This window comes from Streptomyces sp. NPDC002054 (assembly GCF_040296685.1).
GTDB lineage: Bacteria > Actinomycetota > Actinomycetes > Streptomycetales > Streptomycetaceae > Streptomyces.
Genome location: NZ_JBEOXT010000016.1, coordinates 114418 through 172088, shown reverse-complemented (window position 1 = coordinate 172088; position 57671 = coordinate 114418). Strand labels below are relative to the sequence as shown.

Below are 57671 nucleotides of genomic sequence, written 5' to 3'. Positions count from 1 at the left end.
CGCATGCGGACTGTAGCAGTCCATCAAGGCCGCATCCATGGGGGAATCCGCGAAGAAAACTTGCATCTGCTGCTACTCAAAAGTAACGGTCAACGGTGGAAGATCTCCGCCAGGTGGCCGGCCAGGGCGGGCCCGGACAGGGGACGGATGCGGGCTCCGAGGTAGCCGTCCGGCCGTACGACGAACGCCGTGGTGCCCCGTACTCCGTACAGCCGGGCGAACTCGCCCCGGCTGTCGCGGTAGGCCGGCAGCGACAGCCCGGCCGGGGGCGCCGGGCCGTCGGCGAGCACCACGCAGGACTCCATCCGGCCGTCGGACAACTCCCGTGCCAGGGCTGCGAGTTCCTCCAGATCCTGGGCGCTGTCACCGTGGTGGTGGCGGCCGTCCCGGTACAGCAGCAGCATGTGGTCGCGGCCCCGGAGCAGGTCGAACAGCCGCAGCGGATAGGCCGCGATGTCTCCGGTGAGGCCGCCGCAGTCCGGGGCCCGCTCGCCGGGCCGCGGGCCGGTGCCGTCGTCCGCCGGATCCGCGGGGGTCACGATCGGGCTGCCGGGGTAGCCGACCAGCAGCTGCGCCTCGCGCAGCATCAGGGTCTGCGGGTCCTCCGGATCGGCCTGGACGCCCTCGGCGGCATGCCGGACCGTCCGGCCGACGACCTCCTCGCCGACCGGCCGCCGCTCGGCGTCGTAGCTGGCCAGCAGGCCCGGCCCGGCCGCGCCCTCGACGGCGAGGGCCAGCTTCCAGGCCAGGTTGACCGCGTCCTGGATCCCGGTGTTCATCCCCTGCGCCCCGGTGGGCGGATGGATGTGCGCGGCATCGCCGGCGACGAAGACCCGGCCGTCCCCGTACCGGTCCACCAGCCGGTGGCTGATCCGGAAGACCGAGGACCAGCGGAGGTCCGAGGCGGTGGCCCGCCGCGGCGCGAGCCGGTCCAGGACGGCCTGGACGTGGTGCAGCTCGGGGCCCCGGCCGCCCTCCAGGCCGTGCGCGACCTCGTCCCCGCCACCACCATCTGCGCTACCGGCGGTCGACAGCTCGGGCGGCACCAGCATCGACACCCGGTACCGTCCGCGGCCGGGCAGCGGAATGCACACCAGCAGGTCGTCCACCACGCCGTCGGCGTCCCGGCGCATGGCACGCACCCCGTACCCCGACGGCAGGTCCCAGTCCACCTCGACGTCGGCCAGCATGTACTCCTCGGGGAAGGCGCCGCCCTCGAAGCTGAGCCCCAGGGTCTTGCGGACGATGCTGTGCGCGCCGTCGCAGCCCACCAGATACCGGGTACGCAGCTCCTCCTGCCCGCCGCCCGCCGTGCCGAGGCGGGCCGTCACCCCGTCGGCGTCCTGGGTGAAGGACAGCAGCTCGGTACCGCGCTCGATACGGGTGCCGAAGCCGGCCAGGTACTCCTCCAGCAGGCGTTCGGTCTCGTACTGGGGCAGCGCCGCGAAGTGGTACGGCACCTCGGGCGGCAGGGCCAGGTCGACGCGGGCCACCTCGGTCCCGTTGATGTAGACCAGCTGGCCGCGCATCACGATGGCCGCCTCCAGGGCCGCCCGGACCAGGCCCATCCGGTCCCAGATCTCCAGGGTGCGCGGCTGAATGCCGACCGCCTTCGCGTACATCAGCCGGGCCGGGAGCCGGTCGACGATGCGGCAGCTCACGCCCCGCCGCCGCAGTTCCGCGGCTGCGGTCAGGCCGACCGGGCCGGCACCGGCCACCAGTACGTCCGCTGCATCGGTGTGCGCCACTGGCGTCTCCTGCGCGTCTCCTGCGCGTCTCCTGCGGAATCCCCCGAAGGAACGGATACCCCCATGGTGTCCCGGCCCCCTGCCCCCGGCCACCCAGGAGCCGCCCGCGTTGCGGTGCCGGAGACCAGGCGGCACGGTCGAGACATGCCGATCGCCACAGTGAATCCCACCACCGGCCGGACCCTGCTCACCTTCGAAGCCCTCGGCCCCGACGGCATCGAGCAGTGCCTGGCCGACGCCGCGGCGGCCTTCGCCGCCTACCGGACCACCTCCTTCGCCGACCGGTCCGCCCTCCTGATGCGCGCCGCCGCCCTCCTGGAGGAGGAGTCGGAGGACGTCGCCCGGACCATGACCACGGAGATGGGGAAGCCGCTGGGCGCCGCCCGCGCCGAGGCCGCCAAATGCGTGAAGGCCATGCGCTGGTACGCAGCCCACGCCGAGGAACTGCTCGGCGACGAGCAGCCCGCCGAGGCCGACGTCCGCGACTCCGGGGCCTCGGCCGTCCGGGCCCACTACCGGCCGCTCGGCGTGGTCCTGGCCGTCATGCCGTGGAACTTCCCGCTCTGGCAGGTCGTACGCTTCGCCGCGCCCGCGCTGATGGCCGGCAACGTGGGCCTGCTCAAGCACGCGTCGAACGTGCCGCAGACCGCGGTGTACCTCGGCGAGCTCTTCCAGCGGGCCGGCTTCCCGCACGGCTGTTTCCAGACCCTGCTGATCGAGTCGGGTGCGGTCGAGCGGGTCCTGCGCGACCCCCGGGTGGCCGCGGCCACCCTGACGGGCAGCGAGCCGGCCGGGCGGGCGGTGGCCTCCGTGGCCGGCGACGAGGTCAAGAAGACGGTGCTGGAGCTGGGCGGCAGCGACCCCTTCGTGGTGATGCCCTCGGCGGACCTGGCGCGGGCCGCGCAGACGGCGGTGACCGCGCGGGTCCAGAACAACGGGCAGTCCTGCATCGCCGCGAAACGGTTCATCGTGCACACCGACGTCTACGAGGAGTTCGCCGAGCGGTTCACGGCCGGCATGGCCGCGCTCCGGGTGGGCGACCCGATGGAGGACGGCACCGACGTGGGCCCGCTGGCCACCGAGAAGGGCCGGGCCGACCTGGAGGAGCTCGTCGACGACGCCGTGGGGCACGGCGCCGGGGTGCTGTGCGGGGGCCGCCGCCCGGCCGGATTCGACCAGGGGTGGTTCTACGAGCCGACCATCCTCTCCGATGTCACCCCGGCTATGCGGGTGGACCAGGAGGAGACCTTCGGGCCGGTGGCCACGCTGTACCGGGTGGCGGACCTGGACGAGGCGGTGCACCGCGCCAACCACACCCCGTTCGGCCTCAGTTCGAACGTGTGGACCCGGGACGACGCCGATGTCGAACGCTTCGTACGGGACCTGGAGGCGGGCGGGATCTTCATCAACGGCATGACGGCCTCCCACCCGGCCCTGCCGTTCGGCGGGGTCAAACGCTCCGGGTACGGGCGCGAGCTGTCCGGGCACGGCATCCGGGAGTTCTGCAACATCACCACGGTCTGGCGGTCCGCCGAGCACCACTGACATCGCTCCCGACACGCCCTGTATCCCACCCGTCACGAATCGCGCGAATCCGGCCACGCCGCACGGTGATTGCTGCCATCGTGTGTAACCGCCCGGCCGGGTGCGGCTCGCACCCCTGCCGGGGACCGAGGGATCAGGGGAAGAGGGGGGAGCCATGTCCCGTGCGGCCAGGATCGGGGAGATCCGGCGACGTCGTGAGCAGCAGGCCCGGCAACTGGACGTTGCCCGGACCTGGGTGACGGAGGTACTGGCGGGCCTGCGCCTGCTGGACTCGCTGCGCCTGGAGCTGCTGGGTGCCGTACCCGCCGAGGCGGAGGGCCGGCTGGCCGCGCTCGGCGTGGAGCTCGGCGAACTGCTGGAGCAACTCCCGCTGGAGGCAGCGGAGATCGAAACGGTGGCGGCCCGGTTCCGCCGCCCGACACTGAACGTGGGGGTGATCGGCCGGGCCCGGCAGGGCAAGAGCCGGATGATCCGGAGCCTGACCGGCCTGACCGAACAGGAGATCCCGACCAGTGACGGCAGCTTCTGCACCGGAGTGACCAGTGTGATCCGGCACGAGGACGGGGTGGACACGCAGGCGCAGGTGTTCCTGCACAGCGAGCGCTCGTTCCTGCACGAGGTGATCGCCCCCTACTACGCCGAACTCGGCCTGGGCAGCCCGCCCGCCACCCTCGACCGGTTCGCCGGACCGCTGCCCGCCGAACCCGCCGAGCGCAGCGCCGCGGACGGCAGCCGGTACGCCCATCTCGCCGGGTTCCACGAGGCGCTCCCCGCGTACCGGGCGCTGCTGCGCACCCCGTCCCCGCATCCCGTGCCGGCGGGCGGGATCCGCTCCTTCGTGGCGCAGGCCGACGAGGACGAGACCCCGCAGCACGCCTTCCGCGCGGTGCGCCACGTACGGATCACCACGCATTTCGCGGAGCAGGACTGGACCGGGCTCGCGCTGATCGACCTGCCCGGGATCGGTGACACCAACCTGCAGGACGCGCAGCGGATCGTGGCCGCGCTGAAGGACGAGATCGACGTGGTGGTGTTCGTCCGCCGGCCGGACGCGCTGGGCGACGGCATCGGCACCTACGACCACGACCTGTACGACCATGTCCGGGACGGTCTGTCGGACGTGGGGCTGGAGCAGTGCTCCTTCCTGATCGTCAACCGGTGCAGCGGGCCGAAGAACGACAACTCTGCGAACGCGGACCGGATGCTCACCCAGTGGCTGCCGGCCTCGCGGTTCGAGGTCGCGGAGGCGCACATCGCCGACTGTTCGCAGCCGGCCGAGGTGGCCGCCGTGATGGACCGGGTGCTGGACCACCTCCTCACCCACCTCGACGGGCTGGACGCCCAGCGCCTGGCGGCCCGCACCGAGAAGGCCGCGGAGCTGCGCGAGCGGACCGCCCGGCTGCTCGCGCAGGCCGGCCGGCTCGCCGATCTGGCACAGCCCAGCGAGGTCTGGTTCCTGCCGTTCACCACCCTGTTCAAGGAGGCCTCCGGCCGGCTGGCCACCGCCCTCGCCGCGTACGTACGGGAGTTGCGCGAGGAACGGGAGTACGCCGACACCTCGCTCGCCGAGGCCGTGGACGCCATCCTGGAGGCGGCCCAGCAGGACCCCGGGCATCCGTCGGTGGCACAGATCGTGGTGCGCGCCGACGCCGAGGACGGCCTGAGCGTCGCCTACGGCAAGTACCTCAACGAGTCCCGGGCCCGGATCTCCCGCCGATTCCTGGAGTGCGACCTCGCACTGCACACCCGTACCGAGCGGATGCAGCACCGGATCGCGGAGATCCTGAAGGGGCCGGGCGCGCTGGGGGCCCTCGGCACGGCCGAGGGCGCCGACTTCCTGGCGGCGCTCGCCGACCGCATCCCCAAGGTCCGGGAGCAGGGCGAGAGCGAGATCCGCTACGCGCTGGGGCTGCTGGCCGACTTCCAGCTGTCCTACCGGGGCATGCTGCAGCACCGGGTGCGGGCCTGTCTGGACGGGCTGCACGCCGACACGCCCGCGATGCGCTTCCCGGAGGGCCAGGTGCCGACGGCCGCGCAGGTGCGGGAGATGCTGGAGGTCTGCTACGACGAATCCCTGTACGCCTGCCGGGCCGAGCTGCACAAGGCGCTGGCCGAGCCGAGCGCTGCGGTGTTCGCGATCGTCGAGGAGTTCTACGACCGGGTGGTCTCGGCGGCCGGCGCCGCCGATGAGTGGCTGGTCTTCTACCAGGACGCGCGGGCGGAGATCTGGCCGGGCCGGTTCGCCGCCCTGGCGGAGGACGCCGCCCATCTGCGGCGCTGGTCCGAGACGGTGGGGACGGTCGGGGCGCTGCTGGAGGCGCCCCCCGCCACCACGCCCGCCGCACCCGCCGATGTACCGGGCCCCCGGGCCCCGCACGCGCCCGAGGAGGTCGCACGATGACCACCCCCGAGCGGTACACCATCGAAGTGAGCATGCTGGGGCCCTCGGGTGCCGGCAAGACCTCGCTGCTCGCCTCCATGTACGCGCAGTACGCCGATCTCATCGGGGCGACGGACCTGGAGCTCTCGCCGGTCGGGGACACGGCGGTGAAGCTCTCCGATGCGGTGGCCCGGCTGAAGGCGCTGTCCCGGTCGGTGCAGGTGCGGGACAGCGTGGACGGCACCGCCGCCGCGGGTCTGCACCGGTATCTGATCGCGGTGGGCCAGAAGGGCAAGAAGCCGAGGTTCACCCTGCGGTTCACCGACTACGCGGGCGGACTGCTGCGGGAGCGGGGCGGCGGCGGAGTCGGCGAGCAGGTCCAGCAGGCCCTGGCCAACAGTCCGGTGATCCTGCTGGCGGTGGACACCGCGGCCCTGCTCGAACAGGACGGCCTGTACCACGACCGGATCAATGCGCCGCATCTGATGTACGAGCAGATCAAAACCCTGCTCCAGGGGAACGAGCAGCACCGCCTGCTGGTCATCGTGCCGCTGAAGTGCGAGAAGTACGTGGACACCGAGGCCGGGGCGCACCATCTCCTGGACCGGATCCGGGAGGGCTACAAACCGCTGCTGGACCATCTGGCGCATCAGGAGGTGCGGCCCCGGGTCGGCTGTGTGGTGGTGCCCGTGCAGACCACCGGGTCGATCGTGTTCTCCTCGATCACCGAGTCGGCGGAGGGCCGGCTCCAGTTCCACTACCGCAGTCGCCGGCCCGGCGCCCCGTACTCCCCGGTCGACACCGATCAGCCGCTGCGCTACGTCCTGCGGTTCGTGCTCAACGTCTACCGGCAGGACCGGCGGGGGTTCTGGCGCGAGACCGTCGACGAGATGTTCAGCACCGACGACGCACTGCGGGCCGCGGTGAACACCTTCGCCTCCGGTACGGTCAGCCGGCCCGGCATCCGGGTCCTCCAGGACCATCCGCGGCTGGGGCGGTGACGGCGATGCCGGAGAGCAGTTGGTTCGTGGAAACACGCGGTTACCTGCCGGACCAGGACTACAGCTGGCAGGCGGCGGGGGCGGGCGGGCAGGATGCCCGGGCGGCGGCGGAGCTGCTGGCGCGGGGCTGCCGGGGCAGGTCGGTGTACGAGCTGATCGACGACTCGGCCTCCTCGCTGCTGCTGTACTGCGCGGACGGCAGAAGCGGCGGATACGGCGGGGCGGGGCCGGTCTGGGTACTCCTGATCACCGGCTTCCGCCGGGCCGCGGAGGACCCCACCGACCACATGGGCCGGACCATCCGCGCCTCGGTCCTCGGCACCGGCACCGGGCACGTGCCGCCGGAGGATCTGCTGGCCGTCGCCCATCGTTTCCTGGAAGGCCGGCTGACCGGCCCGCTGCCGGTCACTTACGGGCTGCCGGACGGCACCCCCGGTTTCGAGGTGGATCCCGAGGGCTGGGCGGGTCTGCTCGATGAGGCCCGGACCGAGCTGCAGGACGAGCCGCCCCCGGCCGCCCTGATCAACCCGGACCTGGTCCGCGTCGACCGGGACACCGCCGACACCCGCAGCCGGGCCGCCGCGATCCTGCGGGAGGTGGACGAGCAGGCCCGGGCCGGGGTCTTCGACCCCGCCAGGGCCCAGCTGACCGGCGGCACACCACGGCCGCTGCTGGTGGTCACCACGCTGATGCGCGAGGACTCGCTGCTGGCTCTCCGCCCACTGCACGCCCTGAGCCCGTACGTGGACCGGAGGAAGGAGAGCAACGTCCAGCGGGAGGCCGGCAACTCGATCGTCCAGGGCTTCTTCACGAAGGTCGCCGGCACCTGGGGCGCCGTCTTCGCCCTGGCCGGCCTGGCCGGCTTGGCATTGCTGGCAGTCGCCGCCGTCGCGGTCTGGCGGTGAGCCGTTTGCCCTAGTCTCAACCGGCCGCCGGGCGGGTAGGGGCTTTGAATGATGACGGTCGGGGTCGAGGAAGAGTTCCTGCTGCTCGATACGGCGACAGGTCTGCCTGTCCCGCTGGCGGGGAAAGTACGGACGGCAGCCGGTCTGCGGTGCCGGCCCGAACGAGGTGAGGGCGAGGTGCAGACCGAGCTGCTCCAGGCGCAGCTGGAGGTCGCCACCCCGGTGTGCACCGCCCTCGACGAGGTAGCCGGACACCTGAACCGGATGCGGCAGCTGGTCGCGGAGGCGGCCGGTGCCTTCGGGTGCCGGCCGGCCGGCTGCGGCACCCCGCCGATCCACGGACAGGATCCGATTCCGGTGACCCGGACGGAGCGCTACCGGGCCATGACCGAACAGGCCCAGCTGCTGGTGGCGGAGCAGCTGATCTGCGGAATGCACATCCATGTGGGGGTGCCCGACCGGGAACGGGCAGTGGAGGTCCTCAACCGGGTGCGCGTCTGGCTGCCGACCCTGGTGGCGATGGCGGCCAATTCCCCCTTCTGGGCGGGCTCGGACAGCGGGTACGCCAGCTGGCGCACGGTGGTGTTCGGGCGGTGGGCGGTCAGCGGCCCGCCGCCCCGGTTCGCCTCGCTCGCCGACCACGACCGCCGGATCCAGGACCTCGTGTCGGGCGACCTGATCATGGACACCGGGCAGATCTACTGGCAGGCCCGGCTGTCCGAGCGCTACCCGACGATCGAGGTGCGCTGCATGGACGTCCAGCTGCGGGCCGAGGACGCGGCCCGGTTCGCGGGGCTGGTGCGGGCCCTGGTCGATACGGCACTGCGGGAGACGGAGGCCGGACTGCCGGTCCCGGAATGCCCTCACGAGCTGCTCCAGGCGGCGAACTGGCACGCGGCCCGGTACGGCCTGAGCGGCGGGCTGCTCAGCCCCTACCACGGCACGCTGGTCCGGGCGGAGGCCGCGGTCGGCGGGCTGCTCTCCCATGTCGCGCAGGCCCTGGCGGAGGCCGGAGACCGGGAGCAGGTCAGCCGGCTGGCCGAGGAACTGCTGCAGGAGGGCACTGCCGCCGACCGGCAGCGGCGGGCGTTCGAGCGGGACGGGCTGCCGGGGGTGGTGGGCCTGGTCACGGCCGGAATGACGGAAGGGACAACGGAAGTGACCTGACTGCTGACCGGAGGCCGTCACGGGGCTGGGAACCGCAGGGGGTGCGCGCTACCCTCCGCCGCATGATTTCCACGGTTGTCTGGGGTACCGGCAACGTCGGACGTGCGGCCATTCGTGCCGTCGAGGCCCACCCGAGGCTGAAACTCAACGCTGTGCTCGTCCACAACCCCGCCAAGGTCGGCCGCGACGCCGGCGAGCTCGGCGGGCTCGACCACGAACTGGGGGTGGCGGCGACCGACGACATCGCCGCGGTGCTGGAGGCCGGTCCGCAGGCGGTGGTGTACGCCGCCTCCGGGGACATCCGGCCGGACGAGGCCCTCGCCGACATCGCCCGGGCCGTCCGGGCGGGGGCAGTGGTCGTGACCCCCGCCCTGTACCCCCTCTACGACCAGCGCAACGCCCCGCCCGAGTTCCGGGATCCGGTACTGGCCGCGGTGGCGGACGGCGGCGGCTCGCTGTTCGTCTCCGGGGTGGATCCCGGCTGGGGCAACGACGTGCTGCCGCTGCTGATCAGCGGGCTCGGCAGCGAGGTGGACGCCATCCGCTGCCAGGAGATCTTCGACTACTCGACGTACGAGCAGCCCGACTCGGTCCGCTACCTGGTGGGCATGGGCCAGCCGATGGACTACCAGCCGCCGATGCTCATCGAATCGGTCCCGACCATGGTGTGGGGCGGTCAGATCCGGCTGATGGCGCGGGCCTTGGGGGTGGAGCTCGACGGCGTGTGCGAGACCCTCGAGCGGCGCCCGCTGGAGACGACGGTGACCACCCGGACGATGGGCGAGTTCGAGGCGGGCACCCAGGGTGCGGTGCGGTTCGAGGTACAGGGCATCGTCGGGGGCGAACCCCGCATCGTCATCGAGCACGTGACCCGCATCCACCCGTCCTGCGCCCCGGACTGGCCGGTGCCGCCCGACGGCGCCGGAGCACACCGGGTGATCATCGAGGGTCGTCCGCGGATCGAGGTCACGGTGGAGGCCACCGACGAGGGGGAGAACCGGTCGGCGGGCGGGAACGCCACGGCGGTGGGCCGGCTGGTGGGTGCCATCGACTGGCTGGTGGACGCGGAACCCGGACTCTACGACGCGCTGGACGTCCCGCTGCGTCCCGCAATCGGAAAACTGGGGAGGACAACATGATGCGGATCGACGTTCCCGAGGGGCAGCACCCGATCGAGTACGTCTGGGGCGATCTGGTCCCCGGAATCGGGATGGCCGCCGCCAACTTCTCGCTGTCCGTGTACGCCCATACGACCCTGGGGCTGCGCGAGTTCGAGGCGGCCCGGCTGCGCATCGCGCAGGTCAACGGGTGCGTGTTCTGTCTGGACTGGCGGACCGAGCGGGACGGGGTGAAGGTCGAGGAGGAGTTCGCCGAGGCGGTCACCCAGTGGCGGACCACGGACGCCTTCGACGACCGGACCCGGCTGGCCGCCGAGTACGCGGAGCGGTACGCCCTCGACCACCACGGTCTGGACGAGGAGTTCTGGGCCCGGATGACCGCGCACTACAGCCAGGTCGAGATCGTGGAGCTGAGCATGAGCATCGGCTCGTGGCTGGCGTTCGGTCGGCTCAACCATGTGCTGGGCCTCGACAGCGTGTGCGTACTGCCGACGGGCTGAGCAGGCGCAGGGCGTGGGGCCGGCCGGTCGTACCGGCCGGCCCCGTGCCCCCGTACCCCCGTCAGAGGTCGGTGGCGATGATCTTCTCGATATTGCGTTCGGCGAGGGCCGTGATGGTGACGAACGGGTTGACGCTGGCGTTCCCCGGGATCAGCGCGCCGTCGATCACATACAGGCCGGAGTAGCCGTGCAGGCGTCCGTAGTTGTCGGTGGCCTTGTCGAGCACTGCGCCGCCGAGCGGGTGGTAGGTGAGGTGGTCGCCCCAGATCTTGTAGGCGCCGAACAGGTCGGTCCGGTAGATCGTGCCCTCCTTGGCGTTGATCTTGTCGAAGATGGTCTTCGCCATGTCGATGGACGGCTGCTTCCAGGCGGTCTGCCAGTTCAGATCGACCCGGCCGGCCGCCGCGTTCCAGGTGAACTCGGCGCGGTGGGGGTTCTTGGTGATGGACAGGTAGAAGGAGGCGTACGTCTCGATGCCGGTGGGCAGCGGGGCGACCTCGGCGAAGGCGCCGCCGGCGGCCCAGTTGTCGATGCCGGCGGTGGGCATGGCGGACTGGAGTTTTCCGGTCGGGTCCCACATGTGGTTGGCCCGGCCGCACATGACGTTGCCGTTCTCGCCCCAGCCCTTGCCGATCTCGTTGTTGAGGCCGGGCAGAGCGCCGGTGGCCTTGAGCCGGACGAGCAGTTTGCTGGTGCCGACGCTGCCGGCCGCGAAGAACACCTTGTCCGCGGTGACGGTCTTGACGGCGGTGGTGGTGCCGGTGGTGTCGATCTGTTCGATGGTCACGGTGTAGCCGCCGGCCGCCGCGGGGGCCACGGAGGTGACCTTGTGCAGCGGGGAGATGGCGACCCGGCCGGTGGCCCTGGCCTGGGCGAGATAGGTCTTCTGCATGGACTTCTTGCCGTGGTTGTTGCCGTAGATGACCTCGCCCGCCAGCGCGGACTTCGGGACGGTGCCGGCCTCCTCCTGCTTCATGTAGTCCCAGTCGTAGACGTTGGGCACGAAGACGAAGGGGAACCCGGAGCGCTGGGCGTGTTTGCGGCCGACCCGTGCGTACTGGTAGCAGGGGGCGGACTCCCACCAGGCCTGGTCGACGGGGGTGACGCCGAGTCCGGCGTTGGCGCGCGGGTAGTAGGTGTCGTACATCTCGTCGACGTTCACCGAGGGGAGTACGGCGCCGAAGTTCTCCCGTTTGGGGGTGACGGCCATGCCTCCGTTGACCAGGGAGCCGCCGCCGACCCCGCGGCCCTGGTACACGGTGATGCCGCCGAACTCCTCGGCGTCCAGGATGCCGGTGTAGCGGGGGACGTCCTTGTCCAGCGGGAAGCCGAGGAAATTGCTCAGCGGCTGCTTGGTCCGGGTGCGCAGCCAGAACGAGCGGTAGTCGGGCTTGGTGGTGTTGGCGAAGATCTTGCCGTCGGAGCCCGGGGTGTCCCAGGCCATGCCCATCTCGATCATGTGGACGTCGACGCCGGCCTGGGCGAGCCGCAGGGCGGCCACGGAGCCGCCGTACCCGGTGCCGATGATCAGGGCCGGGACGTGGGCTCCGCTGTCGATGGCCGGACCGGCGGCGGGGATGACCGCCGGTCCTGCATACGCGGCGGAGCCGTGGCCGGCGAGGGCCACGGCTCCGAGAATGGAACTTGTTCCAGCGATGAATCCACGGCGGGACATGCCATTGGATCCCATATTGCGGGGGGTGTTGGTACCCATGTGTCCTTCCTCACTCTTGGCGGAAGAGAAACGAGTTCTAGCTCCGCCCGTGAGGTAAGTCGATAGATACCTGTTGGTAATTTTTGTCTGTACCAGCCGCCGGTGACCGTCCGTCAGTCGCGGAACAGCAGGACCAGCGCCGCCAGGACGACGGCCAGCACCAGGGCCAGGGCTCCGTACACCAGGCGGTGGTTGCGGAGCACCGGCAGGTAGTGGTCCACGGCGAGCCGGCCCGGACCGGTGAGGGCGAGGGTGGCCGCACCGGCGACGATCAGGAGCTCGAACTCGACGCCGTCCTGCCCGATCAGGTGGCCCGTCCAGTTGACCGCGATGGCATTGATCATGACGCCGACGATCCCGGCCGCGGCCAGCGGGGTGACCAGGCCGAGGATCAGACCCAGGCCGCCCAGGGTTTCGGTCAGACCGGCGATGGCCGCCATGGCCTCGCCCGCCGGGTAGCCCGCCTTGGTGAAGAACGCGCCGGTGCCCTTGATGCCGCCGCCGTCGAACCACTTGAACAGCTTCTGGGTGCCGTGCACCACCATGATCGCGCCGAGCACGATGCGCAGGACCGGCAGGCCGACGTCATAGGGGGTGAGGGAGGGCGACGGGCGGTCGGTGCCCGGGAGGGTGGTCGAGGTCATGGTCATCAAGGTGCTTTCTGTGGGAGGGACGGGAGGGGCAGGAACGGAGGACGGTCAGCCGAACTGGAGCGAGCGCTTGGCCAGCCCCATCCAGAAACCGTCCACCGGGGTGCGCTGGGCACCGAGGTCTCCGGTGGCGTCAGCCGCGCCCAGAGTGACGAAAAGCGGGGCGAAATGCTCGGTACCCGGATGTGCGAGTCGGCCGGCCGGGGAGGCGTGTTCGAAGTCGAGGAGGGCATCGACGTCACCGGCGGCCAGCGCCTCTCGGCCCCAGGCGTCGAACTCGGCCGACCAGGTGGGCACCCCGGGGCCGGAATGCCGCAGGGCGGCCAGATTGTGGGTGAAGAAGCCGCTGCCGACGATCAGGACCCCTTCGTCGCGCAGCGGGGCGAGCCTGCGGCCGAGGTCCATCAGCCGGCGCGGATCCAGGGTGGGCATGGAGACCTGGAGCACCGGAACGTCCGCCGCGGGGAACATCTCGACCAGCGGGACGTAGGCACCATGGTCGAGCCCGCGGTCCGGGATGTCCTGGACCGGGGTACCGGGCGCGCGCAGCAGGGCACGGACGGACCGGGCGAGCTCCGGGGCGCCCGGGGCGTCGTACCGGACCCGGTAGTAGTGCTCGGGGAAGCCCCAGAAGTCGTAGACCAGCGGGACCTGCTCGGTGGCGCCGAGGGCGAGCGGGGCCTCCTCCCAGTGGGCGGAGACCATCAGGATCGCCCGGGGGCGGGGCAGCCCGGCGGACCAGGCGGCCAGCTGGCCCGGCCAGACGGGGTCGTCGGCCAGCGGGGGCGCGCCGTGACTCAGGTACAGCACCGGCATACGGCCGGGAGCGGGCGTGGTCATGACGGCAGCACTCCTTCCCATGTCCACATCGACGTTCCGATCGGTGTTCAAATTCGAACCATTACCTGGACTCTAGGTTGTGATTCGAATTTGAACAAGCTGCCGTAGTCTGGACCCATGGCTGAGACGAGATGGCTGGACGAGGAAGAGATGCGCGCCTGGAAGGGCTTCCTGGCGGCTTCCGCGCTGCTGGGCCGGCGGCTGGACCAGCAGCTCCGGGTGGACTCCGACCTCTCGCACCCGCAGTACGAGATCCTCGTCCGGCTGTCCGCCGCGCCCGACGGGGAGCTGCGCATGACGGAGCTCGCCGACGCCCTGATCAACACCAAGAGCGGCCTCACCTATCAGGTGACCCAGCTGGAGAAGGCCGGGCTGGTGCGCCGCCGGACCTGCCCCTCCGACGTGCGCGGGGTCTTCGCCGTGCTCACCGAGGCGGGCCGGGAGCGGCTGGTGGAGGCGGCGCCCGGGCATGTGGCGACGGTGCGGAACCTGCTGATCGACGTCCTGAGCCCGGAGCAGCTCACCGCGATCGCCGACGGCCTGGGCGAGGTCACCCGCCGCCTCCGCGACCGCACCGAGTCCGAGTGAGAGGATTTCCCGGAAGAATCTTCCCGGGATCTGTCGATCCGGGCCGACGCCGTTCGACGCAAGGGTGAAAGGCGGGGAACGGCCCCGCCCTCACGACCGAGGAGTCACCATGCCGCGCTTTCTGACGATGGTCCGCGTCGACGAGCAGAACCTGCCCGCCGAGGGCCCCGGCCCCGAGTTCGAGGAACGGATGGGCGCCCTCTTCGAGGAGATCACCAAGGCCGGGGTCATGCTGGACACGGCCGGCCTCACGCCGACCTCCGAGGCCACCCGGGTCACCTGGTCCGGCGGCCGGATCGGCTTCACGGACGGACCGTTCACCGAGACCAAGGAGGTCGTGGGCGGCTACTCGCTGATCCAGGCCAAGGACAAGGCCGAGGCGGTGGAGTGGGCCAAGCGGTTCCTGGAGATCCACCCCGCGGAGTGGAACGTGACCTGCGAGGTCCGCGAGATCGTGGAGGGCTGACCGGTCGTATGACGGCACCCGGCCCGGCCGCGGCGGTGGAGGCGGTCTACCGGATCGAGTCGGCGCGGATCATCGCCGGTGTCACCCGCATCGTGCGGGACGTGGGCATCGCCGAGGAACTCGCGCAGGACGCGCTGGTCGCCGCCCTGGAGCAGTGGCCGCAGTCGGGTGTCCCGGATCGCCCGGGCGCCTGGCTGATGGCCACGGCCAGGCACCGGGCGATCGATCTGGTGCGCCGCAAGGAGACGTACGCGCGCAAGCTGGCGGAGGTGGGGCGGGCGCTGGAGGACGTGCCCCCGCCCGGCCCGGCCGACATCGACGGCATCGGCGACCCCGACCACATCGATGACGACCTGCTGCGGCTGATCTTCACCGCCTGCCATCCGGTGCTGCCCACCGAGGGCCGGATCGCCCTCACCCTGCGGCTGCTCGGCGGGCTGACCACACCGGAGATCGCCCGGGCGTTCCTGGTCCCGGAGCCCACGGTGGCCCAGCGCATCGTCCGGGCGAAGCGGTCCCTGGCCCGCTCCGGAGTGCCGTTCGAGGTCCCGTACGGCGCCGACCGGGCCGGCCGGCTGTCCTCCGTGCTCGAGGTCGTCTATCTGATCTTCAACGAGGGCTACTCCGCCACAGCCGGAGACGACCTGCTGCGGCCGGCCCTCTGCGAGGACGCGCTCCGCCTGGCCCGCGTCCTGGCCGGGCTGATGCCCGCGGAGCCGGAGGTACACGGCCTCGCCGCGCTGCTGGAGTTCCAGGCCTCGCGCACGGCCGCGCGCACCGGTCCGGACGGCGGGCTGGTGCTGCTCGCGGACCAGAACCGGGCCAGGTGGAACCGGCTGTTCATCCGGCGGGGCATGGACGCGCTGGCCCGGGCGGGCAGTGGACCGTACGCCGTGCAGGCGGCCATTGCCGGCTGCCATGCGGCGGCGGTCCGCTACGAGGACACCGACTGGGCGATGATCGCCACGCTGTACGGGCGCCTGGTGCAGCTGGTGCCCTCCCCCGTGGTCGAGCTGAACCGCGCCGTGGCGGTCTCCATGGCGGAGGGCCCCGAGGCCGGGCTGAAACTGGTGAACGCCGTTGCCGGGGAACCGGCCCTGCAGGGCTACCACTTGCTGCCCAGCGTGCGGGGCGATCTGCTGGAGCGCCTCGGGCGGGGCCCGGAGGCGAGCACGGAGTTCGAGCGGGCGGCCTCCCTCACCCGCAACGCGCGGGAGCGGGCCCTGCTGCTGGACCGGGCCGCCCGGGCCACCGGCCCGGACACCACCTGACAAAGCACTCCTAGGGCACGGCGGTCCGGCCGAGTTGCCAGCCGCTGAAGCGGGCCGTGCCGCGGGCGCCGTTGCCGGCGTTGCCTGCGGTCATGAAGAGGCCGGCGTCCTGGGTGGCCGCGGCGCCCGGGACGGAGACGGTGGCGATGGTCTGCCAGGTGCGGCCCTCGTCCGTGGAGCAGGTCCCGGTGAAGGAGCCGCCCGGGTGCTTGGTGAGCTCCAGCAGGGCGGGCGCCTTGAGGCCGGTGATGCGGTGCAGGGAGTCCAGGGTGCCGTCGCCGTCGCTGTCCCAGGACAGGACGATGCCCTGGGCCGGGGTGACGGCCAGGGTGAGGAGCCCGGGGGATCCCTGACGGGCGAGGTGGTTGCGGACCGCGATGCCGGCCCGGGCCCAGCCCCCGGTGGAATCCTGGGCGTCCACCCGCAGCCGGATGACCGTCCCTTCGGTGAGGACGGCCTCTCGGTACGCGGTCCCGAACTGCGCGACGCGCCGCCACAGGTCCTCGCCGCCGCCGCTGATCGCGAACCGGTCGCCGGTCTGCCCGAACAGGGCCGCGTTGGTGGTGTGGGTCCGCCAGCCCTCGCCGAGCGGGCCGGCGAGCACCAGGTTGGCCCGCTGGGTGACGGTGACCGGGTCGCGGCCGGCCGTCCCGTACCGGGTGACGAGGGTGTACGGGACGGGTTGCAGGGGTTCGGTGAGGGGCACGGCGGGGGCGGTGACCTGCCACCTCACCCGGGCGCTGCCGCCGGCCTCGACGTCCGGCAGGGAGGTGGCTCCGAGGGCGGTGGCCTCGAGGCCGGTGAGGGTGAACCCGACCGGTCCGGTGGCGTTCAGGCCGTTGTGGTTGCGGAAGGCCGCGGTGAGGGTGGCGGTGCCGCCGGGGCTGAGGGTCGGCGGTTGCAGGGTGAGGGCGGTGAACGCCTGGTACGGGGCCTCGGCCAGGGTGTCGTACACCCTGCGGGCGGTGCGGTACGGGTCCCCGGTCGGCCGGACCGGGTGGCTGCGCGTCCGCTCCGTGGTCCAGGTCTCCTCGCGCGGGTAGAAGTCGAAGGCGGCGGGGGTGCGCTGCCCGGCCAGGGCCTCGGCGTGCTCCTGCAGGAACTCCTCCCACAGGGGCAGGTGGAGGTCGCCGATCAGGCCGTGCCAGTCCCGGCCCGCGTAGTTGTTCAGGGTGACGGCTGCGGGCCGGCCGGCCCAGGTGGTGATCAGGACGCGGGCGGTGCGTTCGAGTTCCACGGCTTCGGCCGGGCTGCCGGCCTGCCGTTTGGCGGCCTCCAGCCAGGGCCCCAGGAGGAAGTTCCGGTGGCAGCCGGCCACGGTGTCGCTGAGCCGCATCAGCTTCAGCCAGAGCGCGGACAGGGCCCGGAAGGTGTCGGCGTCCCGGCTGAGCCAGGCGGCGCGCAGGGACGGGTGGAGGGTGCGGGAGCGGTTGGCGAGGGCCTGGCGGGTCAGGTCGGTGAGGTCGTGCCGGTAGGTGTCGGAGTCGCGCAGCGCGGGCGGGACCTGGAGCAGGGCGGCGAAGGCCCGGTCGAAGCCGGCCTGGTCGAACATGGTGCCGGAGGAGGAGAAGAGGCGGGGGCGGCGGGTGAAGAGCGAGTCGTGGGGGCGGCCGTCCCGGCCGGTCAGCCGGTAGGCGGTGGCGGCGAGTTCGGCGAACGCGGTCCGGGCGGCGGGGTCCTCGGCCCCGTAACGGAACGCGGCGTAGCCCTCGAACCATGCGGTCCGGTCCACCGTCTCCTTCCGCCAGGCGAGTTCGCTGAACAGCTCGAAGGCGGCGGGGTCCCGGCCGCTGGCCTCCGGCATGTAGGCGGTGCCGGTGAGGGCGCTGCCGGGCTTGTCGCGCCAGGTGGGAAACTTGCGCACCCACCGGTCGGTGTTGGCGCCGAGGGTGGTGCGACCGCCGAAGTTGGGGATCGTGCCGAAGGCGTACGGGGTGCCGCCCCAGTCGCGGTCCCGGTCGGTGACGGTGTCCAGGTCGGAGATCCCGTCGACGATGAAGAGGCGGCGGCGGTCGACGGCGTCGAGGAGTTCCGGGAGCGGGTTGTGCTGCCAGCCCAGCAGCACCCAGGTGGCGCCGGGGTGGGCGGTCTGCAGGGTGCGTTCCACGGCGCGAGCGGCAGCCGCGACCGGTACGTCGCCGGGGCTGCCGCCCTCGTGCAGCAGGTCCATCTTGAAGTGGCGGGCCTCGCCGAGGAGTTCGCGCTGGTGCCGGTAGAAGGAGGCGGCGACTTCGGCGAACGGCGGGGTGCGGGGGTCGAGCCAGTCGGGGCGGGGCAGCCCGCACCAGCTGCCCTGCGGGACCACCCGGGCGGTGGGGTTGCGGGTCATGAAGCCGTCCGGGACGGTGCCGAACCAGCCGGGCAGCACCGGGGACATGCCGTAGGCGCGCAGCCGGTCGGTGATCCGCCGGCCGAGGGCGGCGCGGCGGGCGAGGAGCCCGGCGGAGACCGGGCCGCCGTAGCCGCTGAGGTTCTGCAGCAGCCACCAGGGCTGGTGGGAGGGGGCGGGCAGCCAGGCGCGGGCCTCGGCGTCGGTGTAGCCGAACTCCATCAGGACCCGGTGGTAGACGGCTTCCTGGCCGACGGTGACCAGGACTTGGTTGCAGCCGTGCAGGGCCAGGTCGTCGATCAGGCGTTCCCAGTGGGCCCAGTCGGCGTACGGGCCGGTGTAGCCGTCGTGGGTGTCGTTGAGGGCGAACCGGTGCGGGACGGTGGCGGACCGCTCCAGCGGCCGGTCGGGGGCGGGCAGTACGTCGGGCAGGTCGAGCCGGCTGCCGGCCCAGGAAAGGTGGGCCCGGCAGACGTACTTGAGGTACCAGTGGACGGCCGTGAGCAGCACGGCCGGGCCGGTTGCGGTGACTTCGATCCGGCCGTCGGTGCCGGTGACCTTGAACCGGTCCGGTCCGGTGCCGGCGGGTACGGTGCGCAGCACGAACTGGGCGGCGTGCCGGGGCAGCAGCCGGTGGAGGGCCTCGTGGGCGGCGGCGGTACCGGGGCCGCCGCGGTCGGGGGCTGCGGTTTCGGGGGCGGGGGCGGGTAGGGGGGCCGCCGCGGCCGGGGGCGGGTCGCCCGGGAGTCCGGCGGCGAGTCCCACCGCCCCGGCCGCTCCGAGAACGGCACGCCTCGACAGCATGTCCATCTGTGTGCTCCGTGGTACTGGGTGACAACGGACACCTGCGCAGCGCAGGTTATGGCCTGGACCGGCCCGAGTACGGCAGGGACACGGAGGACGCCGGGGGAAGGGGCTGGAACGGGGTGGTCCGGGGCGGGCGTTCGGCCGGACGGCTGGATGGTGCGGCCGACCCCGGACCGGTTGGGCGGCCGGGCGGGGCCGGGGCTGCGCGTAATGGGGTCATGGGTGTGCAGCGGCGGCAGGTGGTGCGGGGCGCGCTGGCGGCAGCGGCGGGTCTGTGGCCGGGCTCCCGGCGCGGGCCGGACTACCGGGCGCTCGGGGCGGCCCTGGACGGGCGGCTGGTGGTCGCCGGGGATGCCGATTACCCGATGGCGCGGCAGCTGTACCAGCCGCGGTACGACCGGATCGCGCCCGGGGCGGTGGCCTATCCGGCGCACGACGGGGACGTGGCGGTGTGCCTGGAGTTCGCCCGCCGGTCCGGGGTGGCGGTGGTGGCCCGCGGCGGCGGGCACGGCTATGCGGGCTGGGCGGTCTGCCCCGGGCTGGTGGTGGACGTGGGGGCGATGGCGGAGGTGATTCCGGGGAGCGGTGAAGTGCGGGTCGGGGCGGGGGCGCGGCTGGGCGGGGTGCATGCGGCGCTGGCCGGCCGGGGGCTGGGGATTCCGGCCGGGCTGTGTCCGACGGTGGGGATCGCGGGGCTGGCCCTGGGCGGCGGTCTCGGGGTGGGCAGCCGGGCGTACGGGGCCACCAGTGACCGGCTGACGGGGGCGCGGGTGGTCACCGCCGACGGGATCGCGCGCGAGGTGGACGCCCGGCAGGAGCCGGAGTTGTTCTGGGCGCTGCGGGGCGGTGGCGGCGGGAACTTCGGGGTGGTCACCGAGTTCCGGTTCCGCACCCATGCCGTCGCGGCCTGCGGTGTCGCGGAGCTGGGCTGGGAGGCGCGGAACTCGGCCGCGGTGCTGGCCGGCTGGCAGCGCTGGCTCGGTGCGCTGCCCGATCCGCTGTGGAGCCAGGTCGAGTTCGTGCTCGACGGGCCGGCGGTGCCGGGGCCCGCCGTACGGATCGTGGCGCTGGACGGGCGCCGGGAGCTGGACCGCGAGGTGGCGCGGCTGATCGGCCTGGTGGGGGCGCAGCCGCGGAGCCACCATGCGGTGGAGCGCGGGTACGGGGACACCATGCGGGCCCTGTCGGGCTGCCTGGACCTGTCCCCCGCCGAGTGCCGGCTCCCCGGCGGGCTGCCGGGCCGGGATCCGCAGGGCCGGCTGGAGCGGGAGGACTACACGGCCCGGTCCGACTTCTGGGCGGCGGGCGGCCTGTCGGCGCCCGCCGTCGAGGAGGTGCTGGCCGCGCTGGGCCGGTATGCGGCGGAGGTGCCGGCCGGCGGGCGCGGGGTGGTGCAGTTCGACGGGGTCTGCGGGGGTGCCCTCAACCGGGTGGCGGCCGGCGCCACCGCCTTCGTGCACCGGGACAGCGCCTTTCTCGGGCAGTACCTGGTGTACTGGCCGCCCGGGGCGGCCCGGGCGGAGGTGCTGCGGCACGAGGGCTGGCTGGACCGGCTGTGGCAGCGGCTGCGGCCCTGGGCGAGCGGCCGGGCCTACCAGAACTACGCCGATCCGAAGCTCACCGGCTGGGCCCGGGCGTACTACGGGCCGAACCTGCCCCGGCTGGAGCAGGTCAAGCGCGTCTACGATCCGGGCCGGCTGTTCAGCTTCCCGCAGGCGGTGCCGGGTGGGAGCGCAGGGCGGCGCGCAGCCGTCCGGCCTGGGTGACCAGCCGGGTCCGGCCGCCCCGGTCCGCGGTCGCGGCGAGCCCGGCGGGTTCGGGGCCCTGGACCCGGCAGTGCTCCACGCAGTCGGCGGCGACCTCGAGGAGTTCCCCGGCGGCGGCTGCCTGGAGGCTGCCGTCGAGCGCGGCGGTCAGCGCGGTGGCCAGCACGGCCCAGGTGGTGGCGTACGCGCCGGTCGCGGCGGCGGTGCGGAGGGAGTCGGCGAGCCGGTTGGGCTTGACGGTGCCCTGGGTGAGCAGTTCGGTGAGGTCGGTGCCGAGGCGTACGGGGTCGAGTTCCTCCCGGGCTGCGAGGGTGAGCAGGGCGTCCACGGCGGCCAGCCGGTCCTCGGGGTAGCGGGCGCCGAGTGCGGTGGCGACCGCCAGGTGCAGGGCCTGGCCGGCCGGGCCGCCGGCTTCGGCCAGCCGGGCCAGCGCCTCCACCGCCCCGCGGTCGTCGTAGCCGGCGGCGCAGGCGGCGAGTTCCGGGAGGAGCCAGGCGGCCAGGGTCTCCCGGTCCTCGGGCAGTACCGCGAGGTCGGCCGGGGAGGGCCGCCACCAGCAGCTGATCAGACCGGTGCGGGGCCGCCCGAGGGCGTGGAACTCCTCGGGGAACTGGGGCTGGGCGAAGGGGCGTTCGCCGGTGTCCAGCGCGAGGTGCGGGACGTCGAATCCGCTGTTGCCGAACGTGTATCCGAACCGGTGGTCCCTGGGTACGACGGTGGAGCGGATCAGGGTGGGCGGTGCGCCCTCGGTGCCGAGCCAGGCGGCGAGCCGGTCGCCCTCGCGGGTGCCGAGTGCGGTGGCCGCGGGTGCAGCGGCCGGGTCCCGGCGGACCCGGAACAGAGCCTGGGCGAAGTCGGCGGCGGCAGGGGTGATGCCGAGGCGGTGGTAGGCGGCGAGCCGGCGGATCAGCTCCTCCGGATCGATGGAGCCGGTCTCCCACACCGGGGTGGCCAGCAGGAACGGCAGCGGGGCGGACCCGATGCGGTGGGCGGCCTCGCGCAGCCGGCGGACCGGCACCCGCTCCAGGGCGACATGGGCGCAGTGCTTGTGGAACTCCGGGAGCGACGCGCCGTGGTGATTGCGCCGCCGGGTCCGGGGGGCGGCCCGGTCCAGGACGGCGGCGGCGACGAGTTCCAGACCGGTCAGGCGGTCGGCGGCATGCGGCTCCCCGTCGAGCCACCAGCGGTCCGCGAGCGCGGGGCGCAGTGCCTCGGCCAGTTCGGTACGGTCCCGGTGGGCGCGGCGGACCAGCCCGTCGAGGGCGCGTTCGAACTCGGCGACGGTCGCGGTGCGCGAGTTGACCACGGCTGCGACGAGTTCCACGGTCTCGGCGACCGTGTCGGGGGACGGCGCGAGGCGGGCGGGGACGGGGCGCGGGGGCAGTGTCTCCCGGTAGGGCTCGGTGTCCTCGGCGGGGGCGGTGGCGCCGAGCAGTTCACCGGCCAGGGTCCGGTGTACGGGGCTGAGCAGCGCGGCGGCGTCGGCGAGTTCGGCGCGCAGCATCTCGTCCCCGTGGAGGTGGGCGGCGGCCAGCTTCAGGGCGCGTTCCTGGATGTCGGTGTCCGGGTGGCCGAAGACTCCGGCGAGCACCGGCAGCAGTTCGGCGGCGGCGGTCCGCTCGCGGCGCAGGATCCGGCCCAGCAGCACCAGTTGGGCGCGGACGAGCTTCTTCTCCGGGCGGAACAGTGCGGCCTGGGACATCTCGGCGAGCAGGCCGGTGTCGAGCTGTCCGGCCTCGGCCAGCCGTGCGAGGATCTGCTGGGCGTGGCCGGCGACGGCCGAGGGGGCGTCGGAGGCCAGGGCGAGCCAGTCGGCGGTCCGCTCCCGTTCCTCGTCCGCGGTGGGGTTCAGCCGCTGGAGCAGGACGAGGTAGTACTTGAGGTCGGTGGCCTTTCCGCCGCGGAGCAGGCGGCCGGTGCAGCCGTCGATCAGGGTGGCGCGGTCCACGGTGCCGTCCTCGGCGAGGGCGGCCAGCGCGGCGGGCCAGTGCTCGGGGTTGTCCGGCTCGAACCGCCAGGAGAAGGCGGCAACCGGTTCCGCGGTCTCGAAGAGGCGGGGCACGAGGTCCGTCACGTGCGGGTCGCGGCGCAGGGCGGCGGCGAGGGGGACGGACGGGCCGCGCCCGGCACGGTGGTGGGTCGGGCCGCCGACGGCGAGCGCCCAGCCTTCGACATAGCCGTCGGTGAGCGGGGCGGGGCAGTCGGCCAGCCGGACGAGTTCGCTGATCAGGGGGTAGTCCTGGCGGGCGGTGGCGGTCCGGCCGGCCAGCCGGTGGGCGAGGTCGCCGAGCCACTGCGGGTCACGGCCGGAGAGCAGGTCGAGCAGGGTGTCGTACGGGAGGTCCTGCCAGGTGCGCAGGTCGCGGGCGCCGATCCAGGCGGCGGCAGCCGCGGCTCCGGTGTGGCAGCCGGTTCCGGCGATGAGCAGGGCCCGGCCGCGGACGTCCCGGTCCTGCCAGCGGCTCCAGTCCCAGCCGCGCATCTCGCGGCGCAGTTCCTTCAGTTCGGCGAGCAGCTCGCGGCGCTGGGTGCGGTCGAGGTCCTTGAGGAGGCCGGGGATCTCGGCGGTGCGGCCGTCGCGGACGGCTTCGAGGACGGCGTTCATCGGGTGGCTCCGGTCATGGCGGCAGTGGTCAGGGTGTTCGTGGCGGCGGCGCGCTGGGCCATGCGGGTGGCGAGGGCGTGCTTGCAGGGGCCGCGGCGGCCCCGGTAGTCGGCCCACCACTGGCAGGTGCAGCCGAGTGCGCCGCCGGATTCGCGGACCTGGTAGCGGCGTTCGCCGGAGGTGACGACGGCGGTGCCGGTGCCGCCGGATCCGGTGAGGTCGACCGCTCCGGCGTCCAGCAGGGCGCGGGCCGCGGTCAGCCGCGGGTTGTGCCGTTCGGCACGCCGGGCGTCGTAGGGGAGTTCGCGGTGGAAGTAGGCGGCGTCGGCGATGTCGTACCCGACCCGGCCGGCCGTGCCGAGGCGGGCGAGGGCGGCCCGGACCCGGGGCACCGGAAGACCGGACTGTTCGGCCAGCTCGGCCGGGTCGATCCGCGGTTCCCAGGCGAGCAGGACCGAGATCAGCTCGGCGTCGGCGGCGGCCTCGTCGGTGGCGAGGGCCTCCAGGACCCCGCCCTCGCCGGAGAATCCGCGGTCGGCCTCCGGGGAGAGGGTGAGGGTGAGCCGCATGCCGGGCAGGGTGAGCTCCCAGGCGCTCGCGGTGGGCAGGGCACCGTCCGGGGCCGGCCCGTACACGCGCAGGCCGGTGGCGTGCCGGAGCACCTGCTGGAGGGCGGCCAGGCGTTCCGGCCCGGGCAGGCAGACCGCGCCGGGGACCGGACGGGTGGTGGGCCGCAGGGTGCGGCCGGCCGGGACCACCCACATCGGGCCGCCTGCGGAGCCGCCGCCCGGCGCGGTGCGCGGGAGCGAGCGGAGGAACCGTACGGCCTCGGCGGCGGGCAGTTCGGCGCGCAGGTCGAATCCGGTGGTGGCGACCTGGGATTCGGCGAAGCCGCGGAGCCAGCGGTCGGGCAGCGGCACCTTCTTCTCCACCACCGGCCCGTCCAGGGTGGTCACCGCCATCTCGTCCGGGCCGACCCGCAGGTGCAGCGGGTCGTTCCCGGTCAGCCGGGACAGCGCCGCGCGCAGTGGGTGGTTGACGTCCACGTTGGTGGTGCCGTGCCCGGTGTCGGCGCCGCGCAGGCCCTCGGGCAGCACATCGAGCCGGGCGTACACCCCGCAGCAGCCGGAGAAGGATTCAAAGCGCAGCCGGTCGCCGTTGCCGGTGACCACCGGGTCGAGGGAGGCGCGCAGGGTGCGCCGGTAGTAGCGGGCGGCGGCCACGTCGGCGACCGCGAGCAGGGCGCGGGCCGCGGCCTGAGGCTCGCTCAGGAACCCGGCGAAGAACCGGGGATGGGCCTCCGGCCCGACGGGGGTGAGGCCGCCCGCGGTCTCCAGGCCGAGGGCCCGGCCGGCGCCGGAGGAGGTCAGGGCGGACGGGCGGGCATAGGCGAAGGTGTGAGCGGTTCGCGTCATGTCCCGGAACGCTAGGCGGGGGCTCTGACAATGCCGTTCCCGGCTTCCGCCGGGTGTCCGAGGACAGTCGGCCCGGAGTCCGGCGGAGCGCGGGGGCACGGCGTGGGGTCAGGCCGGCCGTGCCATGGCGCTGTACCGGGCTCCGCCGGTGACGGCGTTTGCGTTCGGGACAGCTGCACCGGGCAGGGCCGCGTGCGGATCACGCGCGGCCCGCGTGCGGCCCGACCGCCGGCTCCGTCAGATGGCCGAGGACCGCATTGGGTTGGGGAGGGGGAGGTAGCGCGCCGATGCGCCGTTCGCGCCGGTCCAGCGGAGCAGCAGATTGGCCTTTCCAGGCAGGTCGATGGCGTTCGGCAGCTCCCGGGCCTCCGGGAGCCCGTACGCCGCCGCGCACCGCAGCAGTTCACGGCGTACGGCGGGCCACAGCGACCCAGCCACCCCCCGGTGCCGTGCACCGATTGCAGATGCGATTTCCGTCACGTTGTTGACGAGGAGGCAGTAGACCAGCCGCTGCCAGCCGGCCGCGCGGCTCACCTCGGGCACCCGCTTGACCCCCTCCGCGTCGCGGAACAGCGCCTGCACCGGCAGGCCGGCCGGGTCCAGGGCGATCACCGTGTTCTGCAGATGGGCTTCCAGCACGATGCCCTCGTGGGCGAACAGGTCCAGCACCGGTGGAATCACCGCGCGCAGGTACGCCACCCACCAGCCGACCGGGTCGGCGAGGTCGTCCAGCGGACCGCCGGTGAAGCCCTCGGCGAGCGAGGCGGCCAGCAGCGGGGTTGTGCCGGGGACCAGGCGCCCGGCCAGTCCGTCCCGGACGAGGACGGCCAGCTCCTCGAAGGCGAAGCCCGCGGTCCGGTAGCCGCGGTCGCTCAGCCAGCCGGCAACGGCGCCCGGACGGGCGGCGAACGCGGCCTCGACGGCCGCATCCGTGTCGCGCAGTTTCAGCAGGTCGTGCCGCCACAGCCGGCGCACGTCGTTGGTGATCCGGACATCGAGGCTGAACTTGACGAACAGATCGGCGGCCCCGTCCCGGCCCGGCACATGGACGGTCCGCACCGAGGCGGTGGGCCACACCGGGAGCCGGGTCCGCCCGAGCCGAAGCAGTCGGCCGTCCTCGAACGCGGCCCGCACGGCCGGGGTGGCCGCGATCAGCTCGAGCTGCCACGGGTGGGCGGGCAGCAGCCGGTAGCCGGGCGGGGCGGCCGGGCCGTCCAGCAGCGCCGCGAGTGCGTCGACCGACGCGGCGGCCCGCTCGCCGCCCTCTTCCACCGCGTCCTCCGCGCGCACCGCGAGGAACTCCAGCGGGAAGCTCGCGTACGCCTCGGGTGCGTACGGCAGCCAGCTTCGGGCCGGTCCACCGCCGCGGGTCTTCGGCGCGGGGTGGCAGGGATGCCCCATGAGCAGGGACTGCTCGGAGCGCAGGTACGGGTCCGCGGGCGGCCGGGCCGCCTCCCGGGCGGCCAGCAGCGCGGCCACCACATCGCGGCTGTCGGCCATCTCCGCCGGCAGTTCGTCGTTGGCGATTCCGGTGCTGCGGCGCAGCTCCTCGGCGGTGAGTTTGACCAGCTCGGCGTGGCCGAGCGGCTGCCAGCCGGCGGCGGTGCGCAGTTCCGGCCGAACCGGCCGGCGCCCGCCGGTGGCCCGGAGCAGCCGACCGCTGCCGAGCAGCCGGTGAACCCTGCCGCCGCCGCTGCTGCCGCGGCCGTCGCGGCCGTCGCTGCCGTCGAGCGGTTCGGCCGCCTCCTGGAGCAGACAGTTCAGGAGCGGCACGGTGGCATACGCGTCAGCGGCGTCGGAGATGTGGTTCACGGATTCCTAGTATGCGTGGTGAGAGCGACCGAAGCGGAAGCGGGTACACGAACATGGATGACCGGTACGTCTCGGCCTCGTCGGCCGAGGATGCGATCGCCGGCGAGCTGGCCGCCGTACGCCCGGATCTGATCCCGGATTACCGGGCTGCCCTGCCCGGCGCACGGGCCGCGGTGCTGACCCGGCTGTGGCGGGGGCTGGCCATCGACCCGCTGCCCTGGGTGGTGCGGCGGGAGAGCGGTGCGGCCGGCCTGACGATGCATCTGACCGGCGGGTTCCGGCTGCGGGGGCCGCACCCGGATCCGTATGCGACGGCGCCGTACGTGACGGGAGTGGAGCTGGACGGGCAGGAGTTCCGGCAGGCGGGCGCGCTGGTGCGGGCGCTGAGGCTGCCGTACGCGACCGGGTTCGCCGAGGAGCTCGACCACAGCACGGCTTCGCTGGCGCTGTCCCGGGCCGGTTCCGCGGGCGGCGGCCGGCCGGCGCCGGAGGCCGGGTGGGAGTGGGAGCAGCGGGTGGTCGACGGCCACCCCTACCACCCCAACTGCCGTTCCCGGCCCGGGTTTTCGGTGGCCGAGCAGTTGGCCTACGCGCCCGAGCATGGGGCGGTGGTGGAGCTCGGGCTGGCGGCCGTACCGGCGGACGGGAGCCTGGTGACCGGAGACTGGCCGGAGGCGCTGCGGGACGGGAACCGGCTGCTGATCCCGGTGCATCCGTGGCAGGCTGCACACGTGCTGAAGTCTCCCCCGGACGGGCCGGGGAACATCGCCGCGCACCCCCTGATGTCCCTGCGGACCCTCGCCCCGGCAGCCGGCGCCTGGCCGGGCGCGGGTTCGGGAACGGCGGCCGGGCCCGCCCCGCATATCAAGACCGCGCTGAGCAGCCGGCTGACCTCTTCGGTCCGGGACATCTCGGTGTACTCCGTCGAAACGGCCGCGGCGGTCTCGGAGTTCGCCCGGACCCTGTCCGAACGGCTGGACGGGCAGCTGCACTTCACCCGGACCCTGGGGGCGGCCACCGCGCACAGCCCGGATCTGGCGGCGGTGCTGCGCGAGGCGCCCGAGGTGTACGCGGATGCCGCCGCGGGTGAGCGGGTGGTTCCGGTGGGGGCGCTGGAGGCGGCCGGCCTGACCCGCTCCCCCGGCTGGCTGAACCGGTTCGCCCCGCTGGCCCTGTCGGTGTGCCTGCGGGTGCTGGAGCTGGGCGTGGCGCTGGAGGCGCACGGCCAGAACCTGCTGGTGGTGCTCTCCGCCGAGGGCGAGCCGCTGCGGCTGGTGTACCGCGACCTGGCCGACGTACGGATCAGCCCGGCGCGGCTGGCGCGGCACGGCCTGCCGGTGCCGCCGGTGGCCGGGCGGCTGATCACGGACGACGAGACGACGCTGCGGCGGAAGCTGTTCGGCTCACTGCTGACCGGGGCGCTGGGGGCCGCGGCGGGTTCGGCTGCGGCCTTCGCGGAGGTCCTCGCCGCCGCCACGGACGGGCTGCCGGCCACCGAGGACAGCCGGGCGGTGCTGGCCGGGCCGCTGCCCACGAAGGCGCTGACCCTGATGCGGCTGAGTCCCGGGGTGACGGGTGATCAGTGGACCACGGTGCCCCAGCCGTCGGGCTGAGCGGGCGGGCCCGCCGTGTCCCGCTGCCGGCAGGAGGCGGGACACGGTTGGGCGGGACGTCAGCGGCGGCGCTGGGCCACGATCGCGCGGGTGACGATCGGCGGCAGCAGGTCCTTGGCCAGCTTCTTGACCTTGGACTGCGGGCGGCGCACCGGGGCGGGGGCCGGCTTGGCGGCCTTCGGCGCGGGGGCCGGGGCGGGCGCCGGAGCCGGCTCGGGGGCCTTGTAGCGGGACTGCGGGAGGGCCGGGGCGATGGCGTGCTGGCCGCCGATGCGGATCAGCGGGGCGCCGGCCACCTCCTCCACGCCGTGCCACAGGTCCTTGCGGGTCTCGAGCCAGGCCAGCAGTTCCTTGCGGAACGGTTCCGCGTCGCCCCAGGTCGCGTACAGCTTCGTCCCGGTCACACAGATGGCCTGGAGGCCGTCGGCGGCGACCGCGCCCCAGACGGCTGCGGCCACGCCCGGGCAGTGCTCGGAACGGTAGTCGTCGAAGACGACGACCGCGCCCGGGGCCCCGACGACCTTGGAGGCCGCGATGTCCCCGTGCACGTGCTCGTAGAGGTGGGAGGCGTCGATGTGGATGAACCGGCAGCTCGCCTCGCGGACCTTCTCCGGGACCACGTAGGTCGGAGCCATGATCACGGTCGGCAGCTCGTCGTGGAAGGCGAGGTAGTTGGCCTCGAACGCCCGCCGGGTGAGCGTGGAGTACGACTTCTGCATCTCCTCCACGTTGGACTCGTCCGGCGCCGGCGAGTCGAAGAGGTCACAGATGGTGAACTCCTCGTCCTTCTGCAGGTAACTGCCCAGGAAGATGGCGCTCTTCCCCATGTAAGCGCCCATCTCCAGCAGGTTCCCGCCCTGCGCCGGGTCCTCGTTCTGCCTCTTCAGGAACCAGTCGAACAGCAGCTGGTCGACTGCCCAGAACCAGCCTTTGACGTCTTCGAGCTGGGTGGGCGCCGTGAGGGCGGCGGGGGAAGCTTCAGACATGGAGCGGTCGTCCTCCAGGAAAGTGGCAGATCCGCCGCACAGCATCTCTGCACGGGGATCATCAGCACCTCCGACCCTATGCGGGAACGCGCGATGTGCAATGGCTTTGCGTCAACTCTGCCACCTCTATGACGGCATATGACTGTGCTGTAACCGGATGAACACACAGCGCAATGTGATGGGGCGTCGGATGGGCTCACGGGCCCGGTGCCCGGGCCGCCGGCGGGGTCGCGAGGATCAGCGGGGCGCCGGGGCCGGTCGGGATCAACGACCGGCGGGCCCGGGCGTAATTCCCGGCCGGGCGGCCGGGGCCCGTGCCAGCATCGGGCGGGGCCCGGGCGGGGATCGGGCCGGGCCGGAATCGGGAGCGCTGGGGGTTCGGTGAGTCGGTGGCGGGTGCCGTACGGGGAGGAACTGCGGGCGGAGTTGGGGGTTCCGGGTCAGGCGCGGCGGCTCGGGAGCAGTCCGCGGTCGCGGGTGTGGCGGGTGGAGCTGGCCCGCGGGCCGGTGGTGCTGAAGCAGAGCGTCGGCGGGGCGGATGCCGGGCAGCGGTTCGCGCGCGAGGTGGCGGCGCTGCGGCTGGCGGGGCGGCGCGCGCCGGGCGTGGTGCCGGAGCTGCTGGCCGTGGACACGGCCGCGCAGGTGCTCGTACTGGAGTATCTGGAGCACCGGCGGCCCGGCCCGGACTGGATCGTCGGGTACGCGGCGGCACTGGCCCGGCTGCATGCGGCGGGCCAGTGCCCTCAGGCCGGGGCCGCCGGGGTGCTGCCGCGCTGGAAGGGGCCAGGCGAGCAGGATGTGGCGGCTTTCCTCAGGCTGGCGGACCGGCTGGGCGTACCCTGCCCGACCGGGGTGCCGGAGGAGCTGGCGGGGCTGGTGCGGCGGCTGGCCGAAGCCCCGGGGAATGCGCTGCTGCACGGGGACCCGTGCCCGGGCAACGACCTGCACACCGACGACGGGATCAGGTTCGTCGACTTCGAGCAGGCCTCGCTGGGCAGCGGGCTGGTCGAGCTCGCGTACCTGCGGATCGGCTTCCCCACCTGCTGGTGCGTGACGGCTGCCGCGGGTCCGCTTCAGGCGCGGGCCGAGGAGGCGTACCGGCGGGTGTGGCGGGCGGAGACCGGCGTCGAGGTCGACGCGGGCGGCGAGGGCGGCTCGGGGCTCGCCGACGCCTGCGCGGGCTGGCTGGTGCGCGGGGACGCACTGGTGCCGCGGGCCCGCCGGGAGGGCCCGGACCAGCTGGCGCGGATGGTGCGCCGGGACTGGACCTGGGGCACCGCGACGGCCCGCCAGCGGTTGGCACACCGGCTCGGTGTGGTCGCCGGGATGACCGCGGGCACACCCCTGCTCGGCGCGACCTCCCTCCTCTGTACGACGCTGCGCACCCGGATGCTGGAACGCTGGCCGGCACTGCCGCCGGTTCCGGCCGAACGGCAGGAGACGGACGACTAGGGGGGCCTAGCCGCGGACGAGGGACGCCCAGTGCAGCCACAGCGGAAGCAGCAGCAGGGCGGCCACCGAGCTCTTGATCACCAGGGCCGCCGAGAGGTCGACGTCGACGTCGTAGCGCTGGGCGAAGACGAACAGGTTCTGCGGGGTGGGCATGGCCGCGATCAGGACGAGGTAGGCCAGCCAGTCACCGGTCACTCCGAACAGCACCCCGCAGACGGCCCAGGTGAGCAGCGGGAAGGCCAGGCACTTGAACGCGATGATGCCGGCCTCCTCCCACGTGGTGCCGCGCAGGTTCAGGCCCAGTCCGCCGAGGTGCAGGCCGAGGGCGAACAGCGCCACCGGGGAGGCGCTGTCCCCGACGAAGGCGAGGCCGTCCAGGACCGCGCCGGGCACCGGCACGGTCAGCAGGTTCAGCAGCAGACCCGCGTTGCAGGCCAGCACGAGCGGGGTGGCAAGGGAGGCGCCCACGGCGCGCACCACGGCCCGCAGCCCCCGAACGGCGGTGCCCGGCCCGGCGCCCGGGTGCGGGGGCCGGCCCAGTTCCATCACCGTGATGACGACCATGGACAGGACGCAGACCTGGAAGAGCAGCACCGGGAACACCGGCGCCGCCGTCCCGAACACCGTGATGAACACGGGCACGGCGAAGTACGCGGTGTTGACCTGCACCGAGGCCATGATCCGCAGGGCCGCCGCCCGGGGCCCACGGCGGCCGAGCAACCGGGCCGCCAGGCCGACCGCGAGGACGGCCACCGCCGCGGCGGTCGCGTAGCCGAGGATCGCCCGCCACCGGAACAGCGCGCCCAGGTCGCTCGCGTAGATGCTGCCGAACAGGTAGCAGGGGACGGCGAACAGGAAGGCGTAGTCGGCGAAGGCCTTGGAGGTGTCGGCCGGGACCACCTTGCGGCGGGCGAGCAGCACTCCCCCGCCGAAGGCCAGTACCACCGGTATGAGCTTGTCCAACGCCGCCGCCGTCCCCACCCGTTCCGCCCCTGCCCTCGTCACGTCTCGTCTCGCCTGCCGCAGCCCGGACCCTACGCGCGCGCGGATAAAGATCGTCAACGCCGGGTGGTGAGCTATGTTGGAAGCGAGTCGCAGGGAGAAGGAGGCACGACGGTGCCATCGGGGCAGCGGGCACGCGCGCAAGCGGCCGCGATCACACCCAGCGGCCAGGCGCCGGAGTACGAGCGTGCCCCGGCGGACCGGGTCCGTGCGCTGTTCAACGGGCACCGGCTCTCCCCCGGCCAGCGCCGTATCGCCCAGTACCTGATCGACCACCTCACCGAGGCGGCCTTCCTGTCCATCACGGAGCTCGCCGAGCGGGTCGGGGTGAGCCAGCCGTCCGTGACCCGGTTCGCCACCGCGCTCGGGTTCAGCGGCTATCCCGCGCTGCGGGACATGCTCCAGCCGATCGCGCTGAGCGCGGTGGCCGGGACGCCGGAGAGCAGCAAGGAGATCCGCCGCAACGCCCTGCAGGCGGCCGTGGACGCCGAGATCGCCAATCTGGAGAACGTCCGCCGACTGCTCGCGGACACCGACCAGGTACTGGACCTCGGGCGCGAGCTGGCCCGGTCGGTGCCGCTGACGGTGCTCGGCCTGCGGATCTCGGTGTCGCTGGCGCACTACTTCGCCTATGCCGCCCGGCGCATCCATCCCGACGTACGCCTGATCACCGAGGGCGGCAGCGTGGCCTACGACACGCTGATGCAGGCCCGGGCGGCGGGCGGGACCTGGGTGCTGGCCTTCGCCATGCCGCGGCACGCAAAGGAGACCCTGGCCGCCGTACAGGCCGCGCGGAGCGCGGGGCTGCGGGTCGCGCTGATCACGGATCTCACCCTGGGGCCGCTGGTGGACGAGGCGGACGTGGCGCTGACCGCCGGAACCGGATCACGGCTGGTTTTCGACTCCTACGCGGCGCCGGGGATCCTGTCCGCGGCCGTGCTCCAGGCCATGGCGGATGCGGACCCGGAGCGGACGCAGGCCCGGCTCGAGGGCTATGAGCAGGTCGCCGAGCAGCACGGTTTCTTCCTCTGAGGGCGGTTTCGCACCGGATTTCCGCCCCTCCCGGTCGGTTCTGACCGAGGATATTCAGCACCGGCCCAGGCATGAAATTTTTCATACGCTTGCTTACTCGACGGTATATATGTTTACTCAGGCCACACGAACCACTCGGGCCGGCGTTCCTCCTCCTCACGTCGGCCGGACATGCGCCAGATCGGGCCCTCACAGCCCGGACGGCGCGGGCGGCCTCGGTCAACCCCTGGGCCGAGGCCGCCACACCCCTCTCGATCACCGTTCGACCCGTTCGACATCCTTCGGAAGCGACGAGAATGCCTCAGACCGCACAGACGGCACGCATCACGCTCAGCCCGGACTGGCCGCATCAGGTGAAGGCCCCCGGAACGCACGACTGGGAGCGCTCGGCCGCCCGCTGGCTGCGGGACCTGCTGCCGGCCCGTTACTCCGGCTACTCGACCCTCACCCGCCACCCGGTCCTGCTCGCCCGGCACGCCCACCTCCAGGTGCAGCACGAGCTCCGCGCGGTCCGCGTGGCCCTGCACACCAGCCGGCAGGAGCTGCCGGCGCTGGGTGTCGCCGAGGCCGTGATCGAGAACGCGATCCGGATGTACGCCGTAGAGGTCGAGCAGCTGAACCGGCTCGCCCGCGGCATACGCCTGGTCGGCGAGGCGCTCCAGCGCTGAGACAGCCGCCGGAACGCCCCGCGGGCCTGGAACCGCGTCAGAACCGGGTGGACCCGGCGACGGGGAAGCGCTGCTGCTCGGGCGTGACCAGCCCCTCGCGCCGGTCCGCGCCCGGCGCGGTCCGGCAGGTCACGTCGGCGGCGGGCAGCCGGCCGGTGGCCAGGTAGGTGTTGACCGGGGCGTTCGCGCAGGACGCGGGGTCCACCAGGTACACGCCGTGGCCCTCACCGCCGGCCGCCAGCACCATCCGTGAACCCTTGAGCGCGCGGTGCAGGCCCTGACCGCTGACCAGCGGGGTCTGCGAGTCCCACTCGTTCTGCACGGTCAGCACCGGGGCCGCGGTCTTCATCGGGGTGGCCGGCTCCAGCGGGCGCTGCCAGAAGGCACACGGCTTGATGTTGGAGGCGAAGTCCCCGTACAGCGGGTACTTCTTCTTGTCCTTCGCCGCCTCCCTCGCGTACTGCTCGGTGGAGCGGGGCCAGGCGCCGGTGTCCCCGCAGACCACGGCCCAGAAGACGGCCGTCCCGTTGTCGGGGGCCGGTTCGGAAGCGGGGCCGGCGGTCCCGAGCGAAGCCGCTGCGGAGGCCGCTGCGGGCGCCGGCTTGGGGGCCGGCGTCCGCAGCAGGCCGGGCGGCAGGCGCAGGGTGGTCGGCCGGCCCTCGGCCGCCGCCTTCAGGCCGGCGACGGTCTGGGCCGCGGTCTCCGGGGAGAAGAAGAGCGGCCGGGCGGTCCGGATGTCGTCGCCTGTCAGCTTCTGTCCCTCGTACTCGATGGGCTCCCGGTCGGCCCGGGCCACCAGGCCCCAGAAGGTCTGGGACACGGCCTGCGGGGTGCTCCCGAGGTGGAATTCACCGTCGCGTTCGGCCGTCCACCGGGTCCAGCGGGCGAAGGCGGGCTCGGCCTCGGTCGCCCACACCTGGATCATGCCGCGCCAGACCCGCTGCGGGTCCACTCCGCTGTCGAGCACGAACCGGTCGGTCCGGTGCGGGAACATCTGCGTGTAGACGGCGCCGAGGTAGGTCCCGTAGGAGTACCCGAGGTAGGAGATCTTCCGCTCGCCCAGCGCGGCGCGGATGGCGTCCATGTCGCGGGCGGTGTTCCGGGTGGTGATGTGCGGCAGCACCGCACCGGCCTTCGCGCGGCACTTGTCCGCGACCGTGCGCGCCCAGGCCACGTCGGACCGGTACGTCTCCTGGCGGTACGGCCGGTCGATGGTCTGCTCGGCCTCGCTCAGTCCGCAGCTGATCGGGCTGCTGGCGCCGACCCCGCGCGGGGCGAAGCCGATGAGGTCGTACTGGTCGCGGACCTCCTTGGGCATCGTCTCGTGCATCAGCAGCGGCAGGCCGAGCCCGGAGTCGCCCGGGCCGCCCGGATTGAGCAGCAGCACCCCGTGCCGCTTGGCCGGGTTCTCGCTCTTCATCCGGGACAGGGCGAGGTCGATGGTGCGCCCCTGGGGGCGCCGGTAGTCGAGCGGGACCTTGATGGTGGCGCATTCGTAGGCCGGCTGGTCGTCACTGCAGCGGTGCCAGGCGGGCGGGCGCTGCGGACGGTAGGCGTCCGCCGGGTCGGCGGAGGCCTGGGTGGCGGACAGCAGAGGGACGGTGGTGGCGGCGAGGCCGGCGGCGGCGAGCAGGGTGCCGAGGCGTTTCAGGCGCACGAAGAGCCCTTTCTTTCCCTGGAGTTGGGTCCGCGCTTTACCCTGTTGCACCCGGCGGCGGGGCGAATCATTCCGGAGGGTCAATCCGCGTACTCCTCACGAACGAGCCCAATCCGGACGGTTGGCCGACACGCCGACTGCCGGTCCCCGGGGGCCGGACACGACAACACCCCCGGGTCCGCGTGGCGGGCCCGGGGGTGTGTGCGGTGTGCGCTGTCGCGTCAGGCGATGGAGGCCGAGACGATGGCCGCGACCGCGATGTTGCAGGAGGCCGTCACCCAGACCGCGGGGTGCGGGTGCGGGTCGACCACTATGGCGCCGAGCTTGCCGGGGGTCACCAGGTCCACGATCAGGAAGGCCACGGCCATCAGGACGAGACCGAGGACACCGAAGGCGGCCGTGGCGGCCAGGCCCTTGCCGAAGTCGTCGTACGTGGTCCAGATGGAGGTGAAGACGATCCCGCCGATGCCGATCAGCGCCGAGCTCAGCATGACGGCCGCATTCCGGTTGCGGTCCTCCCAGATCTGCCGGCCGAGCTTCCCGGGCGTCAGCACGTCCACCAGGACGATGCCGAGGATCAGCAGCACCAGGCCGAGGGCACCGTAGGCAGAGGTGCGGCCAAGTCCGTTGATGATGTCGCTCATTGAGAAGCCTGTCTCCGGATGTGGGTGGGGCGGGTGAGGATGGGAAGCTGAATCTATCGCACGGATGGCGTAAAGCCGATGGCCGGGGAGGGTGCATGGTGCGGATCCGGGGGGCACGCGCGGCGGAGGCCGAGGCGCTGTCGGCGCTGGTCATGCGCTCGAAGGCGCACTGGGGGTACGACGCTGCCTTCCTGGCCGACTGCGCCGCGGAACTACGGATTCGCGCCGAGGACACCCTCGCCCGGCGGATCACCGTCGCCGAGGACGCGAACGGGTCCGTGCTGGGCGTCGCCTCGCTGGAGGGCGGCCCCGCGGAGGCCGTGCTGGGGCTGCTGTTCGTGGAACCGGCGGCGCTCGGACGGGGGGTGGGGCGGGCGCTGTACCGGCATGTGCTGCGGCGGGCGCGGGAGCTGGGCATCGCCCGGCTGGTGATCGATGCGGACCCGCATGCGGTGGGCTTCTACCAAGCCATGGGCGCGGTGTGCGAGAAGGCCCCGGGGCAGCCGTCGGGCGGCACCCCGAGCGGACTCGTCCGGTTTTCGGTGGAGTTGCCCCGGCCGGCCGACTGGGTGGCGCCCTGGACCGGCGGCGGGCCGGCCGTACACGTGGGCAATGTCGCCGAGTTCAACGCGCAGTTCCGGGATGCCTCGCTGGACGCGGTGCAGAGCGCCGCGCACCACTACGCCTCGCTGGCCGCCTTCTACAGCCCGCACCCCGCCGCACTCGTACTCCCCCGGCCGGCCCCACCCGGCTGGCTGGAGCTGCTGGCCCGGCGGCTGGACTGGCCGGCAGTGGAGGTGTACGACGCGGTGGCGGAAGCGGGCCTGGGGGCGGGTCCGGGGGCGGCGGGCGGGCCCGAGGTGTCGGCGGCCGTGCTGGCCCGGCCGGCGCTGGCCGGGCGGCTGCACGCGCTCGGGCTGCCACTCGTACCGTGGGGGCAGACCGAGGCGTTCGGCCGGCTGTCCGGACAGCCGCTGCCCGCGGGCGCACTGCGCTACGAGTCCAAGGCGGCCTCGCACGAACTGTTCCTCCGGCTGACCGGGACCGGCCGCCATCCGCAGATCGCGGTACCGGCCCAGTGGTACGCGCGGAGCCGGCGGGCGGCGGCCCGGCTGCTGAGGCAGCGGGCCCGGGCGGGTCTGACCACGGTGCTGAAGTCGGAGCACGGGGTCGGCGGCTCCGGGACCCTGGTGCTGACGGCCCGGGAGGTCCGGGCGGCGGGTGGGGCACGGGCGGCGCTCCGGCGGCTGCCGCGCGGGCCGCAGCTGGTCGAGGAGTACGTGGAGAGCGGGTCCGACGAGGCCGCCGACGCGGTACGGGACCTGACGTACGACGGGTTCGTGGACGCGGCGGGCCGGGTGTGGGAGGCCGGGGCGGCGGTGATGGACGTGGCGGGCACCGGGTACGCGGGGGCGACGGTGGGCCCCGGGGTGGTGCCGCCGGCCCTCGAGGGCCCGCTGCTCCGGTTCGGCCGGGCCGTGGGGGCGGAGCTGGCGGCGTCCGGGTACCGCGGCTGGTTCGACGTGGACTTCGTGGCGGACGGAGCCGGGCGGCTCGCGCCGACCGAGACCAACCTGCGGCTGACCGGGCCGTCGATCGCGTTCATGGTGGCGGCCCGGCTGGACGAGGTACGCGGCGGCCGGCACCTGGTGCGGATCCTGGACCGGGTGGAACTCGGCGCGCGCCTGCCGGACGCTCAGCTGACCGGGTTCCTGCAGGATCTGGACCGGGGCTGCGCGGCCCTCGGGGCGGTGTTCCTGCCGGCCATCCCGACCGCGGCCTTCGAACCGGCCCCCTTCCTGGGGGTGCTGGTGGCCGCGCACACCGCGGCGGCGGTGGACGCGGCGGCGGAACTGGTCCGCGAGGAGGCCCGGCTGCTGGGAGCCATGTTCGAACCGGAGTGACCGGGACCGGGCCATCCACCAGTCCCACGCCCCCCCCCACCAGGCCGGCGACTCGGGCGGCCCGGCCATCTGGCACGTACCCGGGACCCCCTACCCCCGCCCTACGTGTACACCAGCTCGGCGAACATCCTCGCCGACCTGCGCGCCGGGACGCCGCGGACCCCGCCGACGTCTACGGCGCCGGCTTCGAGGTGACCTCCAACCCCTGATCCTCCGGCCCCTCATCCTCCGGCTCCTGGTCCTCGGGCTCCGGCTCCGGCTCCGGCTCCGGGGGCACCACCGGCCTGCGGGTGACGTACACGGCGAGGATCGCCGCCGCGATCATCAGCGGGATGTTGAAGGTGTAGACCAGGGCGGCCTGCTGGGGCCAGTCGTTCTTGGCCGCCAGGCGGTAGAGGTTGTCCTGCGGCCACCAGGCGATCAGCAGGTACACGACGGCCAGATGGGCGGCCCGGGTGAAGCCCCTGGACCGCCCGCTGCGCAGCATCCTGGACCGTCCGGTGAAGAGGAAGACCACCCCGGTCGCGAAGGCCAGGCATTCGAAGCAGTAGAGGAGGAAGAACAGCACCGACCAGGGAGCGGGCACCCCGGACAGTTCGGTGGAGCCCGGCCAGAGGGCATCGGTGAAGAGCATGGCGACGACGGCCAGCACGATGGCGGAGCAGCAACCCGCCCCCTCGACCGAGCCCTTGCCCCCGGACGTGCGGAGCGGGGCGTGCATCGTGTCGGCGTAGTAGTCGTCGTAGTCGCTGCTGCTGCTGTACTTGCCCCGGTAGCCGCCGGTGGGCTTCGGCGGCATCGGGAGGGCACTGCGGTCCTCCTGGCCGGCCCGGTTGCGCGGCAGGCTCCGCAGCCGCACCACGGTCTTCGGCAGGTCCTCCTCACGCAGCCGGCCCTTGAGACGGGTACGCAGCTCGTCGGCGCCCGGCAGCCAGGCGTACCCGACGCGCGAGTCGGCGGTCTGGGCGACGGGAACCGCGGGCGGGGCTATGTACGCCACCAGGCGCTCCTGCAGGGGGCCGTGGCTGACGCTGCGGACCAAGGCCCCGCCGACGGCGGGGTGTTCCCGGAGGGCGGACTCCAGCCGGTACGGGTCCACCGTGCGGCGGCCGAGGGTGAACCGGTCCCGGATCCGGCCGGCGAACTCCAGCAGGCCGTCCGGGCGGAGCCGGCCGAGGTCCCCGGTGGGGACGGCGGCTCCGCCGTCGGGCGGGGTGAGGTGGATCTCCCCGTCGTGGAGCTCCAGCCGGCAGCCGGGGAACGGGGTGCCGGCCGGCGCGGTGCCCTCCGGACGGTCGACCGGGCCGGTCAGCTGCGGGAGTTCGAACCAGCTGCCGACCCCGGCCGTCTCCGCGGTGCCGTAGACGCTGACCAGCCGCGCTCCGGGGAGGAGGCCGCCCTGCAGGGCGGCCTGTTCGTCGAGGTAGAGCCGGTCGCCGGTGACGGTGACCAGGCGGAGCGGACGCACCTGCGGATCCGGCTGGGCGAGGAGTGAGGCCGCCCCGGCCGGGTCGGTGTGGACCGCGGTGACCTCGGCGGTGCCGATGAGCCGGCGGATCTCCTCCGCCTCGGTCCGTCCGTCCCCGGGGGTGTGCTCGGCGAGGACCAGGGTGGCGCCCGAGCAGAGGGCGCGGGTCCAGCCGGCGGCGAACGCGGTCACATCGGGCCGGGAGGTGATCAGGTGCCGGTCCGCGGGGGTCAGCCCGCCCACCTCGGCCCAGCCCCGGTGGGCGGCGAGCAGCCGGGCCTGGCCGACCGGGACGGCGCGCGGCACCTCTCCCCCGGTCCACAGGAGGGCGGCGACGGGCGCAGGGGGTATGCCGGGGCTTTCCGGTGCCCGGGCCCCGATCGCCTCCGCCTCGGCGTCGGGGCAGATCAGCCGCAGGCCGTCGCCGGAATCCAGGGCGGCCTGCAGGGCGGTGTCGGTCAGCAGGGCGAACGGGCCTGTCCTGAGCACCTGGATCCGGGCCGGGCCGGCTTGCGCCGGGTCGACGATTGTGTACGTCCCGCCCGCCTTGAGGACGGCGAGGACCGCGGTGAGCACGTCCGCCTGCCGGGTGTGGCCCACCGCCACGGTGCCGCCGGCCGGCAGTCCGGCGGCGAGCAGGTGGTGGGCCAGCCGGTTGGCCTGCCGGTCGAGTTGGCCGTAACTGATGTCCAGCGCGCCGGCGCTGACGGCGACGGCCTCGGGGGTGTCGCGGGCCGCCTGCTCGAACAGGTGGAGGACGGTGTCGGTGGTGCGCGGGCCGGATCGGTGCGAATCGGGTTCCTGCGTCATGGGCCGATGATGCCATCGGTCACTGACAGTGGACGAGAGTCATCGGCGGGAAAGGGATTGGCGGGGAAGGGAGTTGACTTCCGGCGCCCCAGGCGGTTGACCTCAAGTTTGGTTGAGGTCATAGCGTCGGCGTCATGGATATGGAAGTCACCGCCTGGACCTCTCTGCACAGTGCGATCACCGCGCAAGCAGACCGTCGCCCGTTCTCCCGGGCCGGCCTGCGCCGGGTCGCCTCCTTCGCCCGCCCGCACCGGCGTGGCCTGTTGTCGTTCCTCCTGCTGAGCGTGGTCACCGCGCTGTTGGCGGTGGCCACTCCGGTGCTCGCCGCCCGGGTCGTGGATGCCATCGTCGACGGCGGCAGCGAAGGCCTCGTGACCCGGCTGGCGCTGCTGATCGCGGTGATCGCGGTGGCCGAGGCCGGGCTGGGGCTGCTCACCCGCAAGCTGTCGGCCACCCTCGGCGAGGGGTTGATCCTGGATCTGCGGACGGCCGTCTTCGACCACGTGCAGCGGATGCCGGTGGCCTTCTTCACCCGGACCCGGACCGGCGCGCTGGTCAGCCGGCTCAACAATGACGTCATCGGCGCCCAGCGGGCGTTCAGCAACACCCTCTCCGGGGTGGTCGCCAACTCGGTGACGCTGCTGCTGACCCTGACCGTGATGCTGAGCATCTCCTGGCAGATCACCCTGCTGGCACTGGTGCTGCTGCCGGTGTTCGTGCTGCCGGCCCGCCGGATGGGCGCCCGGATGGCACAGATGCAGCGGGAGGCGGCTCAGCTGAACGCGGCGATGGGCACGCAGATGACCGAACGGTTCTCGGCGCCCGGTGCGACCCTGGTCAAGCTGTTCGGGCGGCCGGCGGACGAGTCCGCGGAGTTCGCCGCCCGGGCCGCGCGGGTGCGGGACATCGGGATCCGTACGGCGATGGCCCAGTCGGTGTTCATCACCGCGCTGACGCTGGTGTCGGCGCTGGCCCTGGCCCTGGTGTACGGGCTGGGCGGGTTCTACGCGCTGCGCGGCAGCCTGGACGCCGGCTCGGTGGTCGCGCTGTCCCTGCTGCTGACCCGGCTGTACGCGCCGCTGACGGCGCTGGCCGGGGCGCGGGTGGAGGTCATGAGCGCACTGGTCAGTTTCGAGCGGGTCTTCGAGATCCTCGACCTGAAGCCGCTGATCGCGGAGCGGCCGGATGCCCGCCGGGTTCCGGAGGGGCCGGTGTCGGTGGAGTTCGACGCGGTGTCCTTCGGCTACCCCTCCCCCGACAAGGTGTCGCTGGCCTCGCTGGAGGAGGTGGCGACCCTGGACGCCCGCGGCGGCACCCGGGTGCTGCACGAGGTGTCCTTCCGCGCCGAACCGGGGCAGATGATCGCCCTGGTCGGCTCCTCGGGCGCGGGCAAGTCGACCATCGCGCAGCTGCTGCCCCGGCTGTACGACGCGGACTCCGGGGCGGTGCGGCTGAACGGGATCGACGTACGGGAGCTGACCGCCGACTCGATCCGGGACACCCTCGGCATGGTCACCCAGGACGGGCACCTCTTCCACGAGTCGGTCCGCGCGAACCTGCTGCTGGCCCGGCCGGACGCGGCGGAGGAGGACATCTGGGAGGCGCTGCGCCGGGCCCGGCTGGAGGGGCTGGTGGCCTCGCTCCCGGACGGCCTGGACACGGTGGTGGGTGAGCGCGGCTACCGGCTGTCCGGCGGGGAGCGGCAGCGGCTGACCATCGCCCGGCTGCTGCTGGCCCAACAGCGGGTGGTCATCCTGGACGAGGCGACCGCCCACCTCGACTCCACGTCCGAGGCGGCGGTGCAGGAGGCGCTGGCCGAGGCCCTGGACGGGCGGACCGCGGTGGTCATCGCCCACCGGCTGTCGACCGTACAGGCGGCCGACCAGATCCTGGTGGTGGAGGACGGCCGGATCGTGGAGCGGGGCACCCACCCTGAGCTGCTGGCGGCGGGCGGCCGGTACGAGGAGCTGTACCGGACGCAGTTCGCCGCGGCGGGAACGGGCGGAGCGACGAGCGGGGCGCTGCCGTCGGGCGCATGATGCCGGTATGGACATCAAGCTGGAGCTGGTCATCGTCCCGGTCACCGATGTCGACCGGGCGAAGGCCTTCTACGAGCAGGTGGGCTTCCACACCGACCACGACATCACGGTGAGCGAGGACACCCGGTTCGTCCAGCTCACCCCGCCGGGGTCGGCGTGCTCCATCGCCCTCGGCCAGGGCCTCACCGCGATGGCGCCCGGTTCGCTGGACAATATGCAGGTGGTGGTGGCGGACATCGAGGCGGCCCATGCGGACCTGACGGCCCGTGGCATCGAGGTCGGCGCGATCGAGGACCTCCCTTACGGCTCCTTCGTCCACTTCGCCGACCCGGACGGCAACCGCTGGGCGGTCCAGCAGACCGTCCCCCGCCGTACGGCCACGCCGACGGCGGACGCCCAGTAGACGACCAGGGCCCCGGTGAGGGCGGTATTGCCCCAGCCGACGGCGCTGTAGAACTCGGCCGCGTCCGTCCCGAAGAAGAGGGAGGGGACGAAGGCCAGGTTGACGGCCGCGACGGCATAGGCGGTGTGGGCGGTCCAGCGCGGCAGCACCCCGCCGTGCCGGATCGCATGGCCGGCGGCGAACAGCGTGATGGCGGTCAGCAGCCGGGCGACGGAACCGTGCAGCAGCATGTTCGCGTGGGCGAGCGGCCCGTCGACGGTCGGGTCGAGCCGCCCGTCGGGGTGCTCGAGGACCACCCCGGCCTCCAGGGCGGCGGCGACCAGGGTGACCACCACATACCCGGTGCCCGCGGCGAGGACCAGTCCGGCGTGCCAGTCGTACCCGGTGCCGGCGGCCCGGATAAGTCGGCTGAGGCCGGCCAGGAAGACCAGCAGGGCGCCGCAGGTGAGCAGGTTGACCAGGATCCGGGTCAGGACGTTTCCGGCCGGGGGCGGCCCTGAGTACACGAAGTACAGCGGAACGGTGATGACGGCGAGGGCGCCGGCCGCGATGCCGGAGGCGCCGGTGAGGCGCCGTATGACGGACTGGTCCACCACGGACCCCCTTCTGCGTATGTGATACGCACAACGTAACACGTACGCAGAAAGGGCAGACGGCTGTCACGAAGAAGAGGGCCGGCACTAATCGGTGGGCACGCAGAGCACCGGCAGGCGGGACAGGTGGAGCAGTTTGTGCGGGGTGGAGCCGAGGAGGGCGCCGCGGAAGGGGCTTTCGCCCCAGCTGCCGACCACGATGACCCGGCCGTTGTGCCGGTCCGCCGCCTCCAGCAGCGCCTGCGCCGGTTTCTCGTCCACGATCTCGACCGCCGAGGGGACGCCGGCGGCGTCCGCGGCCTCGACCGCGTGCGCCAGGGCCGTGCGGCCGGCCTGGCGGACCGCCTCCTGGTGGGAGCGGTACTCCGCGCCGCCCAGTCCGGGCGCCGCCGCCCCGTACACCAGGACCAGCGGTTCGCCGAAGGCCGCCGCCACCTCGATGGCGACCCGCAGGGCTCGTTCCGCGCCGGGCGATTCGTCGTAGCCGAGGACCACGGACATCTCAGGACTCCCCATGCGGGTCGCCGGGCGAGCCGCTCGGGCGGCCGTGGACCAGGTCGGGGTCGGCGACGCTCCGGCGTTCCTGCCAGAAGACGCCGGAACGCAGCCGCCAGAAGACCATGACGACGACGCCGATCAGCACGATGCAGATGCCGATGACCAGCGGCGGGCCAAGGCCGAACCAGGAGACGCCGCTGTACGAGTTCGCCGGGTCCGACATGTCCTTGACGGACTCCACCAGCAGCCAGGTCAGCAGGCCCGCCCCGAGGATCGGGCCCGCCCCAATGAACAGGAAGTTGTGCAGGCTCTCGGTGAGGTGGCGGCGGTAGTAGACCGCGCAGGCCAGCCCGGTGAGCGCGTAGTAGAAGGCGATCAGCAGGGACAGCGCGGTGAGGGAGTCGAACAGCGCGTTCTCGCTGATCCGGTTGACGATCAGGTACCAGGCGATGGCGATGCCGGCCACCCACCAGGTGCTGACGTCGGGGGTGAGGAACCTGGGGTGGATATGGGCCAGGTGGCTCGGGAAGGCCTTCCGGCGGGCCATCGACAGGGCGGTCCGGGAGGCGGGGATGATCGTGGTCTGGGTGGAGGCGAGCGCGGAGGTGGAGACGGCGAGCAGCACCATCCAGTCCCAGCCGCCCATCACCTCGTGGGCGAGCAGCGCGAAGACCGCCTCCTCCTCCCCCGCGTTCTCGGTGAGGAAGGCGGTGCCCGCGTAGGCGACCACCGCGAATCCCACCGAGAGGTAGGTGACGAGCAGGATGACGGTCGACCAGAGGCCGGCCCGGCCGGGGGCGGTGGCGGAGTCCCTGACCTCCTCGGTCAGGTTCACGGCCGATTCCCAGCCCCAGTAGATGAACACGCCGAGCAGCAGCCCGCCGGTGAGGGCGGCGCCGCCGGCGCCGAACGGGTTCAGCCAGGCCAGGGCGGGTTTGACGGGTTCCAGGGTGCTGGTGCCGGTGTAGAGGCGGTAGAGGGCGATCACGGCGAACAGCAGCAGGAAGAAGACCTGGGCGAGGATCAGCACGTTCTGCAGGTGCGCCGACATTTCGGTGCCGAGGACGCAGATGGTGGTCATCACCAGGATCACCACGACGGTGAGGATCTGCCGGATCGTCTCGTTGTTGGCCCAGCCGTCCAGGCCCACGGTGAGCAGTCCGAAGCGTACGGCGACGTCGGCGAGGGAGCCGATGACCAGGACACCGGTCATGAAGATCGCCCAGCCGCCGAGCCAGCCCGCCCAGGGGCCCATGGCCCGGGTCACCCAGGAGAAGGTGGTGCCGCAGTCCTGGTCCACCTTGTTGAGGTAGTAGAAGGCCGTGGCGATCATCAGCATCGGCACGAAGGAGGCCAGCATCACGCCCGGCGCGTAGATCCCGACGAGCGCGACGATCGGGCCGATGGCGGCGGCGAGCGAGTACGCGGGCGAGGTCGAGTTCAAACCGATCACGAGCGCGTCCAGGAACCCGATCGCGTCGTGCTTCAGCTCGGGGTTCGCGGGAGCCCGGTCTGCCAGGTCACCGGCCATATCTGCATGGTCGCTCAGCCCGGGCCCGGTCGCACGGCGGCCCCGGCGACGGCGTGTCGTCTAAAGTTGACACCGCACGGGACCTCCTCGATGCGTCTGATGCCGGGGAAGGCATTCCATTTCCGTGACCCACACACCTCGTACTCGTCCCGTCACCGGCGAATTCGCGCTGCCGGAGACGGTGACCCCCGCGCTGCCGCCGGTCGCCTCCTTCACCGGGCTGGACCTGCCGGCGGGCGTGCAGCGGGCGCTGGCCGAGCTGGGGGTGACGGAGCCGTTCCCCGTCCAGGCGGCCACCCTGCCGAATGCGCTCGCGGGCCGTGACGTGCTGGCCCGGGCCCGGACCGGCTCCGGCAAGACCCTGGCCTTCGGTCTGGCGCTGCTGGTGCGTACGGCCGCGGCCGGCGCCACCCCGGGCGGCCGGGCGGAGGCCAAGCGTCCGCTCGCTCTGGTCCTGGTCCCGACCCGGGAACTGGCCCAGCAGGTCACCGAGGCCCTGGCCCCGTACGCGCAGGCACTGAAGCTGCGGATCGCCACGGCGGTCGGCGGGCTGGCGATCAACCGGCAGGCGGCGGCGCTGAAGGAGGGGGCGGAGGTCCTGGTCGCCACGCCGGGCCGGCTGAAGGACCTGGTGGAGCGGCGGGACTGCCGGCTGGACCGGGTGGGCATCACGGTGCTCGACGAGGCCGACCAGATGTGCGATCTGGGGTTCCTGCCGCAGGTCACCGAAATCCTGGACCTGGTACGGCCGGACGGGCAGCGGATGCTGTTCTCCGCCACCCTGGACCGCAATGTCGACCTGCTGGTCCACCGGTACCTGAACGATCCCACCGTCCACTCGGTGGATCCGTCCGCGGGCGCGGTGAACACGATGGAGCACCATGTGCTCCAGGTGCACGCGGCCGACAAGTACGCGACGGCGACGGAGATCGCGGCCCGGGACGGCCGCGTCCTGCTCTTCCTGGACACCAAGGTCGCGGTGGACCGCTTCACCCGGCACCTGCGGGACAGCGGGGTGCGGGCCGCCGCGCTGCACGGCGGGAAGTCCCAGCCGCAGCGCACGCACACCCTGGCGCAGTTCAAGAAGGGCGAGATCACGGCGCTGGTGGCGACCAACGTGGCCGCCCGCGGCATCCACGTGGACGAGCTGGACCTGGTGGTGAACCTGGACCCGCCGGCGGATGCCAAGGACTATCTGCACCGGGGCGGCCGGACGGCCCGCGCCGGGGAGTCGGGCAAGGTGGTCACCCTGGTCACCGCGAACCAGCGGCGCGACCTGGCGCGGCTGCTCGCCGAGGCGGGCATCCGGCCGGAGGTCACCCAGGTCCGCTCGGGTGAGGCGGAGCTGACCCGGATCACCGGCGCGAAGGCGGCCCCGGTGGGGGGCAAGGGCAAGGAGGCACCCGAACGGGCCTTCCGCGGCCTGGGCACCCGCCCGGCCAAGGAATCCCGCAAGGCGGCGGAGGCCCGCAAGACGGCCGAGGCCCGCCGCGCGGCCCGCGTCCGCCGCGGAGCCTAGCGGGGCCTGGCGGGGCCTCGCGGGGCTCAAGTGGGGTGGCCGAGGAGCCGAAGGACCGGGTGGGCGCGCGGCCCGGGCCGCGCGCCGGCCGTGTGTCCGCCCCATCGGAACGGAATCTCCCATGCGCGTGTCCCCGAACCCCGTCCTGAGTCCCGTCCTGAATCCCGTACTGAGCCCCGTCCTGGCCGCTGTCGCCGTTCTGCTGCTCGTCCCTGTGCCGGCGGCGTCCGCCGCCTTCGCCGCACCGGCTCCCGACACCGCCTCGTACCGGCTCGCCGAGAGCGTGTCCGTCGGCCGGTTCATGGTCACGCTCGCCCCGGACGCCGATCCGTACGCCGTGATGCAGGAGACCGGTGTGGCCGCCGCCCACTTCGTCTACCGCAGTGCCGTACGCGGCTTCGTCGCCGACCTGGACGAGCGGCAGCTGGCCGCGGTCGGCGCACACCCCGCCGTCACGGCGGTCGAGCCGGACGGCACCGCGGTCGGTCTGCCCGTCGAGGACGGGCCGGCGGTCTGACGGGCGCGTGTCACCTGCCGCCGGTGTAGAGCAGCTTGTTGGGGCTGCTCTTGCTGATGCTGGTCAGAACGTCCTTGGTGGATTCCTCCTCCAGCCACTCGGCGATCTCCGGCGGCAGCGCCGTCGGGTGCTCCTGCTTGTAGAGGGCGACGACTCCGGCCACGTGCGGCGCGGCCATGGAGGTACCGTTCAGCGCTACCGAGCCGCCGCCGAGCTTGGCCGAGTCGATGCCCTGTCCGGGTGCGTAGAGGGAGACGCAGCCGCCCCAGTTGGAGAAGGAGGTCTCCTCGTCCCAGCTGTTGGACGCGGCCACCGTCACCACGCGGGACGCGGAGGCGGGTGAGACGCTGCAGGCGTCCTGCGCCGAGTTGCCCGCTGCGATGACCGGCAGCACGCCCTTGTCGGAGAGGGCGTCCGCTGCGGTGTTGAGCGCGGTCGACTTCGGTCCGCCGAGGGAGCCGTTGAGCACGGCCGGCTGCTTGGCGTTCTTGGCCACCCAGTCCAGGCCGGCGATGATCCCCGAGTACTCGCCCCTGCCCTCGCAGTTCAGGACCCGGACGCTGACCAGGTTCACCTTCCGGGCCACGCCGTACGTCTTGCCGCCGACCGTGCCCGCGACGTGCGTGCCGTGCCCCTGGCAGTCCTGCCCGGCCCGGCCGTCGCCGATGGCATCGAAGCCGAAGGTGGCCCGCTTGTCGAACTCCTCGTGGTTGTAGTCGATTCCGGTGTCGAGGATGTACGCCGTCACCCCGGAGCCGTTGCCGGCCGTGGTGAAGCTGTTGTCCAGGGGCAGGGGATGCTGGTCGATGCGGTCCAGACCCCAGGTGGAAGACGGCCCGCGGAACGTGGGCCCGGCGCCGGCGCCGGCGCCGGATGCCTTCGGGGCGGAGACCACGGAGTCCTCCTCGACGGACTTCACCCCGGGGCTGACCCGGAGGATGCTCAGCTGGAGCGGGGTCAGCGGTACCGCGAAGCCGTTCATGGCGTTGCTGTAGACGAAGTTCGGCTTCAGGTTCAGCCGCTTGGCGAGCCGGGCCGCGTCCACGCCCTGGTCGAGGGTCACGATGTACTTGCCGGGCACCGCGTTCGCCGAGGCGTACAAGGGCGCAGGGGTCGGCTCCGGTGCAGCTGCGGAGGCGGGGCCGGCCATGGCCGGGGCGGTGAGGAGCAGGGCGGCGGTGGCCGCACGGGCGAGCAGGGCCATGGGGATGGCACTCCGATCGGGGGGAGGGGGTGACGCCCCGTACCCAACCACCCGGAAACGATCTCTCCCGGCATTCCCGAACTGGTGTCGCGGACCGTAGGCAGGGCGCGAACCGGCCGGTGCGCTCGGCCACTCGGGGGTGTGAACGGGGTTCGGCCGCGGGGCTTCAGGCCGTACCGGGCGGGCGGGCAAACGTTTGTTCCCCGCCGCGCGGCCCGCCCGGTGCGGGCCGGCTCATCACTCGAACGGGCCGAAGGCAAACGCCCGGAAGGCGTCCCGCAGCCCGGTGTGGGGTGGGGCGTGCGGGGCCGGCGGGGTGAGGAGGGCCGCCCAGCGGTGGTGCCGGGGGGAGATCCACAGGGCCGTCGGTCCGGGTGTGGCGTGGTGGACCCAGATGTCCTGGCGGCGGTCGGTTCCCGGCGCGGGACGCCACAGGAGTCCGCGGGACGGGGCGAGTTCGCCGGTGCGGATGCGCAGGGAGTCGGCGATCCAGTCCGGGCTGAGCGGGCCGGAGCCGGGGGCCAGGAGGTGCCGGAGGAAGGCGGCGGTGTCCTCCAGGGCGGTGTGCAGGGTGGGGGTGAAGGCCGTACGGCTCATGGCCAGCGGTCGCCAGATGCGCTCGGCGGCGAGGTCGGCCAGCGACCGGCCGGTGACGTGCTCGGCGAGGCGGGCGAGGAGGTCGTGGTCGCCGGTCCGGGTGAGGAGCTGGTGGGCGGTGGCCCGGCCGAGGGTGGGCCCGTAGGCGGCGAGGGGGGTGTGCAGGCGCAGGGCCCCCTCGTCAACAAGCGTGCCAAGCACCGGCCAAACGGCCAGCACAGCAGCCAGCCCAGCCACCTCAACCCGCCCCCCTGCCCGGAGGCCGGAGCCCGGGCCGGAGCCCGAGTGCGGGGCAGGGCCCCGGTCCGGGCCCTGGGCCGGGCCGGCGCCTGGGGCGGCGGGTGGCCATGGGGCGGTGGAGGCGTGGGTGCCGTGGAGGCGGGTTCCTGCGGAGTCGCCGATCGCCCAGGCGCCGCCGGGCGGGACGGGGATCTGCGCGTCACTGGTCATCGCACTGGTCATCGTGCCTCCACGCTAAGCACCCCGCCCGCCCACCCACCGGCAGGCGGCCCGTGAAGGGGCCGCCTGCCACTCGAATGCGGGTGGTGGTCAGGTGCGGTCGGGGCGTTCGGTGACCCGCAGCGTGTTCAGCAGCGGCTTCCCGAAGCCCGAATGGGTGACGAAGCGGATGTTGAGGGTGCCGTCGGTGACGGTGACCGTGTAGGTGCGGTTGAGGGCCGTGTAGGTGCCCGCCTCCAGGGAGATGTCCAGCGACGGCAGCACCTGGCTGCCCTCGGCCAGGACGTCGAAGACCCGCTTGTTCGGCTTGGTGGAGGAGAGTTCGGCGAAGCCGAGTTCCACCGTGTAGGTGCCGTTGGGCACGTTGTCGAAGCGGTACTCGTACATGCCTTCACGGGCGTTGCGGAACAGCCGCTGGTCCGCGGTGCCGGCGATGGTGCGGCCGGTGGACTTGGCGGAGGAGTTCCCCTGGTAGCCGTACGAGCCGGGGGTGTACTTGCGGTCCGGGGCCCAGCTGTCGCCGAGCGCGTCGGGGCCGGGGTAGTCGGCGCCCGCATCCAGGGCGACCTGGTAGCGCGGGACGACGACCTTGACCGGGACGGTGAGGACCGGGCTGCGGCCACTGGTCGAGGTGATCTTCAGGCCGGTGGTCAGGACCGTGCCGGGTGCCACTCCGGTGGTGTCCACCGCCAGGGTGAGGGACGCCTTGGCGTTGGTCGGGATGTCACCGGACACCGGGGTCGCCGTCAGCCAGGCCGCGTCCTCGGACACCTGGTACGCCGTGCCGAGGCCCGGGTTGGTGAGGTCGAGGGTGCGGGTGCGCTGCTGGTCCGGGGTGACGACCAGCTCCACGGAGGGCGCGGAGGCGGTCACCTTGCCGGTGCGCAGCGAGCGGGTGAGCGCGGTGACGTCCGCCGCCTTGATCTCGACCGGGATCTGCGCGGTCTCGTACGAGGGGGCGGTCAGGGTCGCGGTGAGGGCCCCGGACGGGGACTGGATGACATAGCCGCCGTCGGCCGCCGTGGTGGCGCTGACCGCGGTGTCGCCGGTGCCGACCGTGACGGTCGCGCCGGCCACTCCGCCGCCGTCGTTGGCGTCGAGGACCCGGCCCGAGACCACGCCGCTGCGGGTGGTGCGGAAGGCGATCGACAGGCCGTCGGTGACGACGGGGGTGTTGAAGGAGTACTTGAAGGCGTCGGTGCCGGCCGGGTTCTCGACGCCGAGGGTGGCCGAGGAGCCGCCCTTGATGCCGGTGCCGCCGGTGCCCTTGTAGTGGTAGGAGACGGTGCCGTCCTCGCCGATCACGGCCGAGAAGGAGAACTTGTCGCCCTGCGCGGACCAGTGGGCGACCTCGCGCCACTCGACCACGTAACTGCGGTGCGGGGCGGTGCCGGTGACGCTGGTGAAGACGCCGGAGCCGGTGTCGGCGGCGCCGACCACCAGGTCGTCCCAGAACGGGTAGAGGGCCGCGTTGGGCGTGGTCGTGCTCGGCAGGTCGCCGTTGATGTCGCCGCCGTGCGCGCCGCCGAAGCTGACGGTGCCGTTGGTGCTGATCCAGGCCTGGCCGTACGTCTTGCCGTACAGCGGGAGCGGGAACGGAAGGTCCACGCGTTCGGTGGTGTTGTCGCCGGTCAGCGCGATCCGTCGGTCTCCCGCCTGGTACGGGCGGTCGCCGGCGGCGGCGCAGGCGTAGCCGTAGCCGTCGGTGCGGTCCGGGAGGGTGACGGCGGCGGTGGTGTCGCCCGCGACGGTGACGTGGGTGCTGCCGCCGGTGAGGCACCGGGACGGGTGGGTGGCCTGGATGTCGTACGTGCCGTGCGGGACGGTCACCTCGAAGCGGCCCTGCGCGTCGGCGGTGGCCGTCACGGGGGTGCCGGACACGGTCACGGCCGCGCCCGCGGCCGGGCCGGCGGACGAGGACACGGTGCCGGTGAGCCGGCCCGAGGCGGCCTGGGTGAGGGTGAAGTCCGAGGTGACGGTGGCGCCTTCGGTGACGGTGGCCGTCGCGGTCTGCTGCCCGTAGCCGAACTTGGCGGCGGTCAGGGCGTAGTCGCCCACTGACAGAGCCGGGAACTTGTAGGAGCCATCGGCGGCGGTGGTCGTCGTACGGTCGATCGGGCCGTCGGCGGTGACCTGCGCGCCGGCTACCGGCGCGCCGCCGGAGGAGACGGTTCCGGCCAGGGCGCCGAGCGCTCCGCGGGGGGCGGAGGTGACGGCCGCGAGGGCGTCGAGGCGGCCTTCGCCGAAGACGTTGTTGTCGGCTGCGTTGCCGCCGCAGGTGGTGTTGTCGGTGTCCACCGCGGTGCCGTCGAGCAGCGCCTCGGTCGCGGCGACGTCGCCGTCCAGGGCGGGCGAGGCGGACCACATCAGGGCGACGGTGGCCGCGGTGTGCGGGGAGGCCATCGAGGTGCCGGAGAAGGAGTCGTAGCCGCCGGGCACCGAGGAGCGGACATTGACGCCGGGTGCGGCGATGTTCGGCTTGATGCCGCCGCCGGTGGCCGCGCCGCGCGAGGAGAACGAGGCGATGGCGTTGTTGATGTCGAAGGCGCCGGAGCTGTAGGAGCTCGCGTAGTCGCCGGGCGAGCCGCTGGTGGCGCAGCCGGGGCCGGCGTTGCCGTTGGAGAAGGCCGGGAAGATGCCGGCGGCCCGCCAGGTGTCGACGATCTCGCGGTACCAGGCGTCGCCGCCCGGGCCGCCCCAGGAGTTGTTGACGATGTGCGGGGCGAGGTCGGGCCGGGGGTTCTGGCCGGCCGCGTCGGTCGGGGCGACGATCCACTGGCCGGAGGCGAGCAGGGAGGCCTCGGAGCAGGAGTTGGTCTCGCAGCCCTTGGCGGCGATCCACTTGGCGCCGGGCGCGACGCCGGTCTTGTTGGCGCCTCCGTCGTCGCCGACCATCGTGCCCATGGTGTGGGTGCCGTGGTCGTTGTTGTCGCAGGGCGCGCCGCCGGCGCAGACGCCGGCCGGGTCGAACCAGTTGTAGGCGTGGTTGTACGTGCCGTCGGCGGCCCGGCCGCGGTACTGGTTGGCCAGCGCCGGGTGCTGGTAGTCCACGCCGCTGTCGATGTTGGCGACCACGATGCCTTCGCCGCGGACGCCGAACTGCTCCCACACCCGGGGGGCGTTGATGCGGTCGATGTTCCATTCGACGGCGTCGGCGGCCGGTTCCCGCTTGCCCTCGACGGGCTTGGGGATGCTGACCTTGTCGTCGGCGTCGATCCGGGCGACCTCGGGGCGCTGGGCGAGGGTGCCGGCGAGCTTCTCGCCGCCGACCACGCGGATCGCGTTGACGATCCAGTACGAGGTGTACTCGGCCTTGGCGCCGTCCAGGGCCTTGCGCAGGTCGGCCTGGGAGCGTTCGGCGTGGGACTTCTTGGCCTGGTAGACGGCCCCGGCCTTGCCGGCCCGGGTGTTCTGCCGGGTGGCCGCGGTCAGGTCGGCGGCACTGTCGAGGTAGACCCAGAAGACCGCTTTGTCGGTCTTGTCGAGCTCATTGCGGAGCTGGGGTTCGATCTTCCGCTCGATGGCGCTCGCCGCGGGGTCCGGCGGCGGGGCCGCTGCCGCCGCGCCGATTCCGGCGGGGAGCAGCAGGAGCGAGGTGAGGGCGGCTAGCGCCGCGCGTAACGGTATGTTCCGTTGGGCCACGTGGGGTCTCCTCGTGCGTGTCAGTACGTCGCGTGCAGGTGATGCGGGTGGTTTGTGCATGCCATGTGCGTGACGTGTGCGCGTCATGGTGAGTCATGTGCCGTCGCCGGTACAAGAGGGCCTCCCCGGTCGCGCCCGCACCGGGGGGCGCGACCGGGGTGCGCGGGGGCGCGCGCGGGGCTGCGGGGGCGCCCGGCCGACGCGTCCGGGGCCGCCGGAGCGGAGCGCTGGGCCGGCGCTCCGGGTGGCCCGGCGGGGCCGGGGCCGCCAGCCTGGAGACATGGCCTCGCCCGATGTCCGGCTCTCCTCCCCGCGCGGGCGGTGGATCCTGTTCACCACCGTCCTCGGCTCGACCATGGCGATGCTCGATTCGACCGTGGTCAATGTGGCCCTCCCCCGGATCGGCCAGGACCTCCACGCGGACCTCGCGGTACTGCAGTGGACGGTCAACGCGTACATGCTCACGCTGGCCGGGCTGATCCTGGTCGGCGGAGCGCTCGGCGACCGGTTCGGCCGGCGCCGGATCTTCGTCCTGGGGGTGGTGTGGTTCGCCGTCGGGTCACTGCTCTGCGGACTGGCCCCGAATGCCGGGGTACTGATCGCGGCCCGGGCGCTCCAGGGCGTCGGGGGTGCGCTGCTCACCCCCGGCTCGCTCGCGCTGATCCAGGCCTCGCTGCATCCGGACGACCGGGGCCGGGCGGTCGGTCTGTGGTCCGGGTGGGGCGGGGTGGGAGCGGCGGTCGGGCCGTTCCTCGGGGGCTGGCTGGTGGACGGGCCGGGCTGGCGGTGGGTGTTCCTGCTCAATGTGCCGCTGGCCGCGGTGTGTGTGCCGGTCGCCCTGCGGCACGTACCGGAGTCGCGGGATCCGTCGGCGCACGGCCGGTTCGACGTGCTGGGCGCGGTGCTCGGCGCGTGCGCCCTCGCCCTGGTGACGTACGCGCTGATCGAGGCGCCGTCCGGGGCGCCCGCGGTGCCGTTCGCGGCGGGCGTGGGCGTGCTGCTCGGTGCGGGCTTCGTGCTGGTGGAACGGCGGCGGGCGGATCCGATGGTGCCGCCCGGGATCTTCGCCTCCCGGCAGTTCACCGCGGTCAACCTGGTGACCCTGTGCGTGTACGCGGCCTTCGGCGGGTTCTTCTTCCTGTCGGTGCTGCAGCTGCAGGTGGTCGCCGGGTACTCGGCGCTGGGCGCCGGGGCCGCCCTGCTGCCGACCACCGCGCTGATGCTGCTGCTGTCGGCCCGGGCGGGCGAGCTCGGGGAGCGGATCGGGCCGCGGATCCCGCTCACCGTGGGGCCGCTGCTGTGTGCGGCCGGGATGCTGCTGTTCCTGCGGGTGGGCCCGGGGGCCTCGTACTGGGCGGACGTACTGCCCGCGATGCTGGTGCTGGGCCTGGGCATGGCGACCCTGGTGGCACCGCTCACCGCGACCGTACTGGCCTCGGTGGACCCGGGGCGGGCGGGGCTGGCCAGCGGGATCAACAATGCTGCCGCGCGGGTGGCCGGCCTGCTCGCGGTGGCCGCGCTGCCGCTGCTGGTCGGCATGGGCCCGGAGTCCTACCTCTCGGCGGACCTGTTCGACGCCTCGTTCGGGCAGTCCATGGTCTGGTGCGCGGGGCTGCTGGTGCTGGGCTCGGTGGTGGCGTGGATCACCGTACGGGCGCCCGCGCCGGGGGCCGCGCATCCGCAGTGCCATGTGCAGTGCCCGGTGACCGCACCGCCGCTGGAGCCGTCGCAGGAGTGCGCGGATCAGCCGGGGAAGCCGGAGCCGCCGCCGCAGGCGGGCCGCTGAGGACGCACGTACGGTGGGAAGGGGCTGTCTGCGGAGGTGGGCATGTCCGACGCGGAGATCGCCGAAGTCCGGGAACTGCTGCGCCGCGCGGTGACCCGCAATGACGCGAGCGCCATGCGGGAGGCGGTCGACCGGCTGTTCGGCGGGGGCCCCGAGGGCCTCTCGGCGGCCACCGAGTACGAGCTGCGCCACCCGGAGTATGTGATGGAGATGCCGCAGTCCGGCGAGCGGATCCGGGGCCGGGAGGCCATGCGGCGGATGCAGGAGGACTATCCGGTGCCGCCGACGATCACCGTGCGCCGGGTGACCGGTGCGGGCCCGGTGTGGGTGCTGGAGACGGTCAACGACTACGGCGGCGAGATCTGGCACGCGGTGGCCGTCTTCGAGCTGGACCAGGAGGGCCGGATCCTGCGGGACACCCGCTACTACGGGCGGCCGTTCCCGCCGGAGAGCTCCCGCGCCTCCCTTGTCGAGCGCATGGACTGAACGTCCGGCCGCTACTGGTTCTGGCCGCCGAGGACGAAGAGCAGGTAGACGAAGAAGGCGAAGAGGTGACCGACGAACAGGTAGGCGATCAGTCGGATCACCAGACCGCGGGGGAACTTCGACTCGATGTCCGAGGGCATGGCAGGCTCCTTTGGTCAGTGGTGGGTGCTGGTGCTGGTGCCGGCGGCGCCGGTGGCGGTGCCGCCGAGGCAGAGGCCGGCGAGGCTGCTCTGCAGCAGGGTGTGGATGAACAAGAGGTCGGCGCCCCCGGCGGAGGCGGCGGCGATCCGGTGCGGGGTGAGGGAGTCGAAGTGGGCGCTGTCGCCGGGCTCCATCAGGTACTCGGTCTCCCCCAGGTGCAGCCGCAGCCGCCCGCCGAGCACGTACAGCCATTCCTCGCCCGGGTGGACGCGGACCAGCTCGCCCTGGCTTCGGCCGCCCGGGACGTGCACGCGCAGGGCCTGCATGCCCCGGCCGGAGCCGCCCGCCTGCCAGTACGTCCAGCCGTCGGCCTCTTGGGCCCCCGGGCCGCCGGCCCGTACGATGGGATCGGGCGGGCCCGCCGTCTCGCCGAGCAGTTCCGAGACGGTCGTACCGTAGGTGCGGGCCAGCCCGAGCAGCAGCGGCAGCGAGGGCTGGCGCTGCCCGGTCTCCAGCCGGGACAGGTGGGCCGGGGAGAGCCGGGCCCGGGCGGCTGCGGCCTCCAGGGTCAGTCCGGTCCGGCGGCGCAGTTCCCGCAGCTGCGGGGCGACGCTGGGCAGCTCGTCGGGCCCGTGGTCGGTGCTCATGCTCCGATTGAGCCAGAGCCTTGCCTGCTTGGCAATTCCTCTTGCCTCTGAGGCAAAATCACCACAGGTCAGTCGGCGCGACCGCCGAGCAGAGTCTGGACCGTGTCCGCTTCGGCGGCCCGCTTGTCCGGACGGTGCCGCACCACCCGGGCGAACCGCAGGGTGATCCCGGCCGGGTAGCGCGGGGAGCGCTGCACCCCGTCGTAGGCGATCTCCACCACCAGCTCGGGCCGCACCCGCACGGTGAACCCGTCGTCCTCGGTGGCCAGTTCGCGCAGCCGGCCGGTCTGCCAGCGCAGCATCTCGTCGGTGAGCCCTTTGAAGGTCTTGCCGAGCATCACATACGTCCCGTCGGCCGCCCGGGCCCCCAGGTGCAGGTTGGACAGCAGCCCGGTGCGCCGCCCGTGCCCCCATTCCGCCGCCAGCACCACCAGGTCGAGGGTGTGCACCGGTTTCACCTTCAGCCACAGCTTGCCGCGCCGCCCCGCCGCGTACACCGAGTCCAGGGACTTCACCATCACCCCCTCGTGGCCGCGCCGCAGGGTCTCGTCCCGGAACTCCTCGGCGGCCGGCCGCTGTGCCACCGGGTCCTCGGCCGCCAGCCGCCGCACCCGGGCCGACGGCGGCACGAGCCGGGCGAGGGCCGCGTACCGCTCGCGCAGCGGCAGGTCGAGCAGGACCCGGTCCGCGGTGGCCAGGACGTCGAAGAAGAACGCGGTGACGGGCAGGGCGGCCTGCGCTGCCGCCACGTCGAGGCGCGAGCCGACCCGGCTCGCGACCTCCTGGAACGGCACCGGCCGGCCTCCCGGCCCGAGCGCGATCACCTCCCCGTCCAGGATGAAACAGGCCTCGGGCAGCAATCGGGCCAGCTCCGCGACCTCCGGCAGCCGTTCGGTGATCTCGTCCAGGGACCGGGTGTAGACGCGGACCGTGTCGCCGTCCCGGTGCACCTGTACCCGGATGCCGTCCAGCTTCTCCTCCACACTGCACGGCCCGAGGGTCTCCATCGCCTCCGCCACCGAGGCGGCGGTGCTCGCGAGCATCGGCTGTACGGGCCGCCCGACCCGGAGCGTGAAGGAGTCCAGAGCCGCCGCGCCCCGGGCGAGCATCGCGCCCGCCACCCTCGGCAGGGAGCCGTCGAGCATCACCGCGCGGCGCAGTGCGGCGGCCGGCACCCCGGCGGCCACCGCCACCGCCTCCAGGGCGACCGCGTCGAGCGCGCCCTGGCGCACCTCCCCGGAGAGCAGGCTGCGCAGGAAGCGCTGTTCGGGCTCGGTGGCCGCGCCGAGCAGCCCGTCGAGGATCCGCCGCCGCTCGGCCTGGGCGCCCGTACCCGCCACATCGGTGAGGGCGGTGACGGCCGCGTCCACCTCGGCCACGGTGAGTACGGGCCGGTCGGCGGGCGCGGTGTCCCGGCTCAGGGCACGCCAGCCGATGCCGGGGCGGCCCTGCGGGAGCCGGCCGGCGAGGTAGGCGATGACCAGGCCGGCCTCCTCGGCGGGGGCAGCGGCGAAGAGCTCCGCGAGGAGGGCGACCTTGCGGGACCGGGCGGAGGTTTCGGCGACCTCCCGGGACACGCGGGCGACCTCGGCCAGCAGCATGCCGCCATCGTCCCGCCGACTCCGGGCGGACGCAGGTCGGGAGGTGGGCGGGAGCTGGGGGCCGTGTACCGCAGGTGCGGTACACGGGCGGCGGAACGTACTCCTTGAGAAGGTGCGGAGTTCCGCCTGCGGTTGCTCGGAGTGA

44 protein-coding genes are annotated in these 57671 nt (G+C 73.3%); 22 read left to right on the top strand and 22 right to left on the bottom strand.

Annotation, left to right across the window (positions count from 1 at the left end; genetic code table 11):
• Positions 1-89: 89 nt before the first annotated feature.
• The gene (locus ABT123_RS17440; protein ID WP_351314758.1) at positions 90-1748 is read right to left on the bottom strand and encodes an FAD-dependent monooxygenase; all 1659 of its coding nucleotides are present in this window, start codon (positions 1746-1748) and stop codon (positions 90-92) included.
• Between the two features lie 144 nt (positions 1749-1892).
• On the opposite strand from ABT123_RS17440, the gene ABT123_RS17435 reads away from it, so the two are divergent.
• The 7 genes from ABT123_RS17435 (at position 1893) to ABT123_RS17405 (ending at position 10364) form a co-directional block, all read left to right on the top strand.
• On the top strand, positions 1893-3293 hold the full coding sequence (locus ABT123_RS17435) for an NADP-dependent succinic semialdehyde dehydrogenase (RefSeq protein ID WP_351314755.1): 1401 nt from the start codon (positions 1893-1895) through the stop codon (positions 3291-3293).
• Between the two features lie 154 nt (positions 3294-3447).
• Complete coding sequence (locus ABT123_RS17430) at positions 3448-5694, top strand: hypothetical protein (protein ID WP_351314752.1); 2247 nt, start codon at positions 3448-3450, stop codon at positions 5692-5694.
• Entirely contained in the window at positions 5691-6674 is a 984-nt protein-coding gene (locus ABT123_RS17425) for a TRAFAC clade GTPase domain-containing protein (RefSeq protein WP_351314749.1), read from the top strand. Before ABT123_RS17430 ends, ABT123_RS17425 begins: the two co-directional genes overlap by 4 nt.
• A 5-nt stretch (positions 6675-6679) precedes the next feature.
• Positions 6680-7579: a hypothetical protein gene (locus ABT123_RS17420; protein WP_351314747.1), complete on the top strand. Its 900-nt coding sequence runs from the start codon at positions 6680-6682 to the stop codon at positions 7577-7579.
• Between the two features lie 48 nt (positions 7580-7627).
• Positions 7628-8746 (top strand): carboxylate-amine ligase, encoded by a 1119-nt coding sequence (locus tag ABT123_RS17415; RefSeq protein ID WP_351314744.1) that lies wholly within the window; start codon positions 7628-7630, stop codon positions 8744-8746.
• A gap of 62 nt (positions 8747-8808) precedes the next feature.
• Positions 8809-9885, top strand: coding sequence for an NAD(P)H-dependent amine dehydrogenase family protein (locus ABT123_RS17410; protein WP_351314742.1), 1077 nt, complete (start codon positions 8809-8811; stop codon positions 9883-9885).
• A complete protein-coding gene (locus ABT123_RS17405; RefSeq protein ID WP_351314832.1) occupies positions 9885-10364 on the top strand; it encodes a carboxymuconolactone decarboxylase family protein in 480 nt (159 codons plus the stop codon). Before ABT123_RS17410 ends, ABT123_RS17405 begins: the two co-directional genes overlap by 1 nt.
• Before the next feature lie 61 nt (positions 10365-10425).
• Here ABT123_RS17405 and ABT123_RS17400 read toward each other — a convergent pair whose 3' ends face one another.
• From ABT123_RS17400 to ABT123_RS17390, 3 genes are all read right to left on the bottom strand, one after another.
• Positions 10426-12078 carry a GMC oxidoreductase gene (locus ABT123_RS17400; RefSeq protein ID WP_351314739.1) on the bottom strand — a complete coding sequence of 551 codons (1653 nt, stop codon included), beginning with the start codon at positions 12076-12078 and terminating at the stop codon, positions 10426-10428.
• Between the two features lie 113 nt (positions 12079-12191).
• Complete coding sequence (locus ABT123_RS17395) at positions 12192-12728, bottom strand: DoxX family protein (RefSeq protein ID WP_351314736.1); 537 nt, start codon at positions 12726-12728, stop codon at positions 12192-12194.
• A gap of 48 nt (positions 12729-12776) precedes the next feature.
• Positions 12777-13568, bottom strand: coding sequence for a dioxygenase family protein (locus tag ABT123_RS17390; protein WP_351314733.1), 792 nt, complete (start codon positions 13566-13568; stop codon positions 12777-12779).
• Positions 13569-13685: 117 nt separating this feature from the next.
• Between ABT123_RS17390 and ABT123_RS17385 the strand changes: the two genes are divergently transcribed.
• The 3 genes from ABT123_RS17385 to ABT123_RS17375 all read left to right on the top strand — a co-directional run bounded on the left by ABT123_RS17385 (position 13686) and on the right by ABT123_RS17375 (position 15893).
• Positions 13686-14156: a MarR family winged helix-turn-helix transcriptional regulator gene (locus ABT123_RS17385; RefSeq protein ID WP_351314730.1), complete on the top strand. Its 471-nt coding sequence runs from the start codon at positions 13686-13688 to the stop codon at positions 14154-14156.
• Between the two features lie 109 nt (positions 14157-14265).
• Complete coding sequence (locus tag ABT123_RS17380; RefSeq protein WP_351314727.1) at positions 14266-14622, top strand: YciI family protein; 357 nt, start codon at positions 14266-14268, stop codon at positions 14620-14622.
• 8 nt (positions 14623-14630) lie between these two features.
• Positions 14631-15893 carry an RNA polymerase sigma factor gene (locus ABT123_RS17375; protein ID WP_351314724.1) on the top strand — a complete coding sequence of 421 codons (1263 nt, stop codon included), beginning with the start codon at positions 14631-14633 and terminating at the stop codon, positions 15891-15893.
• Positions 15894-15903: 10 nt separating this feature from the next.
• Here ABT123_RS17375 and ABT123_RS17370 read toward each other — a convergent pair whose 3' ends face one another.
• Positions 15904-19032: an alpha-N-acetylglucosaminidase gene (locus ABT123_RS17370; protein WP_351314721.1), complete on the bottom strand. Its 3129-nt coding sequence runs from the start codon at positions 19030-19032 to the stop codon at positions 15904-15906.
• 215 nt (positions 19033-19247) lie between these two features.
• Here ABT123_RS17370 and ABT123_RS17365 point away from each other — a divergent pair, with 215 nt between their 5' ends.
• A complete protein-coding gene (locus tag ABT123_RS17365) occupies positions 19248-20795 on the top strand; it encodes an FAD-binding oxidoreductase (RefSeq protein WP_351314718.1) in 1548 nt (515 codons plus the stop codon).
• Here ABT123_RS17365 and ABT123_RS17360 read toward each other — a convergent pair.
• The 3 genes from ABT123_RS17360 to ABT123_RS17350 all read right to left on the bottom strand — a co-directional run bounded on the left by ABT123_RS17360 (position 20731) and on the right by ABT123_RS17350 (position 26627).
• Complete coding sequence (locus tag ABT123_RS17360; protein ID WP_351314715.1) at positions 20731-23400, bottom strand: DUF6493 family protein; 2670 nt, start codon at positions 23398-23400, stop codon at positions 20731-20733. The two genes, ABT123_RS17365 and ABT123_RS17360, sit on opposite strands and share 65 nt — an antisense overlap.
• A complete protein-coding gene (locus ABT123_RS17355) occupies positions 23397-24815 on the bottom strand; it encodes a winged helix-turn-helix domain-containing protein (protein WP_351314712.1) in 1419 nt (472 codons plus the stop codon). The genes ABT123_RS17360 and ABT123_RS17355 overlap by 4 nt, the downstream gene beginning before the upstream one ends.
• 237 nt (positions 24816-25052) lie before the next feature.
• A complete protein-coding gene (locus tag ABT123_RS17350) occupies positions 25053-26627 on the bottom strand; it encodes an IucA/IucC family protein (RefSeq protein ID WP_351314709.1) in 1575 nt (524 codons plus the stop codon).
• A 53-nt stretch (positions 26628-26680) separates the two neighbouring features.
• Between ABT123_RS17350 and ABT123_RS17345 the strand changes: the two genes are divergently transcribed.
• A complete protein-coding gene (locus ABT123_RS17345) occupies positions 26681-28240 on the top strand; it encodes an IucA/IucC family protein (RefSeq protein ID WP_351314706.1) in 1560 nt (519 codons plus the stop codon).
• A gap of 59 nt (positions 28241-28299) precedes the next feature.
• On the opposite strand, the gene ABT123_RS17340 is transcribed toward ABT123_RS17345, so the two are convergent.
• Entirely contained in the window at positions 28300-29226 is a 927-nt protein-coding gene (locus ABT123_RS17340) for a class I SAM-dependent methyltransferase (protein ID WP_351314703.1), read from the bottom strand.
• A gap of 426 nt (positions 29227-29652) precedes the next feature.
• Here ABT123_RS17340 and ABT123_RS17335 point away from each other — a divergent pair, with 426 nt between their 5' ends.
• A complete protein-coding gene (locus tag ABT123_RS17335; protein ID WP_351314829.1) occupies positions 29653-30678 on the top strand; it encodes a phosphotransferase in 1026 nt (341 codons plus the stop codon).
• 6 nt (positions 30679-30684) lie between these two features.
• Here the strand turns inward: ABT123_RS17335 and ABT123_RS17330 are convergent, their stop codons facing one another.
• Positions 30685-31683: an AEC family transporter gene (locus ABT123_RS17330; RefSeq protein WP_351314700.1), complete on the bottom strand. Its 999-nt coding sequence runs from the start codon at positions 31681-31683 to the stop codon at positions 30685-30687.
• Between the two features lie 111 nt (positions 31684-31794).
• Between ABT123_RS17330 and ABT123_RS17325 the strand changes: the two genes are divergently transcribed.
• Together ABT123_RS17325 and ABT123_RS17320 are read left to right on the top strand one after the other, a co-directional pair.
• Positions 31795-32712, top strand: a complete 918-nt coding sequence (locus tag ABT123_RS17325) for a MurR/RpiR family transcriptional regulator (protein WP_351314697.1) — start codon at positions 31795-31797, stop codon at positions 32710-32712.
• A gap of 296 nt (positions 32713-33008) precedes the next feature.
• The gene (locus ABT123_RS17320) at positions 33009-33380 is read left to right on the top strand and encodes a hypothetical protein (RefSeq protein ID WP_351314694.1); all 372 of its coding nucleotides are present in this window, start codon (positions 33009-33011) and stop codon (positions 33378-33380) included.
• A 37-nt stretch (positions 33381-33417) separates the two neighbouring features.
• Here ABT123_RS17320 and ABT123_RS17315 read toward each other — a convergent pair whose 3' ends face one another.
• Positions 33418-35037 (bottom strand): alpha/beta hydrolase, encoded by a 1620-nt coding sequence (locus ABT123_RS17315; RefSeq protein ID WP_351314691.1) that lies wholly within the window; start codon positions 35035-35037, stop codon positions 33418-33420.
• Positions 35038-35258: 221 nt separating this feature from the next.
• On the bottom strand, positions 35259-35681 hold the full coding sequence (locus tag ABT123_RS17310; protein ID WP_351314688.1) for a DUF350 domain-containing protein: 423 nt from the start codon (positions 35679-35681) through the stop codon (positions 35259-35261).
• Between the two features lie 95 nt (positions 35682-35776).
• Between ABT123_RS17310 and ABT123_RS17305 the strand changes: the two genes are divergently transcribed.
• Positions 35777-37585 (top strand): GNAT family N-acetyltransferase, encoded by a 1809-nt coding sequence (locus ABT123_RS17305; protein WP_351314685.1) that lies wholly within the window; start codon positions 35777-35779, stop codon positions 37583-37585.
• Between the two features lie 172 nt (positions 37586-37757).
• Here the strand turns inward: ABT123_RS17305 and ABT123_RS17300 are convergent, their stop codons facing one another.
• Entirely contained in the window at positions 37758-39863 is a 2106-nt protein-coding gene (locus ABT123_RS17300; RefSeq protein WP_351314682.1) for an AMP-binding protein, read from the bottom strand.
• 134 nt (positions 39864-39997) lie between these two features.
• On the opposite strand from ABT123_RS17300, the gene ABT123_RS17295 reads away from it, so the two are divergent.
• Both ABT123_RS17295 and ABT123_RS17290 read left to right on the top strand, forming a co-directional pair.
• Positions 39998-41902 carry an ABC transporter ATP-binding protein gene (locus ABT123_RS17295; RefSeq protein WP_351314680.1) on the top strand — a complete coding sequence of 635 codons (1905 nt, stop codon included), beginning with the start codon at positions 39998-40000 and terminating at the stop codon, positions 41900-41902.
• Between the two features lie 7 nt (positions 41903-41909).
• Positions 41910-42305 (top strand): glyoxalase superfamily protein, encoded by a 396-nt coding sequence (locus tag ABT123_RS17290; protein WP_351314677.1) that lies wholly within the window; start codon positions 41910-41912, stop codon positions 42303-42305.
• On the opposite strand, the gene ABT123_RS17285 is transcribed toward ABT123_RS17290, so the two are convergent.
• The 3 genes from ABT123_RS17285 to ABT123_RS17275 all read right to left on the bottom strand — a co-directional run bounded on the left by ABT123_RS17285 (position 42203) and on the right by ABT123_RS17275 (position 44927).
• Positions 42203-42898 carry a hypothetical protein gene (locus tag ABT123_RS17285; RefSeq protein ID WP_351314674.1) on the bottom strand — a complete coding sequence of 232 codons (696 nt, stop codon included), beginning with the start codon at positions 42896-42898 and terminating at the stop codon, positions 42203-42205. The genes ABT123_RS17290 and ABT123_RS17285 overlap by 103 nt on opposite strands.
• An 87-nt stretch (positions 42899-42985) precedes the next feature.
• Complete coding sequence (locus ABT123_RS17280) at positions 42986-43399, bottom strand: universal stress protein (protein ID WP_351314671.1); 414 nt, start codon at positions 43397-43399, stop codon at positions 42986-42988.
• 1 nt (position 43400) lies between these two features.
• A complete protein-coding gene (locus tag ABT123_RS17275) occupies positions 43401-44927 on the bottom strand; it encodes an APC family permease (RefSeq protein WP_351314668.1) in 1527 nt (508 codons plus the stop codon).
• 124 nt (positions 44928-45051) lie between these two features.
• Here ABT123_RS17275 and ABT123_RS17270 point away from each other — a divergent pair, with 124 nt between their 5' ends.
• Both ABT123_RS17270 and ABT123_RS17265 read left to right on the top strand, forming a co-directional pair.
• Complete coding sequence (locus ABT123_RS17270; protein WP_351314665.1) at positions 45052-46446, top strand: DEAD/DEAH box helicase; 1395 nt, start codon at positions 45052-45054, stop codon at positions 46444-46446.
• Positions 46447-46567: 121 nt separating this feature from the next.
• Positions 46568-46963: a protease inhibitor I9 family protein gene (locus ABT123_RS17265; protein ID WP_351314663.1), complete on the top strand. Its 396-nt coding sequence runs from the start codon at positions 46568-46570 to the stop codon at positions 46961-46963.
• A gap of 10 nt (positions 46964-46973) precedes the next feature.
• On the opposite strand, the gene ABT123_RS17260 is transcribed toward ABT123_RS17265, so the two are convergent.
• The 3 genes from ABT123_RS17260 to ABT123_RS17250 form a co-directional block, all read right to left on the bottom strand.
• Positions 46974-48167, bottom strand: coding sequence for a S8 family peptidase (locus ABT123_RS17260; protein WP_351314660.1), 1194 nt, complete (start codon positions 48165-48167; stop codon positions 46974-46976).
• 237 nt (positions 48168-48404) lie between these two features.
• On the bottom strand, positions 48405-49226 hold the full coding sequence (locus tag ABT123_RS17255; protein ID WP_351314657.1) for a serine hydrolase: 822 nt from the start codon (positions 49224-49226) through the stop codon (positions 48405-48407).
• An 87-nt stretch (positions 49227-49313) separates the two neighbouring features.
• A complete protein-coding gene (locus ABT123_RS17250; RefSeq protein ID WP_351314654.1) occupies positions 49314-52865 on the bottom strand; it encodes a S8 family serine peptidase in 3552 nt (1183 codons plus the stop codon).
• Between the two features lie 280 nt (positions 52866-53145).
• Here ABT123_RS17250 and ABT123_RS17245 point away from each other — a divergent pair, with 280 nt between their 5' ends.
• Entirely contained in the window at positions 53146-54651 is a 1506-nt protein-coding gene (locus tag ABT123_RS17245; protein ID WP_351314651.1) for an MFS transporter, read from the top strand.
• A 42-nt stretch (positions 54652-54693) separates the two neighbouring features.
• The gene (locus ABT123_RS17240; protein WP_351314648.1) at positions 54694-55137 is read left to right on the top strand and encodes a hypothetical protein; all 444 of its coding nucleotides are present in this window, start codon (positions 54694-54696) and stop codon (positions 55135-55137) included.
• An 11-nt stretch (positions 55138-55148) separates the two neighbouring features.
• Here ABT123_RS17240 and ABT123_RS17235 read toward each other — a convergent pair whose 3' ends face one another.
• From ABT123_RS17235 to ABT123_RS17225, 3 genes are all read right to left on the bottom strand, one after another.
• Positions 55149-55277, bottom strand: coding sequence for a DUF6126 family protein (locus ABT123_RS17235; protein ID WP_351314645.1), 129 nt, complete (start codon positions 55275-55277; stop codon positions 55149-55151).
• Between the two features lie 15 nt (positions 55278-55292).
• Positions 55293-55925: a helix-turn-helix domain-containing protein gene (locus tag ABT123_RS17230; protein ID WP_351314642.1), complete on the bottom strand. Its 633-nt coding sequence runs from the start codon at positions 55923-55925 to the stop codon at positions 55293-55295.
• A 68-nt stretch (positions 55926-55993) separates the two neighbouring features.
• Positions 55994-57526, bottom strand: a complete 1533-nt coding sequence (locus ABT123_RS17225; protein ID WP_351314639.1) for an ATP-dependent DNA ligase — start codon at positions 57524-57526, stop codon at positions 55994-55996.
• Positions 57527-57671 lie beyond the last annotated feature (145 nt).

Excerpts from the sequence above, each read along its gene's own strand:
- ABT123_RS17360 (WP_351314715.1), bottom strand. The coding sequence starts at position 23,400 with ATGAACGCCGTCCTCGAAGCCGTCCGCGACGGCCGCACCGCCGAGATC.
- ABT123_RS17340 (WP_351314703.1), bottom strand. The coding sequence starts at position 29,226 with ATGTCTGAAGCTTCCCCCGCCGCCCTCACGGCGCCCACCCAGCTCGAA.
- ABT123_RS17345 (WP_351314706.1), top strand. The coding sequence starts at position 26,681 with ATGGATGACCGGTACGTCTCGGCCTCGTCGGCCGAGGATGCGATCGCC.
- ABT123_RS17425 (WP_351314749.1), top strand. The coding sequence starts at position 5,691 with ATGACCACCCCCGAGCGGTACACCATCGAAGTGAGCATGCTGGGGCCC.
- ABT123_RS17430 (WP_351314752.1), top strand. The coding sequence starts at position 3,448 with ATGTCCCGTGCGGCCAGGATCGGGGAGATCCGGCGACGTCGTGAGCAG.
- ABT123_RS17240 (WP_351314648.1), top strand. The coding sequence starts at position 54,694 with ATGTCCGACGCGGAGATCGCCGAAGTCCGGGAACTGCTGCGCCGCGCG.
- ABT123_RS17395 (WP_351314736.1), bottom strand. The coding sequence starts at position 12,728 with ATGACCATGACCTCGACCACCCTCCCGGGCACCGACCGCCCGTCGCCC.
- ABT123_RS17390 (WP_351314733.1), bottom strand. The coding sequence starts at position 13,568 with ATGACCACGCCCGCTCCCGGCCGTATGCCGGTGCTGTACCTGAGTCAC.
- ABT123_RS17290 (WP_351314677.1), top strand. The coding sequence starts at position 41,910 with ATGGACATCAAGCTGGAGCTGGTCATCGTCCCGGTCACCGATGTCGAC.
- ABT123_RS17310 (WP_351314688.1), bottom strand. The coding sequence starts at position 35,681 with ATGAGCGACATCATCAACGGACTTGGCCGCACCTCTGCCTACGGTGCC.
- ABT123_RS17275 (WP_351314668.1), bottom strand. The coding sequence starts at position 44,927 with ATGGCCGGTGACCTGGCAGACCGGGCTCCCGCGAACCCCGAGCTGAAG.
- ABT123_RS17230 (WP_351314642.1), bottom strand. The coding sequence starts at position 55,925 with ATGAGCACCGACCACGGGCCCGACGAGCTGCCCAGCGTCGCCCCGCAG.
- ABT123_RS17255 (WP_351314657.1), bottom strand. The coding sequence starts at position 49,226 with ATGACCAGTGCGATGACCAGTGACGCGCAGATCCCCGTCCCGCCCGGC.
- ABT123_RS17385 (WP_351314730.1), top strand. The coding sequence starts at position 13,686 with ATGGCTGAGACGAGATGGCTGGACGAGGAAGAGATGCGCGCCTGGAAG.
- ABT123_RS17280 (WP_351314671.1), bottom strand. The coding sequence starts at position 43,399 with ATGTCCGTGGTCCTCGGCTACGACGAATCGCCCGGCGCGGAACGAGCC.
- ABT123_RS17375 (WP_351314724.1), top strand. The coding sequence starts at position 14,631 with ATGACGGCACCCGGCCCGGCCGCGGCGGTGGAGGCGGTCTACCGGATC.
- ABT123_RS17245 (WP_351314651.1), top strand. The coding sequence starts at position 53,146 with ATGGCCTCGCCCGATGTCCGGCTCTCCTCCCCGCGCGGGCGGTGGATC.
- ABT123_RS17225 (WP_351314639.1), bottom strand. The coding sequence starts at position 57,526 with ATGCTGCTGGCCGAGGTCGCCCGCGTGTCCCGGGAGGTCGCCGAAACC.
- ABT123_RS17420 (WP_351314747.1), top strand. The coding sequence starts at position 6,680 with ATGCCGGAGAGCAGTTGGTTCGTGGAAACACGCGGTTACCTGCCGGAC.
- ABT123_RS17265 (WP_351314663.1), top strand. The coding sequence starts at position 46,568 with ATGCGCGTGTCCCCGAACCCCGTCCTGAGTCCCGTCCTGAATCCCGTA.
- ABT123_RS17410 (WP_351314742.1), top strand. The coding sequence starts at position 8,809 with ATGATTTCCACGGTTGTCTGGGGTACCGGCAACGTCGGACGTGCGGCC.
- ABT123_RS17355 (WP_351314712.1), bottom strand. The coding sequence starts at position 24,815 with ATGACGCGAACCGCTCACACCTTCGCCTATGCCCGCCCGTCCGCCCTG.
- ABT123_RS17380 (WP_351314727.1), top strand. The coding sequence starts at position 14,266 with ATGCCGCGCTTTCTGACGATGGTCCGCGTCGACGAGCAGAACCTGCCC.
- ABT123_RS17405 (WP_351314832.1), top strand. The coding sequence starts at position 9,885 with ATGCGGATCGACGTTCCCGAGGGGCAGCACCCGATCGAGTACGTCTGG.
- ABT123_RS17300 (WP_351314682.1), bottom strand. The coding sequence starts at position 39,863 with ATGACGCAGGAACCCGATTCGCACCGATCCGGCCCGCGCACCACCGAC.
- ABT123_RS17295 (WP_351314680.1), top strand. The coding sequence starts at position 39,998 with ATGGATATGGAAGTCACCGCCTGGACCTCTCTGCACAGTGCGATCACC.
- ABT123_RS17415 (WP_351314744.1), top strand. The coding sequence starts at position 7,628 with ATGATGACGGTCGGGGTCGAGGAAGAGTTCCTGCTGCTCGATACGGCG.
- ABT123_RS17400 (WP_351314739.1), bottom strand. The coding sequence starts at position 12,078 with ATGGGTACCAACACCCCCCGCAATATGGGATCCAATGGCATGTCCCGC.
- ABT123_RS17320 (WP_351314694.1), top strand. The coding sequence starts at position 33,009 with ATGCCTCAGACCGCACAGACGGCACGCATCACGCTCAGCCCGGACTGG.
- ABT123_RS17435 (WP_351314755.1), top strand. The coding sequence starts at position 1,893 with ATGCCGATCGCCACAGTGAATCCCACCACCGGCCGGACCCTGCTCACC.
- ABT123_RS17370 (WP_351314721.1), bottom strand. The coding sequence starts at position 19,032 with ATGGACATGCTGTCGAGGCGTGCCGTTCTCGGAGCGGCCGGGGCGGTG.
- ABT123_RS17235 (WP_351314645.1), bottom strand. The coding sequence starts at position 55,277 with ATGCCCTCGGACATCGAGTCGAAGTTCCCCCGCGGTCTGGTGATCCGA.
- ABT123_RS17260 (WP_351314660.1), bottom strand. The coding sequence starts at position 48,167 with ATGGCCCTGCTCGCCCGTGCGGCCACCGCCGCCCTGCTCCTCACCGCC.
- ABT123_RS17365 (WP_351314718.1), top strand. The coding sequence starts at position 19,248 with ATGGGTGTGCAGCGGCGGCAGGTGGTGCGGGGCGCGCTGGCGGCAGCG.
- ABT123_RS17305 (WP_351314685.1), top strand. The coding sequence starts at position 35,777 with ATGGTGCGGATCCGGGGGGCACGCGCGGCGGAGGCCGAGGCGCTGTCG.